The sequence below is a fragment of the Sphingopyxis sp. Geo48 genome (genome assembly GCF_949769155.1).
Taxonomy (GTDB): domain Bacteria; phylum Pseudomonadota; class Alphaproteobacteria; order Sphingomonadales; family Sphingomonadaceae; genus Sphingopyxis.
Window position 1 is genome coordinate 664,341 of record NZ_CATKPA010000001.1, and the last position, 55,302, is coordinate 719,642.

Annotated in this window: 54 protein-coding genes and 1 pseudogene (1 of these 55 cut by a window edge); 27 read left to right on the forward strand and 28 right to left on the reverse strand. The window is 66.3% G+C overall.

Going from position 1 to position 55,302, the window contains the following annotated elements; all coding sequences use genetic code 11:
• The 3 genes from QOL79_RS03435 to QOL79_RS03445 form a co-directional block, all read left to right on the forward strand.
• Positions 1–1,323, forward strand: partial view of a potassium transporter Kup gene (locus QOL79_RS03435; RefSeq protein ID WP_282947048.1) — the 3' portion only. 639 nt of this gene lie to the left of the window's left edge; the window shows 1,323 of its 1,962 coding nt (coding positions 640–1,962); the start codon falls outside the window, past its left edge; it ends in the stop codon at positions 1,321–1,323.
• Positions 1,324–1,413: 90 nt separating this feature from the next.
• Positions 1,414–2,250 carry a hypothetical protein gene (locus tag QOL79_RS03440; RefSeq protein WP_283418623.1) on the forward strand — a complete coding sequence of 279 codons (837 nt, stop codon included), beginning with the start codon at positions 1,414–1,416 and terminating at the stop codon, positions 2,248–2,250.
• The gene (locus QOL79_RS03445; RefSeq protein ID WP_282947052.1) at positions 2,247–2,726 is read left to right on the forward strand and encodes an AHH domain-containing protein; all 480 of its coding nucleotides are present in this window, start codon (positions 2,247–2,249) and stop codon (positions 2,724–2,726) included. The genes QOL79_RS03440 and QOL79_RS03445 overlap by 4 nt, the downstream gene beginning before the upstream one ends.
• Positions 2,727–3,050: 324 nt before the next feature.
• Here the strand turns inward: QOL79_RS03445 and QOL79_RS03450 are convergent, their stop codons facing one another.
• The 4 genes from QOL79_RS03450 to QOL79_RS03465 form a co-directional block, all read right to left on the reverse strand.
• Entirely contained in the window at positions 3,051–4,022 is a 972-nt protein-coding gene (locus QOL79_RS03450; RefSeq protein ID WP_283418624.1) for an NAD(P)H-dependent flavin oxidoreductase, read from the reverse strand.
• A gap of 83 nt (positions 4,023–4,105) precedes the next feature.
• Entirely contained in the window at positions 4,106–4,996 is an 891-nt protein-coding gene (locus QOL79_RS03455) for a carbon-nitrogen hydrolase family protein (protein ID WP_283418625.1), read from the reverse strand.
• 139 nt (positions 4,997–5,135) lie between these two features.
• The gene (locus QOL79_RS03460; RefSeq protein WP_283418626.1) at positions 5,136–5,630 is read right to left on the reverse strand and encodes a hypothetical protein; all 495 of its coding nucleotides are present in this window, start codon (positions 5,628–5,630) and stop codon (positions 5,136–5,138) included.
• 59 nt (positions 5,631–5,689) lie between these two features.
• Complete coding sequence (locus QOL79_RS03465) at positions 5,690–6,517, reverse strand: alpha/beta fold hydrolase (RefSeq protein ID WP_283418627.1); 828 nt, start codon at positions 6,515–6,517, stop codon at positions 5,690–5,692.
• A gap of 139 nt (positions 6,518–6,656) precedes the next feature.
• On the opposite strand from QOL79_RS03465, the gene QOL79_RS03470 reads away from it, so the two are divergent.
• Positions 6,657–7,667 carry a GlxA family transcriptional regulator gene (locus tag QOL79_RS03470; protein WP_283418628.1) on the forward strand — a complete coding sequence of 337 codons (1,011 nt, stop codon included), beginning with the start codon at positions 6,657–6,659 and terminating at the stop codon, positions 7,665–7,667.
• Positions 7,664–8,257, forward strand: a complete 594-nt coding sequence (locus tag QOL79_RS03475) for an SRPBCC family protein (RefSeq protein WP_283418629.1) — start codon at positions 7,664–7,666, stop codon at positions 8,255–8,257. Before QOL79_RS03470 ends, QOL79_RS03475 begins: the two co-directional genes overlap by 4 nt.
• Position 8,258: 1 nt before the next feature.
• Here the strand turns inward: QOL79_RS03475 and QOL79_RS03480 are convergent, their stop codons facing one another.
• The 3 genes from QOL79_RS03480 to QOL79_RS03490 all read right to left on the reverse strand — a co-directional run bounded on the left by QOL79_RS03480 (position 8,259) and on the right by QOL79_RS03490 (position 10,196).
• A complete protein-coding gene (locus tag QOL79_RS03480; RefSeq protein ID WP_283418630.1) occupies positions 8,259–9,053 on the reverse strand; it encodes an arylamine N-acetyltransferase family protein in 795 nt (264 codons plus the stop codon).
• A complete protein-coding gene (locus tag QOL79_RS03485; RefSeq protein WP_283418631.1) occupies positions 9,050–9,505 on the reverse strand; it encodes a nuclear transport factor 2 family protein in 456 nt (151 codons plus the stop codon). Before QOL79_RS03485 ends, QOL79_RS03480 begins: the two co-directional genes overlap by 4 nt.
• 67 nt (positions 9,506–9,572) lie before the next feature.
• Positions 9,573–10,196, reverse strand: coding sequence for a TetR/AcrR family transcriptional regulator (locus QOL79_RS03490; RefSeq protein WP_283418632.1), 624 nt, complete (start codon positions 10,194–10,196; stop codon positions 9,573–9,575).
• 80 nt (positions 10,197–10,276) lie between these two features.
• Here QOL79_RS03490 and QOL79_RS03495 point away from each other — a divergent pair, with 80 nt between their 5' ends.
• Positions 10,277–10,954, forward strand: a complete 678-nt coding sequence (locus QOL79_RS03495) for a DUF6445 family protein (protein ID WP_283418633.1) — start codon at positions 10,277–10,279, stop codon at positions 10,952–10,954.
• Positions 10,955–10,963: 9 nt separating this feature from the next.
• Here QOL79_RS03495 and QOL79_RS03500 read toward each other — a convergent pair whose 3' ends face one another.
• The 6 genes from QOL79_RS03500 to QOL79_RS03525 form a co-directional block, all read right to left on the reverse strand.
• The gene (locus tag QOL79_RS03500; protein WP_058457548.1) at positions 10,964–11,158 is read right to left on the reverse strand and encodes a hypothetical protein; all 195 of its coding nucleotides are present in this window, start codon (positions 11,156–11,158) and stop codon (positions 10,964–10,966) included.
• 27 nt (positions 11,159–11,185) lie between these two features.
• Positions 11,186–11,329: a hypothetical protein gene (locus QOL79_RS03505; protein WP_156416554.1), complete on the reverse strand. Its 144-nt coding sequence runs from the start codon at positions 11,327–11,329 to the stop codon at positions 11,186–11,188.
• Positions 11,330–11,468: 139 nt separating this feature from the next.
• Complete coding sequence (infA, locus tag QOL79_RS03510; protein WP_058457547.1) at positions 11,469–11,732, reverse strand: translation initiation factor IF-1; 264 nt, start codon at positions 11,730–11,732, stop codon at positions 11,469–11,471.
• Positions 11,733–11,734: 2 nt separating this feature from the next.
• Entirely contained in the window at positions 11,735–11,941 is a 207-nt protein-coding gene (locus QOL79_RS03515; RefSeq protein ID WP_058457546.1) for a cold-shock protein, read from the reverse strand.
• A gap of 304 nt (positions 11,942–12,245) precedes the next feature.
• Positions 12,246–13,178, reverse strand: coding sequence for a hypothetical protein (locus QOL79_RS03520; RefSeq protein WP_283418634.1), 933 nt, complete (start codon positions 13,176–13,178; stop codon positions 12,246–12,248).
• A 202-nt stretch (positions 13,179–13,380) separates the two neighbouring features.
• On the reverse strand, positions 13,381–13,869 hold the full coding sequence (locus QOL79_RS03525; RefSeq protein ID WP_204993088.1) for a hypothetical protein: 489 nt from the start codon (positions 13,867–13,869) through the stop codon (positions 13,381–13,383).
• 509 nt (positions 13,870–14,378) lie between these two features.
• On the opposite strand from QOL79_RS03525, the gene QOL79_RS03530 reads away from it, so the two are divergent.
• The gene (locus QOL79_RS03530) at positions 14,379–14,768 is read left to right on the forward strand and encodes an endonuclease domain-containing protein (protein ID WP_283418635.1); all 390 of its coding nucleotides are present in this window, start codon (positions 14,379–14,381) and stop codon (positions 14,766–14,768) included.
• 222 nt (positions 14,769–14,990) lie between these two features.
• Here QOL79_RS03530 and QOL79_RS03535 read toward each other — a convergent pair.
• The 7 genes and pseudogenes from QOL79_RS03535 to QOL79_RS03565 all read right to left on the reverse strand — a co-directional run.
• A pseudogene (locus tag QOL79_RS03535) lies at positions 14,991–15,236 on the reverse strand (alpha-isopropylmalate synthase regulatory domain-containing protein); the annotation flags it as partial.
• 14 nt (positions 15,237–15,250) lie between these two features.
• On the reverse strand, positions 15,251–15,460 hold the full coding sequence (locus QOL79_RS03540) for a hypothetical protein (RefSeq protein ID WP_349252316.1): 210 nt from the start codon (positions 15,458–15,460) through the stop codon (positions 15,251–15,253).
• Positions 15,461–15,468: 8 nt separating this feature from the next.
• Positions 15,469–15,777 carry an antitoxin Xre/MbcA/ParS toxin-binding domain-containing protein gene (locus tag QOL79_RS03545; RefSeq protein WP_283418636.1) on the reverse strand — a complete coding sequence of 103 codons (309 nt, stop codon included), beginning with the start codon at positions 15,775–15,777 and terminating at the stop codon, positions 15,469–15,471.
• 127 nt (positions 15,778–15,904) lie between these two features.
• Positions 15,905–17,569: a 2-isopropylmalate synthase gene (gene leuA / locus QOL79_RS03550; protein ID WP_283418637.1), complete on the reverse strand. Its 1,665-nt coding sequence runs from the start codon at positions 17,567–17,569 to the stop codon at positions 15,905–15,907.
• 278 nt (positions 17,570–17,847) lie between these two features.
• Entirely contained in the window at positions 17,848–18,222 is a 375-nt protein-coding gene (locus QOL79_RS03555) for a hypothetical protein (RefSeq protein ID WP_283418638.1), read from the reverse strand.
• 67 nt (positions 18,223–18,289) lie between these two features.
• Positions 18,290–18,778 (reverse strand): rhodanese-like domain-containing protein, encoded by a 489-nt coding sequence (locus QOL79_RS03560; protein ID WP_058454135.1) that lies wholly within the window; start codon positions 18,776–18,778, stop codon positions 18,290–18,292.
• Positions 18,779–18,893: 115 nt separating this feature from the next.
• A complete protein-coding gene (locus tag QOL79_RS03565) occupies positions 18,894–19,298 on the reverse strand; it encodes a hypothetical protein (protein ID WP_058454169.1) in 405 nt (134 codons plus the stop codon).
• A gap of 139 nt (positions 19,299–19,437) precedes the next feature.
• Between QOL79_RS03565 and QOL79_RS03570 the strand changes: the two genes are divergently transcribed.
• Complete coding sequence (locus QOL79_RS03570) at positions 19,438–19,923, forward strand: YHS domain-containing (seleno)protein (RefSeq protein WP_058454134.1); 486 nt, start codon at positions 19,438–19,440, stop codon at positions 19,921–19,923.
• Between the two features lie 27 nt (positions 19,924–19,950).
• On the opposite strand, the gene QOL79_RS03575 is transcribed toward QOL79_RS03570, so the two are convergent.
• Positions 19,951–20,343 (reverse strand): hypothetical protein, encoded by a 393-nt coding sequence (locus QOL79_RS03575; protein WP_283418639.1) that lies wholly within the window; start codon positions 20,341–20,343, stop codon positions 19,951–19,953.
• Between the two features lie 124 nt (positions 20,344–20,467).
• Positions 20,468–20,947, reverse strand: a complete 480-nt coding sequence (locus QOL79_RS03580; protein ID WP_283418640.1) for a hypothetical protein — start codon at positions 20,945–20,947, stop codon at positions 20,468–20,470.
• Between the two features lie 899 nt (positions 20,948–21,846).
• On the opposite strand from QOL79_RS03580, the gene QOL79_RS03585 reads away from it, so the two are divergent.
• From QOL79_RS03585 to QOL79_RS03650, 14 genes are all read left to right on the forward strand, one after another.
• Positions 21,847–22,461 (forward strand): hypothetical protein, encoded by a 615-nt coding sequence (locus QOL79_RS03585; RefSeq protein WP_283418641.1) that lies wholly within the window; start codon positions 21,847–21,849, stop codon positions 22,459–22,461.
• Positions 22,462–22,757: 296 nt separating this feature from the next.
• The gene (locus QOL79_RS03590) at positions 22,758–23,648 is read left to right on the forward strand and encodes an OmpA family protein (RefSeq protein WP_283418642.1); all 891 of its coding nucleotides are present in this window, start codon (positions 22,758–22,760) and stop codon (positions 23,646–23,648) included.
• A 389-nt stretch (positions 23,649–24,037) separates the two neighbouring features.
• A complete protein-coding gene (locus tag QOL79_RS03595; RefSeq protein ID WP_283418643.1) occupies positions 24,038–25,312 on the forward strand; it encodes a glycosyltransferase family 4 protein in 1,275 nt (424 codons plus the stop codon).
• 262 nt (positions 25,313–25,574) lie between these two features.
• Positions 25,575–25,943 carry a BlaI/MecI/CopY family transcriptional regulator gene (locus QOL79_RS03600; RefSeq protein WP_058454129.1) on the forward strand — a complete coding sequence of 123 codons (369 nt, stop codon included), beginning with the start codon at positions 25,575–25,577 and terminating at the stop codon, positions 25,941–25,943.
• Entirely contained in the window at positions 25,940–27,634 is a 1,695-nt protein-coding gene (locus tag QOL79_RS03605) for a M56 family metallopeptidase (protein WP_283418644.1), read from the forward strand. Before QOL79_RS03600 ends, QOL79_RS03605 begins: the two co-directional genes overlap by 4 nt.
• Before the next feature lie 155 nt (positions 27,635–27,789).
• The gene (locus QOL79_RS03610; protein ID WP_283418645.1) at positions 27,790–28,707 is read left to right on the forward strand and encodes an MBL fold metallo-hydrolase; all 918 of its coding nucleotides are present in this window, start codon (positions 27,790–27,792) and stop codon (positions 28,705–28,707) included.
• The gene (locus QOL79_RS03615) at positions 28,707–29,468 is read left to right on the forward strand and encodes a hypothetical protein (protein ID WP_283418646.1); all 762 of its coding nucleotides are present in this window, start codon (positions 28,707–28,709) and stop codon (positions 29,466–29,468) included. The genes QOL79_RS03610 and QOL79_RS03615 overlap by 1 nt, the downstream gene beginning before the upstream one ends.
• Positions 29,465–30,112: a DUF4230 domain-containing protein gene (locus tag QOL79_RS03620; RefSeq protein ID WP_283418647.1), complete on the forward strand. Its 648-nt coding sequence runs from the start codon at positions 29,465–29,467 to the stop codon at positions 30,110–30,112. The genes QOL79_RS03615 and QOL79_RS03620 overlap by 4 nt, the downstream gene beginning before the upstream one ends.
• A gap of 63 nt (positions 30,113–30,175) precedes the next feature.
• Positions 30,176–30,889, forward strand: a complete 714-nt coding sequence (locus QOL79_RS03625; RefSeq protein WP_283418648.1) for an adenylate cyclase — start codon at positions 30,176–30,178, stop codon at positions 30,887–30,889.
• Positions 30,890–30,960: 71 nt separating this feature from the next.
• Positions 30,961–31,950: a quinolinate synthase NadA gene (gene nadA, locus QOL79_RS03630; RefSeq protein WP_282947113.1), complete on the forward strand. Its 990-nt coding sequence runs from the start codon at positions 30,961–30,963 to the stop codon at positions 31,948–31,950.
• A gap of 1,078 nt (positions 31,951–33,028) precedes the next feature.
• Positions 33,029–33,301, forward strand: a complete 273-nt coding sequence (locus tag QOL79_RS03635) for a GlsB/YeaQ/YmgE family stress response membrane protein (protein WP_197410113.1) — start codon at positions 33,029–33,031, stop codon at positions 33,299–33,301.
• 272 nt (positions 33,302–33,573) lie between these two features.
• Positions 33,574–34,776 carry an efflux RND transporter periplasmic adaptor subunit gene (locus QOL79_RS03640; RefSeq protein WP_502957371.1) on the forward strand — a complete coding sequence of 401 codons (1,203 nt, stop codon included), beginning with the start codon at positions 33,574–33,576 and terminating at the stop codon, positions 34,774–34,776.
• Positions 34,777–34,822: 46 nt separating this feature from the next.
• Complete coding sequence (locus tag QOL79_RS03645) at positions 34,823–38,239, forward strand: efflux RND transporter permease subunit (RefSeq protein WP_283418649.1); 3,417 nt, start codon at positions 34,823–34,825, stop codon at positions 38,237–38,239.
• A 70-nt stretch (positions 38,240–38,309) separates the two neighbouring features.
• The gene (locus tag QOL79_RS03650; RefSeq protein ID WP_283418650.1) at positions 38,310–39,575 is read left to right on the forward strand and encodes a DUF445 domain-containing protein; all 1,266 of its coding nucleotides are present in this window, start codon (positions 38,310–38,312) and stop codon (positions 39,573–39,575) included.
• On the opposite strand, the gene QOL79_RS03655 is transcribed toward QOL79_RS03650, so the two are convergent.
• Positions 39,572–40,363, reverse strand: a complete 792-nt coding sequence (locus tag QOL79_RS03655) for a Rossmann-fold NAD(P)-binding domain-containing protein (RefSeq protein ID WP_283418651.1) — start codon at positions 40,361–40,363, stop codon at positions 39,572–39,574. The genes QOL79_RS03650 and QOL79_RS03655 overlap by 4 nt on opposite strands.
• Positions 40,364–40,410: 47 nt before the next feature.
• Between QOL79_RS03655 and pepN the strand changes: the two genes are divergently transcribed.
• Entirely contained in the window at positions 40,411–43,011 is a 2,601-nt protein-coding gene (gene pepN / locus QOL79_RS03660; RefSeq protein WP_283418652.1) for an aminopeptidase N, read from the forward strand.
• 151 nt (positions 43,012–43,162) lie between these two features.
• Here the strand turns inward: pepN and QOL79_RS03665 are convergent, their stop codons facing one another.
• Entirely contained in the window at positions 43,163–43,810 is a 648-nt protein-coding gene (locus QOL79_RS03665; protein WP_283418653.1) for a TetR/AcrR family transcriptional regulator, read from the reverse strand.
• A 111-nt stretch (positions 43,811–43,921) separates the two neighbouring features.
• On the opposite strand from QOL79_RS03665, the gene QOL79_RS03670 reads away from it, so the two are divergent.
• The 3 genes from QOL79_RS03670 to QOL79_RS03680 are packed head-to-tail and all read left to right on the forward strand — an operon-like array spanning position 43,922 to position 49,659.
• A complete protein-coding gene (locus QOL79_RS03670) occupies positions 43,922–45,088 on the forward strand; it encodes an efflux RND transporter periplasmic adaptor subunit (RefSeq protein ID WP_058454116.1) in 1,167 nt (388 codons plus the stop codon).
• Between the two features lie 10 nt (positions 45,089–45,098).
• Entirely contained in the window at positions 45,099–48,266 is a 3,168-nt protein-coding gene (locus QOL79_RS03675; protein ID WP_283418654.1) for a multidrug efflux RND transporter permease subunit, read from the forward strand.
• Complete coding sequence (locus tag QOL79_RS03680) at positions 48,259–49,659, forward strand: efflux transporter outer membrane subunit (protein WP_082657644.1); 1,401 nt, start codon at positions 48,259–48,261, stop codon at positions 49,657–49,659. The genes QOL79_RS03675 and QOL79_RS03680 overlap by 8 nt, the downstream gene beginning before the upstream one ends.
• Before the next feature lie 15 nt (positions 49,660–49,674).
• On the opposite strand, the gene QOL79_RS03685 is transcribed toward QOL79_RS03680, so the two are convergent.
• Entirely contained in the window at positions 49,675–50,646 is a 972-nt protein-coding gene (locus QOL79_RS03685) for an XdhC family protein (protein WP_283418655.1), read from the reverse strand.
• Positions 50,647–50,679: 33 nt separating this feature from the next.
• Between QOL79_RS03685 and QOL79_RS03690 the strand changes: the two genes are divergently transcribed.
• Positions 50,680–51,258: a nucleotidyltransferase family protein gene (locus QOL79_RS03690; RefSeq protein ID WP_283418656.1), complete on the forward strand. Its 579-nt coding sequence runs from the start codon at positions 50,680–50,682 to the stop codon at positions 51,256–51,258.
• A 16-nt stretch (positions 51,259–51,274) separates the two neighbouring features.
• Here QOL79_RS03690 and paoC read toward each other — a convergent pair whose 3' ends face one another.
• The 3 genes from paoC to paoA are packed head-to-tail and all read right to left on the reverse strand — an operon-like array spanning position 51,275 to position 55,078.
• Positions 51,275–53,482, reverse strand: coding sequence for an aldehyde oxidoreductase molybdenum-binding subunit PaoC (gene paoC / locus QOL79_RS03695; RefSeq protein WP_283418657.1), 2,208 nt, complete (start codon positions 53,480–53,482; stop codon positions 51,275–51,277).
• A 4-nt stretch (positions 53,483–53,486) separates the two neighbouring features.
• Positions 53,487–54,437: an FAD binding domain-containing protein gene (locus tag QOL79_RS03700; protein WP_283418658.1), complete on the reverse strand. Its 951-nt coding sequence runs from the start codon at positions 54,435–54,437 to the stop codon at positions 53,487–53,489.
• Positions 54,434–55,078, reverse strand: a complete 645-nt coding sequence (gene paoA, locus QOL79_RS03705) for an aldehyde dehydrogenase iron-sulfur subunit PaoA (protein ID WP_283418659.1) — start codon at positions 55,076–55,078, stop codon at positions 54,434–54,436. The genes QOL79_RS03700 and paoA overlap by 4 nt, the downstream gene beginning before the upstream one ends.
• Positions 55,079–55,302: the final 224 nt, after the last annotated feature.

A 55,302-nucleotide genomic window follows, 5' to 3' on the forward strand; every position in this document is an offset into this window, starting at 1 on the left:
ATCCTCGACCACCCGTCGATCATCATGCACACGCTCAATCCGATCAATGCGCTGCGCTTCTTCTATTACGACGGCTTCACGGCATTCATCGCGCTGGGCGCGGTGGTGCTCGCGGTGACGGGGGCGGAAGCGCTGTACGCCGACATGGGGCATTTCGGACGCGCGCCGATCGGGCTGAGCTGGCTGTGCTTCGTGCTGCCGGCGCTGATGCTCAACTATATGGGGCAGGGCGCGATGGTGCTCGCGGCCGAGGTCGCGCCGACCGCGCAGCTGATCCAGGACCCCTTCTTCCTGATGATGCCCGAGGCGTGGCGCGTGCCGGTGGTCGTCCTGGCGCTGCTCGCGACGATCATCGCGAGCCAGGCGGTGATTTCGGGCGCCTTCTCGCTGACCCAGCAGGCGATCCAGCTGGGCTTCATGCCGCGCCTCCGCGTCGACCACACCAGCGCGTCGGCGCAGGGGCAGATCTATATCCCGATCGTCAACTGGGGGCTGATGGTGATGGTCATCCTGCTCGTGCTGTTCTTTGGATCGTCGAGCAACCTCGCCGCCGCCTATGGCATCGCGGTGACCGGCGCGATGTTCATCGACACCTGCCTGATGAGCGTCGTGCTGTTCGTGCTGTGGCGCTGGCCGGCGTGGAAGGCGCTGCCGGTGCTGGCGGTCTTCTTCATCGTCGATATCGCCTATTTCGGCGCGAACCTGATCAAGGTGCCCGATGGCGGCTGGGTGCCGCTGGCGATCGGGCTGACGATCTTCACCTTGCTGACGACCTGGTCGCGCGGACGCAAGCTGATGCAGCAGGAAATGGCCGAGGGGGCGATGCCGATTCCGGTCTTCGTCAAATCCGCCGCGAACAGCGCGACGCGCGTCCCCGGGACGGCGGTGTTCATGACCTCCTCCTCGGACGGGGTGCCTCATGCGCTGCTCCACAACCTCAAGCACAACAAGGTGTTGCACGAGCGGATCATCCTGCTGACGATCAAGATCGCCGATGTGCCTTTCGTCCCCGAATCGAAGCTGTGCCAGCTCGAGGCGCTGGGGCAGGGGTTCCATAGGCTGGTGCTGAATTACGGCTTCATGCAGCCGGTCGACGTGCCCGAGGCGCTCAAGCGCACGACGGGCTGCGGCGGCGAGTTCAAGATGCTGGAGACGAGCTTTTTCCTGTCGCGCCAGACGCTGATCGCGGCGAGCAAGCCGGGAATGCCGATCTGGCGCGAAAAACTCTTCGCATGGATGCTGCGCAATTCGGAAAGCGCGATGGAATATTTCCGCCTGCCGACCAACCGGGTGGTCGAACTGGGAAGCCAGGTCGCGATCTGACCGGATCGGCGCGGTTAACTTGCTGCAATGTTCGAATAAGCATTTGAACATTTTGGCAAGCCTTGCGATGCAAGGGTGAACCCGTAGGGGGTGACCAGCATCATGCAGTCGGGGCTCAGCGATCAATCGACCCGTCCGGCCTGTCCGGAACCCTTTGCGCTGGTTGTCGGAAAGGCGCTTGCCGGCGCCGCCCCGGACGAAGTCGAAGCCGCTTTCCGGCGGATGGGGCTCCGGCCCGAGCGGGTCGAGCGGGCGGATAACGCCGGCGCGCTGATTGACGGGCCGCTGTTACGGCTGCGCTTTGGCGAGGTCGCGCTGCTCGCCGGGCAAGCGTCTGCAGCCGCTATCGAATGCGCCGATCCCGATCATCCCGCGACGAGCCGACTCGCTGCGTCCTTGCCGTCGGATTGGAATGATGCCGGGCAGGCGTGGGTGTTTTTCGAAGAGCCGCGCGCTGCCGACGATCGCACCCAGTCGACACGGCTGCGCGAAATCTTCAAGATGCAGGTGCTGTTGATCGACCTTCTCGACGCGAGCCATTATTTCTGGTCGCCGGCGCGCCTGTGGTCGGAGGCAGAGCAATTTCGTGCAGCGGTGACCGAAATGCTGGCGAGCGGTATGCCGCCGGTGCTGCACCTGATCGCCTTTCGCCTCGCCGATAGCGGCGTGGGGGCGGCCGTGCGGACGCGCGGGCTGGCCCTGTTCGGGGGCCAGGAACTGGAAGGCCGGATGCCGGCCGGGTGGACGGTCGCCGAAATGGTCAAGCGGCTTTCGCGGCTGGCGCTCGACATTATGCTTCATGGCCCGGTCGCCGATGCGCGGCGGATGCGTGGGCTCAATCCCGGCGAATGGGTGTCGTTGTCGCCGGGGCGCGGCCGCAAAGACGGCGGCGCGACGGTTATGGTGGAATTCGGCAGCAGCTTTTGACGGCATCGCGGCGCTGGCAGGGCGCTCCGCCGCCGCTTCCCGGCTTTCAGCGCCATCACCTGATCCCCCTCGCGCTGCAGGGCCGGGAGCAGATGGCGGCGATGTTCGACGCGCTCCATTCGCAGGGCTTCGCTCTCAACCGGTTCGAACGAAACGGGCTGATGCTGCCCGCTTGCGAGCGCACAGCCTTATGGTCGGGTCATGCGCTGCACCGCGGGCCGCATCATGGCTATAGCGACGTGCTGGCGGCGCGCGTCGAACAGATAAGGGTGCATTTCACGGGGCAGGCTGGGGCCGATCTCGCCCTGGCGCGGCGCACGGCGATCATGCGTCTCGGCCTGTTGCAGGACACGATACGGCGCGCGCTGACCGACCGGCACGGCGGCGGCTTCTGGCTCAACCGCCGCGATCCGATGCGGCTGTTCGCCGATCGGCCCTATCTGGATGAGGCGATCGACAAGCTGTTTGGCGCATAGGGTGGAATGGCGGGTTTCGACCGATTGCGGACATTGATCCTCCCTGTGCCGCAGGCATGGGGAGGTGGCAGCGCGAAGCGCTGACGGAGGGGCAAGTGGCGCGGCCGCGGCCGCCCCTCCACCATCGCCTGCGGCGACGGTCCCCCTCCCCATGGCTGCGCCACAGGGAGGATAATTCCTTCATCGTCACCCCGGACTTGATCCGGGGTCCATGACTTCGCCGCCGCCGTGGATCCCGGATCAAGTCCGGGATGACGAATGAGGATCAGCGAACGTCCGCTCACCACCCCTAGGCCGTCATCGCCGACAGATCGGCGGCGGGGCTCAAAGGCGCACCTTCGCTTCGAGTTCGCGGCGGGCGGCGAGGTATTGCGCCTCGAGTTCGGCGACGAATTCAGCGACCGGGCGGACCGCGGAGACCGAACCGATACCCTGTCCCGAACCCCAGATGTCCTTCCATGCCTTCGCCTTGGTGTTGCCACCCGAACCGAAGTTCATCGTCTTGAGGTCGCCCTCGGGCAGGTTGTCGGGGTCCATGCCTGCAGCGACGATCGACTGGCGAAGATAATTGCCGTGGACGCCGGTAAAGAGGTTCGAATAGACGATGTCGGCCGCGCGGCCCTCGACGATGCCGTTTTTGTAGCCCGGATCGGCGTTGGCTTCGGCGGTGGCGATGAAGGCGCTGCCGATATAGGCTAGGTCGGCACCGCACGCCTGCGCGGCGAGGATCGAGCGGCCGTGGCCGATCGCGCCCGAGAGCGCGACGGGGCCGTCGAACCATTCGCGGATTTCCTGCACCAGCGCGAAGGGCGACTGGCGGCCGGCGTGGCCGCCCGCGCCCGCGGCGACGGGGATCAGGCCGTCGGCGCCCTTTTCGACGGCCTTGCGCGCGAAGCGGTCGTCGATGACGTCATGCAGCGTGATGCCGCCCCAGCTGTGGACTGCCTGATTGAGTTCCTCGCGCGCGCCAAGCGAGGTGATCGTGATCGGCACCTTCCACTTGGCGCAGGTCGCGATATCCTGTTCGAGCCGGTCGTTCGATTTGTGGACGATCTGGTTGACCGCATAGGGCGCCGAGAGGCGATCGGGGTTGTCGCGGTCCCATGCGCCAAGTTCCTCGGTGATCTGGTGGAGCCATTCGTCGAGCAGCGACTGAGGGCGCGCGTTCAATGCAGGGAAACTTCCGACGACGCCGGCCTTGCACTGGGCGATGACGAGTTCGGGTCCCGACACGATGAACAGCGGCGAGCCGATGACAGGCAGGCGCAGGCGGTCGAAGATCGGGGGAAGGCTCATGAATCACACTCTCCGGTTGCGGTTTGAAACTTACCTTAACGTAAAGGGAAGGTCGCGCAAGAGCGGATGCGCTGGCGTTATCGCTAGCTCCAGTCGACGCGATAGAGATCGAGGCGGCGGTCGGCGAGGTTGCGGACGGCGCCGTTGGTGCGGGCTTGGCGCAGGTCGGCGAGCGAGAGGTCGGCGATCGCCATGCCTTCGCTGTTCGGCGTGACCTCGGCGGCGATGCCGTCGCGGGCGAAGGGCATGTCCGAAGGGGTCAGGATCGCGCTTTCGGCGTGGTGGATGTCCATGTTGAAGACGTTGGGCAGATTGCCGGTGACGCCTGCGGTCACGACATAGCATTGGTTTTCGACCGCACGCGCGGCGCAGCAGTAGCGGACGCGAAGGTGCCCGCGGCGGTCGTCGGTGCAATAGGGGACGAAGAGGATTTCGGCGCCCTGGTCGATCAGGCGGCGGGGTAGTTCGGGAAACTCGCTGTCGTAGCAGATCATGACGCCGACGGGGCCGCAGTCGGTTTCGATCACGTCGGCGTCGCGCGCGGTGCCGCCTTCGATGCCCCATGCCTCGCGCTCGGACGGCGTGGGGTGGAGCTTGTCCCGGTAGTGGATGCTGCCGTCGCGCAGGAAGATATGGCAGCGATTGCGCGTCGCGCCGGTGTCGATGCGAACGGGGTGCGAACCACCTATGATGTTGATGCGATATTGCTGCGCGAGCCCGGACATGAAGGCGGTGAAGCGCGGGGTGAGGGCGTCGATCGCGGCGATCGCTTCGGAGGCTGGAAGGCGCTCGCCCGACGAAAGCAATTGCATCGCGAAGAGTTCGGGGAAGGTGATGAAGTCGCAGCCATAGTCGGCGGCGGAGAGGACGAAATATTCGGCCTGGCGCTCGAAATCTTCGGGGCCGGAAATTCCGCGGAGGCCGTATTGGACGGCGGCGACGCGAACTTTGTCGGGGTGGGTGGTTGCGGTCATGGCGGGGCTTCTAGGGCAAGTCGCCCGCCAAATGAAATAGTCCGTGCTCCCGCGAAGGCGGGAGCCCACCTCCAGTCGGCGCCAGTCCGAACCGGCGGGAGATGGGTCCCCGCCTGCGCGGGGACACACGGCCCTCCATTCAGGCTGTCGCGCGTTTGCGGCTCGCCCTGAAGGCGAAATAACCGAGGCCAATCATCAGGATCAGCAGCGCGCCCTGTGCCGCCGCGAACGGCGGTTCATTGCCGTTGGGAGCGAGCGCGTTGAGCGCGGGCACCTTCAGGAACGACTGGACGACGAGCACGAAGAGGTTGAGCCACAGGCCGATCGTGGCGGTGATGGCGTAGATCGCCGCGGCGCGCCCGGCGAGCTTGCGGCCGTACCAGGCCCACAGAGCGACCGCGAGGATCAGCGTCGAGAAGATGCCAACCCCTAGCGCCGGGGTGAAGGCGACGATGGGAAAGAGGAAACCCGTCAGGCTGGTGAGCAGCGTGAACCAGAGAAAGATGACGTTCGTGCGCGGCAGGATGCGGCCGCGGGCGAAGGCGGGGAGGGCGATCAGCCCGGCGATGATGCCGACGAAACTGATCAGCACGTGCAGCGTGGTGAACTGCGGGATGGTCAAACCGAGGATCATGGCACGTCTCCTTTGGAAAGAGAGGAGGCGCGGTTGGGGGAACCCGCGCCTCCGGTGTATCAGCCGTTGATGAAGTCGAGAAGGTCGGCGTTGAACCGGTCCTGATGGGTGACAGTCAGGCCGTGGTCGGCGCCTTCGTATATCTTCAGCACTGCATGCTTGACGATCTTGATGGTCGAACGGGCCGAGGCGTCGACGGGAACGATCTGGTCGTCGTCACCGTGGAGGACGAGGGTCGGCTTGTCGAAACGCTTGAGATCCTCGTTGAAGTCGCTTTCCGAAAAGGCGCGGATGCTGTCGAGCAGGCCCTTGAGGCCGCCGTTCATGCCCTGGCGAACGAAGTCGTCGCGGACCGCTTCGCTGATCACGGCGCCTTCGCGGTTGTAGCCGTAGAAGGGGAGGGTCAGGTCCTTGAAAAACTGCGGACGATTGTCGAAAGTGCCCTTGCGGATGCCGTCGAAGACGTCGAGCGGCAGTCCGATCGGATTCGCTTCGGTCTTGAGCATCAGCGGGGGGACGGCGCCGATCAGCGCGATCTTGGCGACACGGGTCGTGCCATGGCGGCCGATATAGCGGGTGACTTCGCCGCCGCCGGTCGAGTGGCCGACGAGGATGACGTCTTTCAGATCGAGCTGTTCGATCAGTTCGGCGAGATCGTCGGCATACTGGTCCATATTGTTGTTGTCCCAGACCTGGTCCGAGCGGCCGTGGCTGCGGCGGTCGTGGGCGATCGTGCGGAAGCCCTGATTGGCGAAGAAGACCAACTGGGCGTCCCAGGCGTCGGCGCTGAGCGGCCAGCCGTGCGAGAAGATGATCGGCTGTCCATCCTTCGGACCCCAGTCCTTGTAGAAGATGTGCGTGCCGTCGGTGGTGGTGATCGTGGTCATGTCGTGGTTCCTTTCGCTTCGTGAGGGGCGGGTCGTCCGCCGGTGAAAGGAGAGATAGACGCCGCTTCGCTTGCGCAGGATTGGCGGACGCGACAATATGCGGGCCGATTCCGACAAACGATCGATTGGGGGAGCCGCCATGCCCAGATTGAAGGTACCCGACGCGCCGCCGGCGCTCGTCGAGGTCGGGATCGTCCTTTATCCCGAATGCCAGACCGGCATGGTCCTCGGGATCACCGACCTGTTCCATATCGCCGGGCGTTTCGCGGTCGATCATGGCCGCGCGCCTGTCCGGGTCAGCCACTGGCGGTTGCAGGACGGCGGCGGCTTTGCGCGCTGCTTCGACAGCCACCCCGACGAGCCGGGCGGCAATTCGCCCGCGGTGCTGATCACGCCGGGGAGCCTGCACAAGCTGCTCGAGGCCGAGGAGGTCGCGCCTTATGCGCGCTGGCTGCTCGATCGGCATGCGCAGGGCACGGTCCTCGCGTCGAATTGCGGCGGGGCCTTTGCGTTGGCGGCGACGGGGCTGCTCGCCGGTCGGCCGGCGACGACGCACTGGTTCTTTGCCGAGGCGTTTCGCGAGCGCTTCCCCGATGTGCGGATGGAGGCGGACCGGATGGTGGTCGACGACGGTGACATCATCACCGCGGGCGGGCTGATGGCGTGGACCGACCTCGGCCTGCGCATCGTCGAGCGGCTGCTGGGGCCGTCGGTGATGATGGAGACCGCCCACTTCCTGCTGATCGACCCGTCGGGGCGCGAGCAGAAGAATTATGCCAGCTTCGCGCCGAAGCTGACCCATGGCGACGAGGCGATTTTGAAAGTGCAGCACTGGCTTCAGGCGAAAGGCGCGGGGCCGGTCGCGGTCGCCGAGATGGCCGGCGAAGCGGGGATGGAGGAGCGGACTTTCCAGCGCCGCTTCAAGGCGGCCACCGGCATGACCCCGGTCGAATATGTCCAGCATATCCGTGTCGGCAAGGCGCGCGAGCTGCTGGAGTTCACGCGGCGCACGGTCGACCAGATCGCGTGGAGCGTCGGCTATGAGGATGCCGCCGCCTTTCGCAAGCTGTTTCACCGTATCACCGGCCTGTCGCCGCAGGATTATCGCCAGCGCTTCTCGGCGCCGACCCCGCTGGCGGACGTCGCATGATGCGCCCGCTGGCTCTGGCCGCGCTGCTGCTCGCCGCCGCTCCCGTTGCGGGGCAGGAGCCGCCGGTCACGGTGGCCGCCGCTCCCGAACCGGTCGAGACGGCTACGAAGGCCGAGGCCGATGGCACGGCGACGTTGACGCATTCGCTGGTCGTCGCCGCGCCGCCCGACGCGGCCTGGACCGCCGTTTCGACCCCCGAGGGTTGGAAGCGCTGGGCGGCGCCGCTCGCGCGCTGGGCGGAGGGCGAGAGCGACATATTGGAGACGAGCTATAACCCCGACGAGCTTCCCGGCGGGCCGGGGGCGATCTGGCAGCGGTTCGTCGCGGCGATCCCGGGACGTTTGCTGGTGTTCCGCACGATCAAGGCGCCCGACGAATTCCCGCACTGGGAGGATTACAAGCAGGTGACTTCCTTCCTGGAACTCGAGCCGGTTGGCGATGGAACGCGTGTACGGCTGACGTCGACCGGGTATCCGGACAATGAGGGTGGGCGGGCGCTGCTGTCTCTCTTTGCCAGGGGCAATGCGGCGACGCTCGACGCGCTGCGCCAGTCGTTGGCCCGGCCGGCGGCGGAAACGCCAGCGCCCTGATCTATCCGAGCCGCGCCCAGATCGCGGCGGCGTCGGCCGGATCGAGCCCGAAGCCGTCGCGGAGTGCAGCGGCATAGTCGGCCTGCTCGGCCAGCTCGCGCCGTTCGGTGCCGTCGGCATTTGTGCGCATCAACGCGGGGCCGACAAGCGAGTCGAGACCGTGGGGGCCGTAGCGCTGAATCACCACATTCTGGCGGAAGGGCGAGCCGGGGTCCGACTGGAGCCAATCGCACGCCCCCTCCAGCAGCGCCTCGTCGCGGACATCGGGGGAGAAGTCGAAGCTGGGCGGCAGCACATCGGGCTGGTTGTGAAAGCGCCACCAGCCGTACGCCAAAGGTCGCAGCCCGAAGGTCGCATGGCGCTGGACATAATCGCCCTCGGCAAAGGGGATCGGTTCGACCAGCCCCGAACCGAGCCCGACGTCGGCGAGATAATCGCGATCGAGATGGACGATGAGCAGGAGGTGGTTGCCGATGGCATTGTCGCCGAGCTGTTCGCGCATCACCCCCGCCGCGAGGCGCGTCACCGAAAAGCCGATCGCCTCGAGCATCCAGCCGAACAGCCCGTTCATCTCGTAACACCACCCGCCGCGGCCGCCGGTGACGATCTTGTCGAACGCGGCGCGCGGATCGCGGGTCGTCGGGCGGCCGAGGAAGCAGTCGATGCACTCCCACGCGATGCTCTCGACATGCGCGCGGTGGAGCGCGGTCAGCGTTTCGAGATCGGGGCGCACGTCGCCCACGAAGCCGATGCGCGCCAGATAGGCGGCGAGGTGGTCGGGCGTCGCGCCGGTCATGCCGCGACCTTGTCGCGCGTCCCGACGCCGAGCTGCGCCTGGATCGCGGCGAGGTCGCACCAGACCTGTTCGCTGCGGATCAGGTCGCCCTCGAATTCGAAGACGTGGAGCATGCGGAAGGTCACGCTGCCGGTGCGACCGTCGCAGAGGAAGATCGAACCGTCGATCACGCGCCCCTGCCACAGCACCTCGTCAACGACGAAATCGGGGCCGTAGAGGCGGCGCACCGGCGTGACCTGCTCACCAGCGAGTGCGTCGAACAGACGGCGGTAGAAGGCGCGCGCAGCGTCGCGGCCGCGGATCGGGCCGACGGGCGAGGGAACGACGTGGTGCGCGGCGTCGGGGGTCAGGCTGGCGACGACGGCGTCGACATCGTCGGTCGCCTCATAGCGGAAATGATCGTCGATGAGCTGGTCGATACGCTCTTGGGTGAGGGCGGAGGTGGGACTCATGGCACAATTCTCCTGGGGCGATGGCGCGTATATATTGAGACTATAGTCTCATGTAAAGATAAATATCTCACTCTCTCGCATTGAGCGCCGCGGCGAGCAGCGCTTCCGCCGCCCAAGCCAGCGTCGCGCGCGCCTCGTCATCGTCGGCACGGCAGACATCCTTCATCACGACGAGCGGCTCGATCCCCATCGTCAGCGCGAGCGCGGCGTGCAGCCGCTGCGCCTGCGCGGTCGGCAGCGCCGCGAGTTCGGGGGCAAGTGCGGTCGCGATCCAACGCATCCGCCGGCCCTCGCGGATGTCGCGCGCCGTCTCGCCCTTTTCGCGCGCGGTGAACCAGGCGTCGAGATAGGCACGCAGCGCGGCGCGCATCGCGGCTTCCTCGGCGATCGCCATGTCGAGGAAGCCGGTCTGTAGCTTCAGCAGGTGCGCGCGGGCGTCGTCGCCGGGCGCGCGATCGAGCAGCGCCTCGACCGCGTCGGCGGGGCCGTGCGCCGCCGCCTCGACGAGCAGCGCGTCCTGTGTCGGGAAATAGCGGTAGGCGGTCGCGCGCGACACTTTCGCCGCCGCCGCCGCCTCGGGGACGGTCGGGCGAACGCCGGTGCCGAGCAGCTTGATCGCCGCCTCGACAATCGCGCTGCGGGTGCGCTGCTTCTGGTTGGCGCGCGGGTCGTGTCCGGGTGAGATCGTCATTTCGCCATGATACACCTGTCTCTCGATTCGCCAAGCCGCACCGACTGGCTCTTGTCCCGTCCCGTCTCTATGGTCCGCCCATGACAGCGACGACGGTCCGGATCGGGAGTATCGGCGCGGAGGCGCAGCCGATCGCGATCCTCGACGTTTTCGCGCCCGATCCCGGCGCCTTGCGCGGCTTTGCCGCCGGGGCGGCGTTCGAGCCCGCACACAATCATTATCCCGGCGTCCGCGCCGCCTTGCCCGACACCTATCTCGCCGCCGCGCTTCCGGTCATCGTCGCCGCGGTCGCCGATGCGTTTGGGCGGCGCGGCGCGGTCGAGGTGATCGACGCGAGCTTTTCGATCGTCTCGACGCCGCCCGGGGCGCTGACGGTGCCGCAGCGGCTGCCGCACGTCGACGCCTTCGGGGCCGACCGCATCGCGCTGGTCCATTATCTCGACCCGGCGGGCGGCGACGGCACCGCCTTTTTCCGCCATCGTGCCACCGGGTTCGAGACGGTGACCGAGGCGCGGCGCGAGCTGTTCTTTCGTCACCTCGACACCGAGCTGCGCTATGGCGGACCACCGCCGCCGGGCTATGTCGCCGGCGACACGCCGCTGTTCGAATGCATCCGGACCGAGCCCGGTACCTATAATCGGGCGCTGCTCTATCCGAGCTGGAACCTGCACAGCGGGGCGATTTCGCCCGGTGCGGCGCTGTCGGCGGACCCGCGGCGCGGGCGGCTGACGGTCACCGCCTTCCTGTCGATCGGCTGAGGCGCCGGGTCAGATCTTCGCGGCCGCGACGGCCGCTTCCCTTTCGGCGCGCAGTTTCTCGGAATGGAGCAGCTTGTCGGCCATCGCCTGCCACGCCGCGGCGGCGCGCAGGTTGCGGTCGCGGACCTGGGTCAGCGGCGAGGCCTTGGCCTCTTCCGAACATTTGCCCGCCTGCGTCAGGTAGAAATCGATGGTGGCCGACATGGCTGCTTCCTCAAGGTTGAAGGTCGATCAATCGACCATATCGGCGATCAGACGCCTGAGCTCGCGGCGCGACAGCGTCGGGCGGCGGCGGCGCGACGGGCTGGCCGTCTGTGCCTTGCCGGCCAGCGACAGCGCGGGCAGAGCGGGAAAAATCGAATTTGCATTAAACATAGTCATCATCTTTATCTTTGATTTTACGTATTTTATTGTGGGAAGCCCGCGCCGTATGCGCCGACCCCCGGTCCGAGCCCGCGCCGCTTGCGCTGGCGCTCTGGGTCAGAGCCCGCGCCGCTTGCGCTGGCGCTCCGGTTCAGAGCCCGCGCCGCTTGCGCTGGCTGGGGGGAACCGGCCCGCCGCCGCGTTCGCGGTAGACGAGGCGGCCCTTGCTGAGGTCATAGGGCGTCATCTCGACGCGCACGGCGTCGCCGACGACCGACCGGATGCGGAAACGCCGCATCCGGCCCGCCGTATAGACGATCACCCGATGACCATTTTCGAGCACGACGCCGAAGCGTCCGTCGGGCAGGATCTCGTCGATCTGCCCCTCGAAAGTCATCAGTTCCTCTTTGGCCAAAATCAGGCCGACTGGAGGTTGATCGCCGAGACCTTGCCGTTGCGGCCGGTTTCGAGGTCGTAGGAGACGCGCTGCTCCTTCTGGAGCGTGTCCATGCCCGCGGCCTGGACCGCGGTGATGTGGACGAAGCTGTCGCCCGAGCCGTCTTCATTTTCGATGAAGCCGTAGCCCTTGTCGGAGTTGAAGAATTTTACGGTGCCGATGGCCATTGGGTGTTTCCTTTCACGAGAAACGGGAATCCACCGGCAAAAGCACCGGCGGAGCTGGTAGCGTGTGAAGGGAAGAGTCTGCCCCAAGGGGCCGTCAAATTCCGTCGCATGCGACGTTAGCCTTGCCGATATGGGCGGTTTTTCCTGAAAAGTCAAGGTTGGGGGATTTCGCGCCATTCCGAACCCCGGTCATCCCCGCGCAAGCGGGGGCCCGGTGGCGACATCCCGATACAGCGCTGCCGCGCCGTTCCACCCGCTTCGCCGGGTTCCCGCCTTCGCGGGGATGACGAAGTAGCGGGGACACTCAACCGCTCGCGCTTTTGCGGACCTTTCCGCCTTCGGGCGCCGGGTCGTTGGCGGGGGCGGGAAGCGCGAAGAAGGTGCGGCGCGCGGCTTCGCCGGCCTGGCGCAGCGGGGTGACCTCGGCCATGCGCCGCACCTCATAGAGTTCGAGTTCGTCGTCGTCGAGTTCGCGGGCGTAGGCGGGGTCGCCGAACTGCCCATCCTCATAGCCGTAGAAGCCCTCGGGCGGCGGGAAGTCGGTGCGCCACTCGCCGGCGCGGTCGTCGAACCAGACGGTCATCGCCGCGGCGGCCTCTTCGGGCGTTTCGGGGGTTTGCCCATCCTCGCCGAAATCGCCGTAATTCTGCGCAACTTCACTCGCGATTGCATCGTCGGGGCAGAGGGCGGCGAGCGGGTTGGCGCGGTTGTCGCGGCCGGCGAGCCAGAGCGCGAGCGCGGCGTTGTGGCCCTCGGCATCCTTGTTGTCGCTGTCGATATCGAAGAGCGACAGGAAGCCCGGCCAGTCGCCGGCGATGATCTGCGCCAGCATCTCCTCGCCCGCCTGCGCCCGGGTTTCGACCATCTTGTCGAGCCGCGCGAGCATCGCGAGGCCGAGGCGCGATTCGATGCGGCGGCGTTTGGTGAAGCTGCGGTCGTCCTCGCGCGTGACGGTCGTGATCTCGTCATGCCCCCAGATCGCGCGGTCGAGCAGCTCGTCGGCGAGCCGGGAGCGCGCGATCAGGATGGCCGCCGCCCAGCCGAGCCGGAACGCCGCGCCCTGCGGCTTGTGCCGAAGGTCGTAAGTCGCGCGCGGCGACATGCCGACCGACATGCTGGCGATCTTCACCGACCCGGTGGTCGCCAGGCTCTCCAGGAACGCGCGCTGGAGTGCGGGCGTCCAGTGATAGCTGCCGGGGGCGGGGATGTCGGCGGGATTGAGGATGGCGTCGTCCATCGATTCGTCCTTTCGGTTGGGTGAAACCGACAGAATGAACCATATGGGTGAAATGTAGGAAAGGGGCATTTTATTGAGGCTGGTAGAGTTTTCAGCTTGCAGTTAAGATTGGTCTCAAAGTTTGGGACGAGCGAAAGCCTGCGCTAATGCGCTTTGACCCTCTCTTCACTACGGGGCGGTGGAGCGGATTTTGGAGGCCTCGCTAGTCGGCGGTGGCTTTAATGTCGCGGAGCGTGCGGGTGACGGCTAGGCAGTAGCCCGCGAAAACCTCGCGCCGCTCCAATGGCCATTCACCAAGGTCACTCAGAAGCTCATTGTATGTTGCCGATAACGCAGGATGCGATAGGTCGAGCGGCATTGATCGATGGGCAAAGGCGTTTCGCACGCGCCGTATCAGATCTAGCTTGCGCTCAACCCCGCCATCATAAACGCCATTCCCCTTGAGCGCCCTGCCGAGTTTAATCTTAGCATCGAACGTTGCGAAGGGCGCCATTGGCCCGTCAAACCATGCAGAGATTTCTTCCGCCGTAAGATGCGTTAGGCTTCGCCGTAGGGCGTGCTCCAAGGACTGCTCGACCATCGCGCTTGCCATTATGACGGTTCCCCTGTCGAGTTCCGCGCTTGCATGAGTGCGAAACTCGTTGAGGTATTCGTCGGAGGGAATTTCGTTCGTGAGGTCTTGGAGTGACATTCTCTTTTTTCCCCTCGCGGCCTCGTGCGCTGCCCGATCTTTGCCGGGGCTGGGGCTTCCCGTTCCCTGCCGTTTTGGGCTAGGCTTATTCTTGTGACTATCAGCCAAGACTTTCCTCCTGACGAGCGTCCCAGTGAGGCGGCAACGCACGCGTCAGCTTGTGTGTGTTCCAACTGCAAGACAGCGGCTTTTCAAAAGCCAATCAAGGAAATTTAGACCAGACTGCGATAGAGATACTTCCTCGGTTGATGTCTCTGAGTAAGTCCGGCGGCAGCTGACTAGCCCCTCCACCACTCGCTGCGCGAGTGGTCCCCCTCCCCATGCCTGCGGCACTGGGAGGATTTTGTTTGGGGATTGGTCCGGGGTGGAGGGGGTTGGGGTTTTGATTTCCTCCCTGTCGCGTAGCGATGGGGAGGGGGACCACCCGTAGGGTGGTGGAGGGGCGGCGAGCGTAGCGAGCGCTGCGCGCTTGGCCCCTCCGTCAGCCGCTTTGCGGCTGCCACCTCCCCATGGCTTCGCCACAGGGAGGATTTGGGTGGGAGGGTTGGGTGCGGCAGACTGCTAAGACGACGGTTCGGCGGGCGCGGGGGTTGCGGCGGGAGATGTCGCCGCCGGAGGTGTTGCTGTGGCAGCGGCTGCGCTTGCGGCCGGGTGGGGTGAAGTTTCGGCGGCAGCATCCGGTCGGGGTTTATGTGGCGGATTTTTACGCGGCCGAGGCGAAGATGATCGTCGAGGTGGATGGGGTGGCGCATGATTTTCGGGTGGAGCGCGATGCGGTGCGGGATGAATGGCTCAGGGGGCGGGGGTTTGTTGTGGTTCGGGTGGCGGCGGTGGATGTGTTGAAGGATGTCGAGGCGGTGGTGGACGGGTTGGTTCGGGTGATTTTGGCTTCGCGGTAGGGGCCCCTCCACCGCGCCCGTCTGGCGCGGTCCCCCTCCCCATCGCTTCGCGACAGGGAGGATTCTGCGCTCGCTTCGCATCGCGTTCCTCCCTGCGCCCGCAGGGCATGGGGAGGGGGACCGCCCGAAGGGGGGTGGAGGGGCGGCGACGGTGCGTTTTGGCCCCTCCGTCAGCGCTTCGCGCTGCCACCTCCCCATGACCTTCGGCCACGGGGAGGAGTTTTACGCGCCGTTGGCGGCGCTCAGGATCGCCCGCACGCTCGCCGTTGCCACGTCGGTATCCAGCCCGCACCCGAACAGGCTCTTCCCGTCCGCGGTGCGGCATTCGACGTAGGCGGCGGCCTGCACATTGCTGCCCTGGCCGATCGCGTGCTCGCTGTAATCGACGATATCCATCACCGGGCCGCCGCTTTCGCTCAAGGCAGCGATGACGCTCGACATCAGGCCGTTGCCGCGGCCGCTGACGCTGTGCGGGGCGCGGCCTATTTGCCCGGCGGACGATAGAAGCGATAGCGGGTGACCGCCCCTTCGATCAGGTGGCCGGCGAGGCGCAGGCGGATTTCGTCGGCGCCCGCGCCGGTGGTGCAGACGAGGTGCGTGCCGCCCGACGGCAGCGGTTCGATCGCGCTGACGCTGATCCCCGCGGCGGTGCAGAGCGCGTTCACCTCGCTTTCGGGCAAAGCGAGGTTCATCGCGCGGCTCATCCGGCGGCCGGGTCCGGCGACCAGGCGTGAATGGCGGCAGCGACGCGCGCATAACCCTCGGCACTGGCGGTCGCGAGCGCGAGCGGGCGGCCGCCGAGTGTGGGATTTTCGACGTTGAGGAATGCCACTGCCGCGTCGCGGCCGCCCATCGTCAGATAGGCAAGGCTGCTGATGTCGCCCTGACGTCGCGCATCGTCGCGCGGCAGCGGGGTGCGTTTGGGGCGAAACAGGCGGCTGGAGTACGATTTTGCCGGGGCGAGAGCGGGGGCGGGGGTGGCGGAATCGGGGTCGGGTTTGCTGCTCATCGGCGCGGCTCCTCTTGCGTAAGCGGGAGCGCCAAGCGTCTCTCAGTCGCGGTGGCCTACGAAAAAACGTCTGCCGCGATAATGACATATGGGGTCGCGGGGGGCGGATTGTAAGGCCGCCCCCGAATTACGCCCCATTCGCGGCGCTGAGGATCGCCCGCACGCTCGCCGTCGCGACGTCGGTGTCGAGCCCGCAGCCGAACAGGCTCTTGCCGTCCGCCGTGCGGCATTCGACATAGGCGGCGGCCTGCACATTGCTGCCCTGGCCGATCGCGTGCTCGCTGTAGTCGACGATGTCCATCACGGGGCCGCCGCTTTCGCTGAGCGCGGCGATGACGCTCGACATCAGGCCGTTGCCGCGGCCGCTGACGCTGCGCGGGGTGCCGTCGATGGTGAGCTTGCCGGCGAAGATGCGGTCGGCGCCCGAGTGGGTTTCGGACCAGTCGACGAGCTGGAAGCGTTTGGCTTCGGTGGTCAGATATTGGCGCTCGAAGGCGTGCCAGATGTCCTCGGCGCCGAGTTCGCGGCTCGTCTCGTCTGCCAGCGCCTGGACGACATGGCTGAAGCTCGCCTGCATCTTCTTGGGCAGTTTCAGACCCTTGTCCTGTTCGAGCACCCAGGCGACGCCGCCCTTGCCCGACTGGCTGTTGACGCGGATCACCGCTTCGTAGCTGCGGCCGAGGTCGGCGGGGTCGATGGGCAGATAGGGGACTTCCCAGCGCTCGTCATTCTGGCGCTCGCGCGCGGCGAAGCCCTTCTTGATCGCGTCCTGATGGCTGCCCGAGAAGGCGGTGTAAACGAGCTCGCCGCCATAGGGGTGGCGCGGGTGGACGGGCAGGTTGTTGCAATATTCGACCGTCTGGATGACCTCGTCGATGTTCGAGAAGTCGAGCTGTGGGTCGACGCCCTGCGTGTACATGTTGAGCGCGATGGTGACGAGGCAGGTGTTGCCGGTGCGCTCGCCATTGCCGAACAGGCAGCCCTCGACGCGGTCGGCGCCCGCGAGCAGGCCGAGCTCGGCCGCGGCGACGCCGGTGCCGCGGTCGTTGTGGGTGTGCAAGGATATGATCGCGCGGTCGCGGTTCGGGAGGTTCTTGCAGAAATATTCGATCTGGTCGGCGTAGATGTTCGCCGTCGAGGCCTCGACCGTCGCGGGGAGGTTGAGGATGATCGGGTTTTCGGGCGTGGGCTGCAGGATCTGCATCACCGCCTCGCAGCATTCGATGCTGAAATCGAGCTCGGCGGTCGAGAAGGTTTCGGGGCTGTACTGGAAGCGCCAGTTCGTTTGCGGCAGGCGCGCGGCGTTGTCGCGGAGCTGCTTGGCGCCCTCGACCGCGATGCCCTTGATCTCGGGCATTTCCATGCCGAAGACGATGCGGCGCCACGCGGGGCTGACCGCGTTATAGACGTGGACGATCGCGGTCTTCGCGCCCTCGAGGCTGTCGAAGCTGGTGCGGATGAGGTCGGCGCGGCTTTGCGTCAGCACCTGCGGGGTGACGCCCTCCGGGATGCGGCCGCCGCGGACGAGGCCCTGGATATAGTCGAAGTCGGTCGCGCCGCTGGCGGGAAAGCCGACCTCGATCTCCTTGAACCCGCATTTGACGAGCAGGTCGAAGAAGCGGGTCTTTTTCTCGGCATCCATCGGGTCGATCAGCGACTGGTTGCCGTCGCGAAGGTCGGTCGAGAGCCAGATCGGGGCTTTGGTGGTGACGCGGCCGGGCCATTCGCGGTGGCTCAAGGGAACCTGCGGGAAGGCGCTGTACTTGACCGAGGGGTCGGTGAGCATGGTCATGGGGTGTAAACTTCTTCTGCCGGGTTGGTGTCGCTTGTCGATCGGACCCTTGAGCGGGTGGCCGCGACTAGCGCGCAGCCAGTGTCACGCCCAAGGGCGTGTAAGTCGCAGAAGAAGAAGGGCGTTGCCGCGCATGGCCGTCGCAATGATGCAAAATGTCGCGCTTGGCAAGAGGCAGGTGCCTAAAATTTCGCGGCAGACCGCAGCGGGTCAGAAAATGTCGCCGGGCCGCGAAGGGGCCTTCGCGGCCCGGCGAAGTGCAGGGGGAGGGTAATTCTTCAGGCGGCTTCGCTCTCGTCCTCGCCGTCTTCGTCCCACGGTTCGAAGACCTCATCCTCGAGCATATTGTCGACCGCGTGGACGCGGACGCCGATGCACCAGTCCTCGAGCGGGCCTTCCCAGGCGGCCTCGACCTCGGTCAGCGCGTCGGCCGCCGCGTCGCCAGAAGCATCATGGGGCGGGCGGTCGCCGACCAGGTCGAAATCCTGAACGCCGTCCTCAGGCGGGGTGATATAGACATGGGGTTCGAGGCGGACGCTGGTCCAGCCGGCGGTGGGGGCGAGGCCTTCGACCTCTACGACCAGCAGCGGGCTGTCCTCGTCGCCGTCGATGCCGGCGTTGAGTTCGACGATCTCGCGTACCAATTCGCTCATCGGGAGACTCCTTGCGAACAGGGAAAGGCAAGGCCCTGTTAGCGGAGTCGTGTGACAGATTGGGGGCTTAGCCCTTTACCCAGCCGACGGCCGGATCGCCCATGTCGATCACGTCCGCAAGCTCCCAGACGTTGGGATAGCCGTAGCCGACGAGGTTGATGAAGGTCTGGATATTGAGCGCGAGCGGCGCCGCCTTCATGCGGACGGGAGCGGCGTCGTTGCGGAAATTATTGTTGCAGTAGATGAGGATCGGGCGGTCGGGGTTGGCGCCGATCACCGCCGCGAGGCTCTCCGCGGTGAAATCGGTGAGCGGCAGGTTCACCGCGCCCGCGATGTGGCCCGCGGCAAAGGCGTCCTTCGAGCGCGCGTCGAGGAGGAGGGTGCCGGGCTTTGCGGCCTCGGCCTTGAAGGCGTCGAACTTGAGGAGGCGCGTCGCGCGCTGCGGCGCGACGCTGGCGGTGAGCGTCTGGAACGCGGGATAGTCGATCTGGGGATTGGCCTGCGCCAGCGCAGGGGTGGCGATGAACGCCGCGGCAACCAGCAAGGCTTTGCGCATGATATCCTCCCTTGAACGGGGACGTTATGCGCGCGCCTTGCTGGCTCTGCGATGAATGGGGATGCCCCTCTGGATGCCGACGAGCGCGCTGGAAACGCCGGGCCTCGGGCGCGCGTCAGGGCGTTCCGGCGCGCCGTGCCTCGAACCATTGGCGCAGCGCGGCGGCGGCGCAGCCGGTGAAGCCGTAACTGCCGACGGGCGAGCAGCTGTCGGGGCGCGTCTGGCGCGCGATGGCGTCATAGCCCTCGACCTTCGACGCCCACGAGCCGCCGCCGGCGGGCGCCTCTTCGTCCTGATGGCGGAGATCCTTGGGGACGCGGTAGCGGTCCGATTCGGGCTGCTGCGCGCAGACGACGATCTCGTCGCCCGTCGTCTCGGGACAGGGATCGTCGCCATAGGTGTAGAGGATCGAGGTTTTTTGCGGCGGCGAGCCGGTCTGCGCGAGATCGTCGTCCTGCGCATGCGCGGGGACGGCGAGCGCCGCGAAAGCGACAAGCAGATAGAGGGCAGGTGTCTTCATCGCGCGCATTCCCTGATCCCCTTGAAATAGGGATTACCACGCGAAGATGAACCCCCGCCGAACCGGCGCGCGCCAGACCCGTGTAACCGGGCGCGATTTCGGGGCGAACCGGGGACGAAACCAGATCGGAGTCCGTCCCATGAAAAAACATGTCCTGTTCGCGCTGCTCGCGGCGGCGGCGCTGCCGCTGTCGGCGGCGGTGTTCACCCCCTATGCGTGGGCCAAGCCCGTCTATGTCGGGGTCGAGGGCGGCCATATTGCGGTCAGCGGCTATGACGCCGTCAGCTATTTCGAAGGCGACGGCGTGCCGGTGAAGGGCGACGCCGCCTTTGCCGTCGAGCATGACGGCGCTGTCTATCATTTCGCGAGCGCGGCGCATGCCGCGACGTTCAAGGCCGATCCCGCCGCCTTCGCGCCGCAATATGGCGGCCATTGTTCGTGGGCGATGTCGCGCGGCTATCTCGCGCCGGGCGATCCGCTGGCCTATGCCGTGGTCGACGGGAAGCTGTACCTGAATTTCAATCAGGAGGTGAAGGCGAAGTGGGACGAGGACCGCGCCGGCTTCATCGCCGCGGCGGAAAAGAATTGGGCGGTGATCCCCGACGACGCGAAATTCGGGGGGTAGGGGCAGGTTCGGGGTGGGGAGCGGACATTATTCGGCGGCGGGCAGTTCCGACCCGCAAAGGCTGTCGATAGAGCTTTTTAGTGCACGCGCTGTATCGCCGCTGGAAACACGATCGGCGTGTTCGCGCAGCCGTTCAAGGTCCGATAAGCCGCAAGGTCGATCGAACGCATAGAGCACCGGCAAAGCTTGGGACAGTTCTGCGGAGCCGCCTCGTAGTGCACGTCCAACAACGTATTGCCACGCAGGATCCCCAAGCGCGGCAACATCTTCGGCCAGGATGGGGCGGCGCGGCGTTCGGGATTCAAGCACCCTTACGTAAAGGTCATACCTCTCCGGCAGTGCCAAGGATTTTGCGTTGGCGTGAAGCGCCTCATCGGAGACCGTCGCATATGGGTTCGTTTCGCACGCGGCGACCGTCAACAATATAACGAACAAGGGATTCCGACGCATGCCGAAACCCTACGCGAAGTTGGGCCCGACGGCTATCGGTCGATACCCGACGGTTCGGCAACCAGCGATGCAAATAGGGAGAAACGCTTAAGGCTCAACCCGGCGGGACGTTACTGCGCTCCTCGCAGCGGTGCACAGTGCCGTCCTTCTCGTTCACCGAAACGATCCGAAATATGACGGCCATGTGATCGGTGGGGATATCGTCGGGCGGGAAATCCAATATGCCGGCGTAACAGATTTGCCTCTTCGTTAAATCCGCAAGAGCAGATCGTACAGTCTCTGAGGTGGCGTTCTTCTCGAGAGCGAACACCAAATATGGCCTCCCAATATGGTTGCCCGTGTCTTGCGCCAGAAATTTGGAGAGATCGTTGATCCGACCTCCGGCGGCAAACCACTCTGCAGAATCCGATTGATACTTTGGAACATCATCAACTTTGTCGGCATAATGTGTCAGCAGCGTCATTTCCAAGGCATAGGTCGGACGCTCTTTGAAAACTCGCAACTGCGAGTAGGCTGCAAATGCCAATCCGATAGCGAATGCGATCGCGATTTTGCCTCTGTTAGCCTGCAACATGCATGCAGATTGACGACAAATTGGCATGTCCGCAATCGGTCGTTTTCTGCCATTCTGTCCAGATTGGCGATGAAGGGCGACTCTGGGGTGGGAAGCGGACTGAGGTGCGGCTAGTGTCGCCGGATGGTCGATGCGACATTTTGTTCAAGCGAGCCTTATAGGCGTCGGACATGGCTTCGACAGCACTTACCCTTTTGGGCGTTAGGGTTGGCGCCTAAGGGCGCAGATTGCGAACAGGCTGGCGGTATTCACGAATGGTATAACCATAATGACACGCAGTCAGCATGTTATCATTGCCGGACAAAGATTGACGGACGGCGTTGGTAGATCACGGCTGCAATCGGCCGTAAGCTGTCATTCGTCATCCAGGACTTGATTCGGGATCCACCGCAGCGCTGAAGTCATGGACCCCGGATCAAGTCCGGGGTGACGATGATGTAGCGATCCTCCCTGTCGCGAAGCGATGGGGAGGGGGACCGTCGCCGTAGGCGGTGGTGGAGGGGCGGCAACGTCGCGCCATTTGCCCCTCCGTCAGCGCTTCGCGCTGCCACCTCTCCATGGCTGCGCCACAAGGAGGAGCGAACGCCGGCTTCCGGTCGTTTTCAGGCCCTCGTCATGCCGGACTTGACCCGGCATTCATGATCCCGGCGGCTGCCGAATGCGCCGGGCTGTTCTGGCTGAATTCCGGCGAGTTGGTTGCTGCCCGAGATTGTCGAGTTGGCGTGCGGCGCCGATCTTGCCGGGTGCGCCCGCGATCGGGGGACCGGCTTTCGGCCCGTACCATTCCATCGGCTCGTCCCGCCACGGCAACGGTTCGGCGGATGCGGGGGTGTTTTCGGGCGCGCCCGCGCGTTGGTTGGACGATCCCAACTCAAAGCTTCCCAAGGAGAATGCTCGAAATGCGTAAATATGCAGGCCTGATTACCTCGCTCTCCCTTGCCCTCGCCGCGACGACCGGAACGGCCGCGCTGGCACAGGCGCAGGCGCAGGCTGGCGCTTCGGCCGTGAAACTCGATGTCGGCGCCAAAGTCTATGACTCGGCAGGCGTCGAGCTTGGCCCGATCGCGAGCAACGACGGCAGCGTCGTCGTGGTGGACTTCGGCGGCCGGAAGGCCGCGTTGCCGACCAACGCCTTTGCGCAGACCGACAAGGGCCTTGCCATCACCATCACCGCCGCGCAGTTGACCGCCGCGCTCGACAAGCAGGCGGCCGATGCCGCCGCCGCGCTCGAAACCGCGCTGGTTCCCGGCGCCGAAATCCGCGGCGTGACCGGCGTCTCGGTCGTCGGCAAGGTCAAGGCGACCGATGCCGAGGGCGTGATCGTCACGACCGACAAGGGCGAGGTGCGCCTGCCGCGCAAGGCTTTCTTCCTGACCGGCAAGGGTCTGGCGATGAGCTTTACAGCCGACCAGTTTGCCGCGGCCATCGCCGAAACGGCAACCACGCCGGCCGCGGCGGATACCGCCGCCGATGCCGCCCCCGCGAGCGAACCGGCGCCGACCCCGGCCGACTGATCGCGTCGCGGCGAACAGGAGAAAGTGCGGGAGCCATCCGGTTCCCGCGCTTTTTTTTTGGAGCGGACCCTTGCCGGCGCGCGTCGCGGTGCCGGGAAAGTTAGGGCATTGCTCTTATTGCAAAAAGCCGAATTCGAGGCGGAATTCCGCGCCTGGGACGGCGCCGGTGGTTGTCGGCTAGCCGTGCAAAGCGCCCGACGACCCGCGCAACCTTCGGCCATCCGGCGAGTATTCCTGTGCCAGAAGGGGTCATGCTGAACGCGCTTGCCCCTGCCACCCCGTTGAAGGAGTAGCTTATGGGTGCCGTTTCGAAGAGTTCAGGACTTGTTTTGACGCTGGCCATGCTGGCCGGCCCCGCCTCGGCGAGCCTCGCGGCGCAGGAGGCGCAGGATGCGCAGCCCGCGGGCAGCGGCGAAGCCGTTGCGACCGTCTATGCCCAGATCCCCCCGCTGTCGGAACTGACCGAAGGGCCGAAGCTCGAAGGCATGATCTCGGCGCGCAGCGGCAACCGGATGCAGGTGACGGCGGCCGACGGCACCAACACCGTCGTCTTCCTGAGCGAGAGCACCAAGGTCAAGGCGAATGGCGGCTTCCTGGGCCTCGGCAGCAGCAAGATGGCGGCGAACGCGCTGCTCAACGGGCTGCCCGTCACGGTGGAGACGCTGCAGTGGGACGGCGGGCTGGTCGCGAACCAGGTCGTGCTGAAGAGCAAGGATCTGCGCACCGCGAACATGATCCGTACCGGCACCGACCAGCGCTTTGCCGAACAGACTGCGGCGACCGAAGCGCTGCGCGGCCGCATGGGCGACATCGATAAATACAACATCAAGAGCACGATGAATGTGAACTTCGACACCGGCAAGGCCGTGCTGTCGGAGCAGGCGAAGGCCGATCTGTGCAACACCGCGAGCCAGGCCGAGGGCATGGACAATGCCCTGCTCCTCGTCGTCGGCTACACCGATTCGGTGGGCAGCGAGGAATATAACCAGGTCCTCAGCGAGAAGCGCGCCGGCCGCGTCGTGAACTATCTGCAGCAGGCGTGCGGCTGGAAGCCCTATCGCATGCTGACCCCGACCGGGATGGCCGAGGCCGACCCGACCGCGGACAACAGCACCCCCGAAGGCAAGGCGCAGAACCGCCGCGTCGCGGTGAACGTGCTGGTCAGCAAGGGCCTCGACGGCCTGTAAGGCGCGCGTCGCCGCGATACGAAAGGCGCGGGAGGCATCGCTTCCCGCGCCTTTTTCGTGCGCGGGCGCGGGGCGTGGTTGGCGATGGCATGAAAAGCATCCGGGGGGCGGGGCCTTTCGGCCGCTCCGCCCCCCGTTTGCGTCGGGGGCAAGTGGGGATTTCCGGAGTGGGGGCAGGGGACATCAGGGACCAGACCGATGTCCCCCACCGCTCCATTGAGCGGAACACTCGGGAACGTCTGATACCATACAAGGCGCGTGCCAATTTCCCGCTGCCTCGGATTTCGGCGGGGGACGCTGGTTAGCGATTCCTTACCGGGGGGCGGGGGTGTCAAAAATCCCGACAGCTGGGCGCCATCCCATATTGGCTCAATTGCCCGAGGCGGGTGTTGGCACGGCTGCGCGACGAAGATAGACACTCCGCAATGAAAATTTTCTGCGCTCTCGGACCGGGCAACATCGTTGCAGACGCCATGCGCGATGGCGGCGTTCCGGCCGGCGTCACCGGCTATTCCTTTTCGCAGCAACTCCGCCGCCTGCTTGTCGCCCATGGTATCACTGGCGTCCTGGTCACCAGCAACCCCGACGCGGGGCGCGTCGAACAGGGCGGCCTGACCTTCCAAAACCTGCCGCGCCGGGGCGAGGGGGCGATCGGCCTCGGCTTCCATCTTTCGCGTATATGGTATGGCGTCCGGCTTGCTGTCTATGCACGGCGCATCGGGGCCGATTTGGCGATCATCGATTCCGGATCGACGCATTATTTCATGCTTACCCTGTTCAAGTTGCTCGGCATCCCGGTCGCGGTGAATTTTCACAACGTGCGCTGGCCGAACGGCTTCGAACCGCGGGGAACGCTTAAGACGCTTATCCGGAAGCTGGATTCGTGGTTCTTTCGCCATATTGCGGCCGGGGCGATGGGCTGCTCGCCCGAATGCGGCGTACAAGCCCGCTCCGACGGCGCCGCGCACCTGCGGTATTTCGGATGGACGTCGCAGTTCGCCGGGAGCGATCCCCATCCCGTCGATCCGTTCGCGGATCCCGCCTCGCCATTCAGGCTCCTGTTTTCGGGTCGTGTGGAACGGAGCAAAGGGGTATTTGATCTTCTCGCGATGGCGCAGGCGCTTCGCAATGCGCCGGGGCGCGCCGTATCGATCGAAGTTTGCGGGGACGGCGGGGCGCTGTCCGAGCTTCGCGCCGAGGTCGATCGGCTCGGTCTGGGAGACTGCGTTACGCTGCGCGGACGTCTCGAACGTGGCGAACTCGATGCTGCCTACCATAATTGCCACGCCCTCATCGTGCCGACCCGCGGCGACTTTTGCGAGGGTATGCCGCTGGTCTGCGCCGAAGCTGTGCTTACCGCCAAGCCCATCATCACCAGCAGGTTGTCCAATGCGCTCCCCGTGATCGGCGAATGTATCCTGGAAGCTGTGCCCGAGAATATTGACAGTTATCTTGCTGCGATCCGAACGCTGGCCGACGATTCCGTCACCTATGCTCGCCTCCAATCAGCGTGCGCCTCCGCTTCGGTCCAATTTACCGAACGATCGCTTGGATATGCCGCGGCGGTCGACCGATTGATCGCGAGCATCTTTTCGGCGCACGTTCCGCTGCACACCTATGACGCGCTCTACGACGTGAAGTCCGTCTCGAACGTCGCCGCCTAGAGTCAGCACCCTAGCGAGGGCATCTAATATCGTGCGAAGCGCCGGGTTTTCGCCGGGTGGTTCCGCGCGATCGCGCCGACGCGGGCCATCTTCGCCACTCGAGACGCCTCCTCCGCGGCCAGCATGGCGCTCCGCGCCGCTCCATCTCGATGGCGTTGTGGCAGCCATATCGCCTGCCGTTCATTTTGTTCATGCAGCATTCAGCCGATTGACTACATTTGTAGTCGCATTGCAGATCAACGCCAAGAGGAGGGGTTCCACCATGGCGGAAAGAGCAAGCGATTCCGAAATGCAGGTGCTGTCGGCGCTGTGGGACGAGGCTCCGCAGACCGCGGCCGACCTGACCCAGCGCATCGGCAAGATCAACGGCTGGACGCAGGCGACGGTGAAGACGCTGCTTTCGCGGCTGGTCCAGAAGGGCGCGGTCACGGCGGAAGCCGACGGGCGGCGCTATCTCTACAGCCCCGCGGTCGAGCGCGCCGACGCGGTCGGCGAGGAATCGCAGCGCTTCGTCGACCGGCTGTTCGGCGGGCGGGTGAGCCCGCTGATCGCGCATCTCGCCGAACGCGAGGCGCTGTCGGACACCGACATCGCCGAGATCGAAGCCCTGCTGCGGAAGCTCAAGTCATGAGCGCCGCGATGATCATGCAGGTGTGGGGTGACACGATGATCACCACCGCCGCGCTCGTCCTTGCGGTGCTCGTCATCCGCAAGCCCTTTGCCCGCCATTTCGGCCCGCAGCTCGCCTATACGCTGTGGCTCGTCCCGGCGCTGCGGCTGGTGCTGCCGCCGCTGCCCTTCGCCGATGCGGCGCCGGTCGCAGCGAGCGGCGTGCCCGCCGACGTGGTGCTGATGGAGGTCGTCGGCGCCGCCGAGGCGATCGGGACGCCGGTCGCGATTCCGGAGGCGAGCTGGAGCTTTGCCGATGCGCTGCCCTTGCTGTTCGCGCTGTGGGCGCTCGGTTTCGTTGCGGTCCTCATGAGCGCGGCGCTGTCGCACCAGCGCTTTCGCGCCGGGGTGCTGGAGGGCGCGGTCGAGCTGGAGCCGCTGGGAGGTATCCGCCTGATCATGACCGACGCGGTCGACGGGCCGGTCGCGTTCGGCCTGTGGCGGCGCTTCGTCGCGGTGCCGCACGATTTCTTCGCCCGCTATGCGACCGAGGAACGCGCGCTGGCGATCGATCACGAGCTGTCGCACCATCGCCACGGCGACCTGTGGGCGAATGCCGCGGCGCTGCTGCTGCTTGCGACGCAATGGTTCAACCCCCTGGCCTGGCGCGCGATCCGCGCCTTCCGGTTCGACCAGGAAGCGGCGTGCGACGCGCGCGTGCTGACGATGACCGACACCGCCCCGCGCAATGTGCGGACCGCGCGTTATGCCACCGCCATCGCGAAGGCGGCGGTCGGATCGCGGCTGTCGCTCGCGGCGCCGATGGCGGTCCACGACAATCTGCAGGAGAGACTGACGATGCTGATGCAGGAGGATATTTCGAAGAAGCGCGGGCTGGTCGGCCGGCTGCTCGTGGGGGTCGCCGCGGTGGCGGTGCTGGCGACGACCGCGACCCTGGTGCCCGCCGCGACCGCGAGCACGCAGGCCGAGCTCGCCGAGCCGCCGGCGCCCCCGGCACCGCCTGCCGCTCCCGACGCGCCGCTGCCGCCCGAGGTTCCGGCCGCGCCCGATGCGCCCCGTGTGATGATCTTCACCGAGCAGCATGACGGCGACGCCGCCGAAAAGGATGGCAAGAAGCGCGAGGTTCACCGCATCGTGATCCGCCAGGACGGCGACGATGAGGGCAAGTCCGCGGTGATGCTCGCGCCCGCCGACGGCAAGTATAAGCGCGTCGAGATCCGCACCCCCGGCAGCCTGTCGCGCGACGATGTGCTTGCGACGCTGAAGGAGCAGGGGATCAGCGGCGCGCAGGCCGAGGCGATCGCCGACAAGCTGGAGGCGAAGCGCAAGGAGCGTATCCGCACCGTGATGGCGCCGATGCCTCCGATGCCGCCCCTGCCGCCGATGGTCGCGCATGGCGCGTGGCAGAGCTTCGATGGCAAGGCGATCGCGATCGGCAAGTGCGGCGACGGGTCGAAGACCGCGCCGATCGTCAACCGCGAGGAAGTCGACGGCAACAAGCGCCAGCACATCTATATGATCCGCTGCGGCGACACCGCCGAGAGCAAGGCGGCGCGCCTGTCGGCGCTGAAGAAGGCGCGCGACGGCTTCAAGAAGGGCGAGGCGGCGCGCGGCCTGTCCGAGGAAATGCGCGCGAAGGTCGCCGCCGACCTCGACAGGGCGATCGCCGATCTCGAGAAATCGGACGACTGACGGCAACAACTTCCTGACCGGCGCCCATTCCCCGGTGGCGCCGGCGATAGGGGCGGGGAAAGGGGGCGGCCATGTTCGCTCCCTTTCTCTATTGGTGCCGGCTTTTTCTCCCTCGGGCCTTTTCCTTCGCGCGGCGCGGTGCCACATGGGCGGGCATGAGCGACGAAAAGCCCTGGCCCGACACGATCCGCGCCGGCGACTGCGAGCAGCATGAGCCGCTGGTGCGCCGCGTGCTCGCGCCCAATCCCTCGCCCTATACCTTCACCGGCACCCAGACGTGGATCGTCGGGGCGGGGAGCGACGTCGCGGTGATCGATCCCGGCCCGACCGGATCGGGGCTGAGCATCGGCGACCCCGCCGACATCAACGGCGTCGGGCATGTCGAGGCGATCCTGCGCGCGACCGAGGGCCAGCGCATCACGGCGATCCTGTGCACGCACACGCACCGCGACCATAGTCCCGCGTCGCGTCCGTTGCAGGAGGCGACGGGCGCGCCGATCATCGGCTGCGCGCCGCTGGCGCTGGCCGACGACGGGCCGCGCGCGGATTCGGCCTTCGACAGCGACTATTCGCCCGACCGCGTGCTCACCGACGGCGAGCGGATTGCGGGCGACGGCTGGACGATCGAGGCGGTCGCGACGCCGGGGCATACGTCGAACCACCTCTGCTTCGCGCTCGTCGAAAGCGGGGCGCTGTTCACCGGCGACCATGTGATGGCGTGGTCGACGAGCGTGGTGAGCCCGCCCGACGGCGACATGGCCGCCTATATGGCGAGCCTGTCGAAGCTGTATGAGCGCGGCGACCGCATCTATTATCCGGCGCACGGCCCCGCGGTGACGAAGCCGAGGCAGCTCGTGCGCGGGATGCTGGGCCATCGCAAGCAGCGCGAGCGGCAGATATTGCGCGAACTCGACAAGGGGACGCGCGCGATCCCCGAGATGGTGAAGCATATGTACAAGGGTCTCGACCCGCGGCTGACCGGCGCCGCCGGGCGGTCGGTGCTCGCGCACCTGCTCGACCTCCAGACGCGCGGCGTCGTGCGGTCGCACGATGACGAATGGGTGCTTGCCTGATGCTGATAGCGCTGGTGCTGGCGGCCGCCGTGCCCGCCCCCACCGATGGCGACGGCGCGGTGGTCGCGCTCGTCAAGGATGGCGATCGGCACTGCGTGCCCGACAGGAGCCTGTGCCTCGAAATCCCGGTCACCGAAGACGGTGCGGGCGCGGCGGAGCTGCGGGTGACGTCGCCGGCGTCGGACGCGCCGACGTCAATCGCCTTGCCCGGCTTTGACGATGCCGGAGCGCAGGAACTGTGGCCGAACCTGATCGCCGCGAAGGGCGGGGACGGCGCGCCGCGCTATCTTGTCGGCATCCTCGGCCGCCAGAATGCGATGTATTCGGGCGGCGGCGGGTCGGCGGCACGGCTGCATCTTTTCGAGCTCGGCAGCGCCCCGGGATCGACCGGGCTCGGCGAGGAAGTGCTGAATATTGTGTGGGACGGCTCGCTGATGATCCGCGCCTGCTTTTCGGAGCAGGGCATGAAGGACCGGCTGGAGGCGTGCCACGACGAATATGATTTTGCCGCGACGCTGACGGCTGCCCCCGCCGATGGCGGCTGGTGGCCCGCGCTCACCTATCGCGCTGCCGCGACGACCTTCCCGCGCACCTCGCGCCGGTCGGAGGACAATAGCGCGGTGAGGCTGAAGCGCGCCGACCTGGTGCGTGCGCCCGATCCCCGCTGCAGCTATGACCGCGTGCTGCATTACAACCCCGCGACGTCGCGCTATGAAATGGACCGGCCGGCGCCCGATTGTTCGGATTACACCACGCCATGACCACACCCGCGTCCTCGCCCGCACCGCGCCTGTTGCCGCGCCTGATCCTGCTCGCGGCGGCGGCTTTGCTGGCGCTCGCCGCCTGGTGGGCGGTCAGCGCCTGGCGCGACTGGCAGAAGGGCTTCGACCCCGAGACCGTCGTCGCGGCGAGCCTGCAGGGGTTGCAGGAGCAGAATGTGCTCGTGCCCTTCACCGCGCGCTATGTCGCGGTCGTGACCTCGACGCAGTCGCGGCTGGGGCTGGAGGCGAAGAAGACGCTGATCATGCCGGGGACGGTCCGCTACGAGCTTGACCTTGGCAAGCTCAGGCAGTCCGACCTCGACTGGGATGCGGGCACCAATGCGCTGACCGTCACCTTGCCGCCGCTGCGGCTGGCGGGCCCCGAGATCGACATCGATGCGATCAGCGAGTTTCGCGACGGGGTGATCCTGCTGACGCTGACCGATGCCGAAAAGACGCTCGACGCCGCGAACCGCAAGGCGGCGCAGGAAGAGTTGATCAAGCAGGCGAAGGGGACGGTGCCGATGCGGCTGGCGCAGGGCGCCGCACGCACCGCGGTCGAGCAGAGCTTCGCGATGCCGCTGAAGGCCGCGGGGATCGAAGCAAAGGTGACCGCGCGCTTTGCGGACGACCCTGCGAACTGACCCTTTCGCAAGGTTCGGGGATGCGATATTCTCCGCGCGGGCAGACTGCGAGGGGAATGGGACATGGCGACGGCGGTCGAGGGCGCGGTGCGCGCCGAACGGTTCTGGCAACGGATGGCGATCGGGCTCGCCGTCTTCATCATCTTCGGTTTCGTGCAATTTGCGCTGCGCGGGTTCGTCGATCCGGTGAAGGCGCCCTTCTGGGTGCATTTGCACGGGGTCGCGATGCTGGCGTGGCTCGGGTTGCTGATCGTTCAGCCGACGCTGGAGGCGCGGGGCAATCTGGCGCTGCACCGGCGGCTCGGCTGGATGGGAGCGGGGCTGGCGGCGTTGATCGTCTGCCTCGGCATTTTCGTCGGGCTGGCATCGCTGGCGCTGAACCGCTTCCCGCCCTTTTTCACCGCGCCCTATTTCCTTGCGCTCACGACGATCGAGGCGCTCGCATTCGGGCTGGCGGTGATGATGGCGATCCGCCGGCGCAGCGATACCGAATGGCACCGGCGGCTGATGATCGGCGCGACGATCATGATCCTCGAACCCGCGCTCGGCCGGTTGCTGCCGATGCCGCTGATGATCGGCTGGTCGGACATTCCGGTCGCGCTGATCCAGCTGGCGGTCGTCGGGATCATCGCGGCGCACGACCGGCGCACGCTGGGGCACGTCCATCCGGCGACGAAAGCGGTCGCGCTGCTTGTCATCGCGGTGCGCGTGATCGTCTATCTTCTGTCGCTGACGCCGCCGGTGGCCGCGCTGGCGGCGAAGCTAACCGGAAGCTGATACGGCGAATTGCCCTTATGGCGGACGCGGTGTAGAGCGCCGCGCAAGGCAAAGCCATAAAAGGAAAAGCCATGACTGCTCCCGTTCGCGAAAATCTGTCGGGTCTCGACCTGCGCGCCGAAATCGAGCGCCTCCGCAAGGAGCGCAACGCCGTCATCCTCGCGCATTATTATCAGAAGCCCGAGATTCAGGATCTGGCCGATTTCGTCGGCGATTCGCTCGAGCTCTCGCGCAAGGCGGCGGACACCGACGCCGACGTGATCGCCTTTTGCGGGGTCAAGTTCATGGCCGAGACCGCGAAGATCCTGAGCCCGCAGAAGACGGTGATCCTGCCCGACATGGATGCGGGGTGCAGCCTCGAGGACAGCTGTCCGCCCGAACAGTTCAAGCGTTTCCGCGAAAAGCATCCCGACCATATCGCGCTGACCTACATCAACTGCTCGGCGGCGGTGAAGGCATTGAGCGACATCATCGTCACCTCGTCGAGCGCCGAGACGATCATCAGCCAGATCCCCGAAAGCCAGAAGATCATCTTCGGCCCCGACCGGCACCTTGGCGGCTATCTCAACCGCAAGTTCGGACGCGACATGCTGTTGTGGCCGGGCGTGTGCATCGTCCACGAGGCGTTCAGCGAGACCGAACTGCTCAAGCTGAAGGCGCAGCATCCGGGCGCGCCGGTTGCGGCGCACCCCGAATGTCCGCCGCACATCGTCGACCATGCCGATTATGTCGGATCGACGAGCGGCATTTTGCAGTTCGCGAAGAGCTTCCCCGGCGACACGCTGATCGTCGCGACCGAGCCGCACATCATCCACCAGATGGAACTCGCGCTGCCCGAAAAGACCTTCATCGGCGCGCCGGGCGCGGATGGAAACTGCAACTGCAACATCTGCCCGTACATGGCGCTCAACACGATGGAGAAGCTGTACATCGCGCTCCGCGACCTCAAGCCGCAGATCGAGATGGAGGAAGGGCTCCGCCTCGCTGCGCGCAAGAGTCTCGACCGGATGCTCGAAATGGCATCGGGGACCGTCGGCAAGGGCGACCTCGGACGCGCGTGAGTCGCGGCGGCGAGTCGCTTTTTGCGGTTTCGCGAATCGAGTCGCGGCGGCGAGTCGCGCATTTCGGTCCGGCCGATGAATTCAAAAATGCTGCATTGCTATTACAAAAATGCTGCAGCGAATCCGCTTGTTGCTAATGCCGGACTTATCCACAAGCGAACGGGCATGATTGCTGCTTTATGTGCATTTTCTGTTGGCGGCATCCCGCGTTCGTGACAGCTTCAAATCATCGGACGCCGGAGACGACGGACCGCCGGGACGAGAAGGGCAGTTGCAAGACTGGCCGGACGAGAACGGAGAGGGACGACGAGGAAGGCAACCGATAGCCGGATCACGGAACGCAGCGATTCCCACGAGTTGAAGCGGACCCGATCAGGTACGGAAATGCAGTCCATCGCTTTGAAAGCGCAGCTGTTCAGGCAGAGGCACGGACGAGATGATGAAGGGCTTTCCAGGTGAGGCCGGCCCCCGAAAGGGGGCCGACCGAACCATCGCCGGATCGTTCCGGCGCACGCGGCGGCGAGGCGTTTTGCGGGTCACTGACCGAAAGGACAGGGAACCGGGATGCAGCGGCGAAGCGCGGCGAGGGGCGTAACCGGATAGTGGGGGTTGGCAGCGATGTCGGCCCCCATTTCGTATGCGCGAACGAGGGACATTCGCTCCCTGCCGGACGCCGCGGCGACGCCGCAGCCTTTTCCCAAAAAAATTCCACCGAGTGATCGGCGTCACATCGCGGTCAAACAAGGCTGCTTATGCCGGTGTTGCGACCCGGAGCAGTTCCCCGATCGGAACTGATCCTCCTCTTCCCGGCCGTGGCCTTTGGGTCGCGGCCGGGAACCTTTTCCACCCCTCTCGCATTGTTCGCGTATCGGCGGCTGCCCGATCGCCTGTTGACGGGCTCGCCGACCGGAAAGGGGAGATCATAGGGATGATCGATTTCGTACCTTGCGCCTGTCCTCGGTGAACGGCGCCCCGGCAACCGCGCGCGCTCCGCCATTTCGCTAGGCGATTGCAGTGATTTAGGGTAGCACAGGCTGTCCACAACGTCGGGCAGACCATTGATCGTAGGGGGTCAATCATGATTAGTTTCATTATCGCTATTGTGATGGGCGGCATTATCGGCTGGCTCGCCAGCATCGTGATGCGCACCGATGCCCAGCAGGGCATTTTCCTGAATATCATCGTCGGTTGCGTCGGGTCTATCCTCGGCCGGCTGCTCTTGGGCGGCGTCTTTGGCGGCGGACACCTGCGCGGCGATGCGTTCGACTGGCGGACGCTGGTCACAGCGTTCATCGGCGCGATCATCCTGCTGGCGATCGTCAACCTGATCCGGCGCGGCAGGGTACGCTGACGGCGCGAACGGCCGGGTCCTATCCGGACCTGACAGCGAAGAAACGGGGGCGGTCGGCGCATGTCGGCCGCCCCTTTTTGATGACCAACTACTGGAATTTTCTGCCCGACCTGCCTAAGACGCGGTGCCCGGAGGGTGGGGCGAGGGAGCCTGTTTCACCCCTTGCGCGTGGTGATTTAATAGGGTAATACACCGACCGGAAATTGGGCTGCGCCCGTGCGGTGCGGCTTGCACCGCCGTCGGCAGCACGCCGGCGGCCGAGGGGATGTGGCGTGAATTACGAGCGGAAAGTGGATTCGATGGACAGCCTGGCGGGGACCGAAAGCTTTTACGAAGCCGATGACAACCGCCGCAAGCGGATGCTGACGATCGCGGCGGTCGCGCTGATCGCGGTCATCCTGCTCGGCGTCTGGTATGCGTTCGCGCACAGCAAGGGCGCCGATACGGCGGCGAGCGGCGCCGGCGGCGCGGGCGCGCAGAATGTGCCGAACGTCACCGTCGTCATTCCCGGCCGCGTCTCGGTGCAGGCGGCGATCGCCGCGAACGGCACAATCGCGGCGCGCCGCGAAATGCCGGTCGGCATCGCGGGCGAGGGCGGACAGGTCGTCCGCGTGCTCGTCGAGCCCGGCCAGTGGGTCGGCGCGGGCCAGACGCTCGCGGTGATCGACCGCGCCGTCCAGTCGCAGCAGGCGGCGAGCCTCGCGGCCTCGATCAAGGTTGCGCAGGCCGATGCCGATCTGGCGCAGGCGGAGCTGGAGCGGGCGCAGGCGCTGGTCGGCCGCGGCTTCATCTCGAAGGCCGACATGGACCGCAAGCGCGCGACCCGCGATGCCGCGAACGCGCGCGTCCGCGTGTCGCAGGCGCAATATCAGGAAGCGCTGGCGCGCAACGGCCGCCTCAACATCGTCGCCCCGGCGGCGGGGCTGGTCCTGACGCGTCAGGTCGAACCCGGCCAGGTCGTCGGCGCGGGCAGCGGCGTGCTGTTCCGCATGGCGCGCGGCGGCGAGATGGAAATGCTGGCGCAGCTCGCCGAAGCCGATTTGCAGCGCGTCAAGGTCGGCACCCGCGCGACGATCACGCCGGTCGGCACCGACCTGCAGATCGCGGGGCAGGTGTGGCAGGTTTCGCCGATCGTCAACATGGACACGCGGCAGGGCACGGTGCGCATCGCGGTCCCGTACAGCGCCGCGCTGCGCCCCGGCGGCTTCGCCGACGCGCGGCTCGTCTCGGGCACCGAAGAAGCGCCGCTGCTCCCCGAGAGTGCGGTGCAGAGCGGACCCGACGGCAATTTCGTGCTGGTCGTCGGCGCGGACGACAAGATCGAGCGCAAGCTGGTGAAGGTCGGCACCGTCACCGACGGCGGCGTGTCGATCGCGTCGGGCCTGACCGGCAACGAGAAGGTCGTCGTGCTGGCGGGCGCATTCCTGAACCCCGGCGACAAGGTGAAGCCGGTGGTCCAGAAATCGTCGCAGTAGAATTGGTCGCACACGCAGCCTGCGGGCGCACAAGGGCGTTTGAATCATGAGCTTTCGCAACATCTCCGCCTGGTGCATCCGCAACCCGGTGCCGCCGATCGTGCTGTTCATCCTGTTGCTGCTGGCGGGGGTCGTCAGTTTCAACCGGATGGACGTCAACGACAATCCGGACATCGAATTCCCGGCGGTGCAGGTCATCGTCGCCCAGCCGGGCGCCGCGCCGTCCGAACTCGAGACGCAGGTGACGCAGCGCGTCGAAGCCGCGGTGCGCAGCGTCAGCGGCGTCGATGAAATGTCCTCCTATGTCAGCGAGGGCAACAGCCGCACGATGGTCCAGTTCGCGATCGGCACCCCGATCGACCGCGCCTATAACGACGTCAACCAGGCGATCTCGCAGATCCGCAGCGACCTGCCCGACGGCATTCTCGAACCGCAGGTCGTGCGCGTCGATATCGCGGGCGGCCCGATCACCTATTTCGCAGTCGAGACGCGCGACATGACGCTGGAGCAATTGTCGTGGTTCGTCGACAATACGGTCGCGAAGGAACTGCTTTCGATCCCGGGCATGAGCCAGGTGCGCCGCTCGGGCGGCGTCGACCGCGAGATCCGCGTGATCCTCGATCCGGCGCGGATGCAGAGCTATGGCCTGACCGCGAGCCAGGTGAACCAGCAGCTGCGTCAGGTGAACGTCAACGCCGCGGGCGGGCGCACCGAGATTGCGGGTAGCGAACAGGCGGTGCGCGTGCTCGGCAACGCTGCGAACGCGTTCCAACTCGGCGACACGCGCATCTCGATCGGCAACGGCCGCACGATCCGCCTGTCGGACGTCGCGAAGGTCACCGACGGCTATGCCGAACAGCGCAACCTCGCGAAGATCGGCGGCAAGCAGGTGTTGAGCTTCTCGATCGAAAAGGCGAAGGGTTCGTCGGACGTCACCGTCCACGACGAGACGATGAAGAAGCTCGCCGAGATCAAGAAGAACAACCCCAAGGTCGACTTCAAGATCCTGTTCACGCGCACCGAATATACGAAGGAACAATATCGCAGCTCGATGGCCGCGATGATCGAGGGCGCGGTGCTGGCCGTCGTCGTCGTCTTCCTGTTCCTGCGCGACTGGCGCGCGACGCTGATCAGTGCGCTCGCGATCCCGCTGTCGGCGATCCCGACCTTCTGGTTCATGGACATGATGGGCTTTTCGCTGAACGGCCTGTCGCTGCTGGCGCTCAGCCTCGTCGCCGGCGTGCTGGTCGACGACGCGATCGTCGAGATCGAGAATATCGTCAGACATATGCGGATGGGCAAGACCGCCTATCAGGCGTCGATCGACGCCGCCGACGAGATCGGGCTTGCGGTCGTCGCGACGACCATGTCGATCGTCGCGGTGTTCCTGCCCGTCGCGCTGATGCCCGGCGTGTCGGGGCAGTTCTTCATCCAGTTCGGCATGACCGTCGTGTTCGCGGTGCTCGTCAGCCTGGCGGTCGCGCGCATGATCACCCCGATGATCGCCGCCTATTTCCTGTCGGCGCAGGGCGAGCAGGATCACGCTTCGGGCCCGTGGGTCGACCGCTACGAACGCATCCTTGCGTGGACGCTCGACAACAGCAAGCATCAGGCGAAGCGCGCGACCTACGCGCTGACCTCGACGCGGCTGATCTACCTGATCGTGCCGCTGGTGGTCGCGGGCTTTGTCGGCCTGTTGCAGGTCGCGACCTTTTTCCGGCCGGTTCCTGCCGGGCAGGATGCGCCCAACGCCGCGATCCATTTCCTGCTGCTGACGCCGCTGAGCATCGTCGGCGCCTATCTTGCCGCCGGTATGCTCCAGATCATTATCGGTGCGGCCGCCTATGCACTCGGCGTGCGCCAGTGGGCTTTTACCCATTGGGCGAAATCGATCGCGCAGCGCACCTACGCGCGGCTGTTCGACCATCGCGTCTGGATCGTCGGGATCGGCGTCGCGGCTTTCGCGACGAGCATCTTCCTGTTCGCGACGCTGCCGCAGCAGTTCCAGCCGACGATCAACAGCGATTACAGCCAGGTGCGCTGGGAGCTGCCGCCGGGGTCGACGCTGGCGCAGAGCGAGCATATCTCGAACGAGATCAACGATATTCTCGAAGCCGACAAGACGGTCGAAAATGCCTTCTATGACGTCAATGTCGGCGGCGGCACGGTGTACATCACGCTCAAGAAGAAGCGCGAACAGACCAGCGTCGACTGGGAACGCGGGTTGCAGCCGAAAATGGCGGCGATTCCCGACGCACGCGTGTCGTTCCAGAGCCAGTCGGGTGGTTTTTCGGGCCGCGATCTGACCTTCATCATCGGCGGCGACGATCCGGCGCTGCTCGAGCGTCACGCGATGAAGATCGTCGGCGAGATGAGCAAGCTCAAGGAGCTGCGCTCGCCGCGGATCGAGGGCGACATTCCGCGCCCCGAAATCATCGTCAAGCCGCGCCTCGACCTTGCCGCCGAACTCGGCGTCACGACCTCGGCGCTCAGCCAGACGATCCGCATCGCGACGATCGGCGACATCGACCAGAATGCGGCGAAATTCTCGCTGTCCGATCGCCAGATTCCGATCCGCGTGCTGCTGTCCGAAGATTCGCGTCGCGCGCTCGCGACGATCGAGAACCTGCCCGTTCCGACCTCGCGGGGAACGACGGTGCCGCTGAAGTCGGTCGCCGAGATCGGTTTTGGCGCCGGTCCGACCGAGCTGCGCCGCTACAACCAGACGCGGCGCATCGTGATCGGTGCCGACCTGGCGCCCGGCCTTGTCACCGGCGACGCGCAGAAGAAGATCGACGCGCTGCCGGCGATCAAGAACATGCCGCAGGGCGTGCGCAAGATCATCCAGGGTGACGCCAAATGGCAGGCCGAACTGATCAACAACTTCCTGATCGCGGTCGTCTCGGGCCTGCTGCTCGTCTTCTCGACGCTGGTGCTGCTCTATCGCCGTTTCCTGTCGCCGCTGGTCAACATGTCGTCGCTGTTGCTCGCGCCTTTGGGCGGGCTGCTCGGACTGCTGATTACGGGTATGGAAATCTCGATGCCCGTCTATATCGGCCTGCTGATGCTGCTCGGCATCGTCGCGAAGAATTCGATCCTGCTCGTCGATTTCGCGATCGAGGAAATGGATCATGGCGTCGGCAAGATGGAGGCGCTGCTCGATGCGGGCCGCAAGCGCGCGCAGCCGATCGTCATGACGACGGTCGCGATGGTTGCCGGCATGGTGCCGACGGCGCTGTCGCTGTCGGGCGACGGCGCGTGGCGTGCGCCGATGGGCGTCGTGGTGATCGGCGGGCTGACGCTGTCGACGCTGCTGACGCTGCTGATCGTGCCCGCAGGGTTCAGCCTGGCCGACAGCATCGAGAAGCGCCTCGGCCGCTTCTTCTCGCGCAACCTTCTGACCTATCGCAAGGGCGACGATGTGAAGCCGCACGGCGCCGCGGCGCCCGAACCGGCGGAATAATGCAGGCGAACCGGCGCGGTAAGTCGCTGCGCCGGTTGCAACCTTTGCGGCGTTTCGCCATTTGGTTCGCATGACCGACAGCCTTCTTTCCCGGCCGATAGGCGTCGCCATTCCGGCGCGGGGCTCCAATATCCGTGTGGTGGCGACCGGATTGCTGATCGTCATGGCGGCGGTGTTCCTCGCCGCGCGCTATTTCGATCACGTCCATCCCGCGGTCGGTTTCGTGCGCGCCTTTGCGGAGGCGGCGATGGTCGGCGGGCTGGCCGACTGGTTCGCGGTGACCGCGCTGTTCCGCCATCCGCTGGGCCTGCCGATCCCGCACACCGCGATCGTGCCGCGCAACAAGAACCGCATCGGCGACACGCTGGCGCGCTTCCTGCTCACCAATTTCCTGCTGCCGCGGCTGATCGCGCGCAAGATGCAGACGGTCGACGTCGCGGGCGCGGTCGGGAAATTCCTGTCGCAGCCGGCCGAGGGCGGCGGTCGGCTCAAGCTCGGCGCGTCGCGGATCATCGCCGACGGGCTCGGCGCGCTCGACCAGCAGCGGCTGGGTGGCATGGTCAAGTCGGCGATCGCCGATCGCCTGCGCGACCTCGACGTCGCGCCGCTACTCGGGCAGGCGCTGCAGGCGGCGCTCGCCGAGGGGCGGCACCAGCCCTTGCTCGACGCGATGGTCAAATGGGGATCAAAGACGCTCGAACTCAACGAACATCTGATCCACCAGATGGTCCACGACAATTCGAACGCGATCGTGCGCTTCACCGGGCTCGACGAGAGCATCTCGAACCGCATCGTCGCGGGGCTGTCGAAGCTGCTCAGCGAAATGGCGGTCGACGAGACGCACCCGCTGCGCATCCGCGTCGAGGAAGGGCTCGCCAAGATGGCGCTCGACCTGCAGCACGATCCCGAGGTGAAGGCGAAGGTCGGACAAGTCCGCGACGAGCTGCTCGAGAACAAGGCGGTCAAGCGCTGGCTCGACGGATTGTGGGAACAGGGGCGCGCGGCGCTGCTCAAGGCCGCGCGCGACCCCGACACGATGCTCGCGGGGCGAATCGGCGAGCTCGTCACGCAGTTCGGCACGATGCTGGGTGAGGACGAGGGGCTGAAGCGCACGCTCAATCGCTATGCGCGGCGCGCGGTCGTCGGGACGGTCGACAGCTATGGCGAGACGGCGCTGAAGCTTGTGTCCGACACGATCCGCGGCTGGGACGCCAAGACGATCACCGACCGGCTGGAAAATGCGGTCGGCGACGACCTGCAATATATCCGCATCAACGGCACGCTCGTCGGCGGATTGGTCGGGGTCTTGATCCACGCGGTGGACGTGCTGCTCTAGACGAGGCTGGCGAGCCCTTCGCGAAACGTCGGATAGCGCGGGGTCCACCCAAGGAGACGCTTCGCCTTGCCGTTCGCGACACGGCGGTTCTCGCCATAGAAGGCGCGCGCGGCGGGCGAGAGACCGGCTTCGTCGAGCGGCAGGAGCGGGGGCAGGGGCGCATCGAGCATCGCGCAGCCCCATTCGACCAACCGGTTCTGGTGGCAGGGCTCGTCGTCGGCGAGGTTGTAGATGCCCGCCGGTCCGCGGAACGACGCCATGACGCCGCCCGCGATGTCATCGACATGGACGCGGCTGAAAACCTGACCGGGCAGGTCGATCCGGTGCGCGCGGCCTTCGTTGATCCGGTCGAGGATCGAGCGGCCGGGGCCGTAGATGCCGGGCAGGCGAAAGAGCCGCACGTCGCCGCGCAGCGCCGACCATGCGGCGTCGGCGGCGTTGCGGTCGGGGCGGCGGCCCTTGATCGGCGCGCTTTCGTCGACCCACGCGCCGCCCGTGTCGCCATAGACGCCGGTCGAGGACAGGTAGCCCACCCAGCCGGCAGGGGCGACGGCGATCGCCTGTCCGAAACGGTCGAGGACCGGATCGCGGCCGCCTGCAGGTGGGACCGATGAGAGGATATGCGTCGCCGAGCGCAGCGCGCCGATTACCGCAGCCTCGTCGGCGAACGCGATGCTCTCACCGCGCCCGTCTTGCGTGGTGCCCTCCACGTCCCAGCCGCGCGCGCGCAGGCGCTCCGCGAGATGACCCGCGGCATAGCCCATTCCGAAAATCAGCATCTTCGCCATTGCAGCGCTTATTGCGCGGCTGCGGCGCCGCGCCTAGACCCTCGTTCATGACCGATGCCTCTTCCACGCCCGCCATTCCCGTCACCATCCACCGCGCCGATTACCGGCCGCCCGAATGGCAGCTTCCCGACATCGCGCTCGATTTCGCGCTGGGGATCGACGAGACGCGCGTCACCGCCGCGCTGTCGGTGGTGCGCAGCGCCGACGCGCCAGTGCCGTTGACGCTGCGCGGCGACGGGCTCACCGCACTCGCGGTGCGCGTCGACGGCGAGGGCTGGAACGACTGGCGCATGGAAGGCCCCGACCTGGTCGTCGATCTCGGCGACCGGACCGAGGCGGTGGTCGAGGTCGACACCGCGATCAACCCGGCCGCGAACACGCAGCTGATGGGCCTCTACGCGTCGAACGGGATGCTCTGCACCCAGTGCGAGGCCGAGGGCTTTCGCCGCATCACGTTCCACCCCGACCGGCCCGACGTCCTCAGCCGCTACAAGGTGCGGATGGAAGGCGACAAGGCGCTGTTCCCGATCCTGCTGTCGAACGGCAATTGCATCGAAAAGGGCGAAAGCGAAGGCGGGCGGCACTGGGCGCTGTGGGAAGATCCGTGGCCGAAGCCCTCCTATCTCTTCGCGCTCGTCGCGGGCGACCTGGTGGTCAATCGCGACGAGTTCGTCACCCTGTCGGGGCGAAAGGTCGAACTCGGCATCTGGGTGCGCGAGGGCGACGTCGAACGCACGAGCCACGCGATGCAGGCGCTCAAGAACAGCATGAAATGGGACGAGCAGGTCTATGGCCGCGAATATGACCTCGACCTGTTCAACATCGTCGCGGTCAGCGACTTCAACATGGGGGCGATGGAGAACAAGGGGCTGAACATCTTCAACACGCGTTACATCCTCGCCGACCCCGACACCGCGACCGACCTCGACTATGACGGGGTCGAGGGCGTCGTTGCGCACGAATATTTCCACAACTGGTCGGGCAACCGCGTCACCTGTCGCGACTGGTTCCAGCTGAGCCTGAAAGAGGGCTTCACCGTCTTTCGCGACCAGAGCTTTTCGGCCGACATGGGCTCGCCTCCGGTCAAGCGGATCGAGGATGTCCGCCTGCTCCGCGCTGCGCAATTCCCCGAGGATGCGGGGCCGCTCGCGCATCCGATCCGGCCCGACTCCTATCAGGAAATCAGCAACTTCTACACCGCGACCGTCTATAACAAGGGCGCCGAGGTCATCCGGATGATGCACACGATGGTCGGGGCGGAGCGTTTCCGCAAAGGCACCGATCTCTATTTCGAGCGCCACGACGGCGAGGCGGCGACGTGCGAGGATTTCGTCCGCGCGATCGAGGATGGCGCGGGCGTCGACCTCACGCTGTTCCGCCGCTGGTACGAGCAGGCGGGGACGCCGCGCGTCACCGCGCGCATCGAGAGCGACGAGGCCACCGGCGAGCGCGTGCTGCACCTCGCGCAGACGGTGCCCGCGACCCCCGGCCAGCCCGACAAGGCGCCGACCTTGATCCCGCTGCGGATCAAGGCGTTCGACCTCGACGGCGGGCATGGTGTCGAGGAGGAACGGCTTGTCCTGCTCGACCGCGCCGAGATGGCGGTGTCGCTCGGCCATTATCGCAGCCGCCCGATGCTGTCGGTCAACCGCGGTTTCTCGGCGCCGGTGATCGTCGATTGCGCGCGCGAGGACGGCGAACTGGCGTGGCTTGCGGCACACGACGACGATCCGTTCGCGCGCTACGAGGCGTTGCAGCAGCTGATGCTCGACACGCTGGTCGCCGCCGTGTCGGGCGAGACGGTCGATCACAGCGTCGTGATCGACGCCGTCGCGCAGACGCTTGGCGGACGCGCCGCCGATCCGGCGTTCGTTGCCGAGGCGGTGCTGCTGCCGAGCGAAGCGTTCGTCGGCGACCAGATGGTCGTCGTCGACCCCGACGCGATCCGCCGCGAGCGGCTGGCGCTGCAGGCGGCGATCGGCGGTGCGCTCGAAGCCGAGTGGCGCGCGATCCTGGCCGAAACGCCGCCGCCCGCCGCGATCCTGTCGCGCAAGGCGAAGGGGGGCCGGCGCCTGCGCGGCGTCGCGCTCGCGTACCTCGCGGCGACGGGATTGCCCGATACGCCGGCGGTCGCGTTCCAGATCTTCTCCGACGCCGATGGGATGACCGAACGGCAGGCGGCGCTTGCGACGCTGGCACATGGCGACAGCGACGAACGGGTGGCGGCGCTCGATATCTTCTACCAGCGCTATCGCGACAATCCGCTGGTACTCGACAAATGGTTCCAGGTGCAGGCCTGGTCGCTGCGTCCCGACACCGTCGATGCGGTGAAGGAACTGGCCGGGCATCCCGACTTCACGCTGGCGAACCCCAATCGCGTGCGCTCGCTCTATGGTGCGCTGACGGGCAATCAGGCGGCGTTTCATCAGGCCGATGGCGCGGGCTACCGGCTGATCGCCGATCTTGTCATCGCGCTCGACCCGAAAAACCCGCAGACCGCGGCGCGGATGATCCCGCCGCTCGGCCGCTGGAAACGCTTCGACGAGGCGCGGCAGGCGATGATGAAGGCCGAACTGCAACGCATCCTCGCGCAACCGGGCCTGTCGCGCGACGTGACCGAACAGGCGTCGAAGAGCTTGCTGGGGTAGCGTCGGCTTCGGGCGGGCCGGAACCTGTCGTCCGGTCTTCGGCGCGACAATGCGGTAACCTTGACGCTGGCCCCGGTTTGCAGCGCGACCGGTCAAATCGCGAGGTCGGCCCAAGCGAGCATGTTGGAAGCGGCGGCCGGCGTCGCGGTGGTCAGCCGATCCTGAAATGGCTGAAAAATGGCTGTAGCCGCCAGCGGATCTGCGCTTCGTCGAGCATAGCGTCTTCGACGCCGAACAGGCGGTTGAGCATCATGTCGCCCGAAATCGTCGATAGAAAAAGATGCGCGGCCGCTTCCGGATCGTCGATTGCCGCCTTGCCGGTGGCAGCCCATTCGGAGAATAATGCGGATACCTCCGCAATGAAAGGAAGGTGAAGGTCGCGATAGGTTTGCAACGCGAAATCGCGGTCGCGCAGGCCTTCGGAAACCAGCATCCGCAACAGCGCCACCGTACGCGGCGATTGCCAAAGCCCGATCTCGCGGCGGACGAAGCCCATCAGGATTTCGACGGCCGACGTATCGGACGCCTCCACCTGGTTGACGCGGCCATGCATCGTCTCGTCGCGCCAGCGCACGGCGATCGCATGAAGCAGGCCCTGCTTGTTGCCGAACAGCTCGTAGAGGGTCGCGAGCGAGCCGCCCGAACGCCGGACGATCTCGGCGAGACTTGTCCTGTCATATCCCTGGTCCATGAACAGCGTTTCGGCGGCGTCGAGAATCGCCTCGTACCGCCGTTCGCGCGGACTGGTGGGCCCCTTGGGTCTATCGGTTTGACATAGAGTCACTTCATTCTCGACCAACAGCCCGTCCTCTCCCTTGCTCTTTTCTGTAATTTAAATTACACCGCGCCAAAGTGCAACGGTTTCCATCCGTCGACGTTCACCAAAACAGCGAATTTTTCAGGGGTCCCTATGAGTCGCGTCCGTCCCTTTGCAAGCGCCGCCGGCGCTGCGCTGGCCCTGTTGCTGGCTGGCTGTTCGTCGGAAGCGCCGCCTGCGCCTCCGCCGCCCGAGGTCAACATCGTGACGGTCGGGACGCAGCCTGTTCCCAACATCATCGAGCTGCCCGGCCGTGTGCAGGCCTATCGCACTGCCGAAGTGCGCGCGCGCGTCGACGGGATCGTCGAGCGCCGCCTGTTCGAGGAAGGCAGCTATGTTGCCGCGGGCAAGGCGCTGTTTCGGATCGATCCGCGCCAGTTGACCGCGAACGTCAATGCGGCGCGCGCCCAGCTTGCCCGCGCGCAGGCGACCGCCGCCAATGCACGGCAGGTGGTCGGCCGCTATCAGCCGCTGCTCTCCGAACAGGCGATCGGCAAGCAGGAGTATGATGCTGCGGTTGCCGCGCAGCGCACCGCCGAGGCCGACGTCCAGTCGGCGCAGGCCAATCTCGATTCGGCGCGGCTCAGCCTGGGCTATGCGAGCGTGACGGCGCCGATTGCCGGCCGGGCGCGGCGCGCCGAGGTGACCGAGGGCGCGCTGGTCAGCGCGGCGCAGGGCACGTTGCTCACGACGATCGAACAGATCGACCGCGTCTATGTCAATTTCGGCCAGTCGAGTTCGGATCTGATGGCGATCCGCCGCGACATCGAAAGCGGGAAGCTGCAGATTCCGCCGGTGGGCCGGGTCGAGGTGCAACTGGTACTCGAGGACGGCACCCCCTATCCGGTGGTCGGGCATCTCGACTTCCTGGACCTGTCGATCGACGAGGCGACCGGCACCGCGGCGTTGCGCGCCGAATTCCCCAATCCCGCCGATACGCTCCTGCCGGGGCAATTTGTGCGCGCGCGTATCAAGGCCGGTTTCAGGCCGAACGGCATCCTGATCCCGCAGCGCGCGGTTAAGCTGTCGGCCGATGCGGCGACGGTTATGATCCTCGATGCAAAGAACATCGTCACGATCCGTCCGGTGAAGCTCGGCATGATGCAACAGGGGCAGTGGGCGATTCTCGACGGGCTGCGCGCCGGCGACCGCGTGATCGTCGACGGGCTGCAGAAGGTCCAGCCGGGGCAGACCGCCAAGGTCGGCGGAACCGCGGCGACGCGGCCGACGCCCGCCAAAACCGCGACGAAGAAACGCTGAGCCGCGCCGCATGAGCCCGCGCTTTTTCATCGACCGGCCCATTTTTTCATGGGTCATCGCCATCGGCATCCTGCTGGCCGGAATCATCGCCTTGCGCGGTTTGCCGGTCGAGCAATATCCCTCGGTCGCGCCGCCATCGCTGACGATCAGCGTCACCTATCCGGGCGCCGATGCGAGCACGCTCGAGCAAAATGTCACGCAGGTGATCGAGCAGGAGCTGAACGGGGTCGAGGGTTTCCTCTACATGGCCTCGACCAGCGAATCGAACGGGACGGCCTCGATCACGCTGACGTTCGAAGCCGGCACCAATATCGATGACGCCCAGCTGGAGGTGCAGAACCGTCTCCGCCGGGTCGAACAACGCCTGCCCGACGATGTGCGCCGCCAGGGCATCTCGGTCACCGAGGCCAATTCAGGCTTCCTGCTGATCGTCGCGATCACGTCGAAGAGCGGCAACACCGACCCGATGGAGGTCAACAATTTCGCGAACACGCGCGTGCTCGACGAGCTGCGCCGCGTGAACGGCGTCGGTAACGTCCAGGCCTTTGCCCCCGAATATGCGATGCGCATCTGGCTCGACCCGCAGAAGCTCGCTTCGCACAATCTGTCACCCGCCGAAGCGCTGGGCGCGGTGCAGGAGCAGAACAGCCAGACGCCGGGCGGCCAGCTCGGCGACCAGCCGCTTGCAAAGAATGCCCAGCTCAACGCCGTGATCACGACGCAGGGGCGTTTCACCAAGCCCGAGCAATTCGAAGGCATCATCCTGCGCGCCAACCCCGACGGTTCGGCGGTGACGCTGGGCGACGTCGGGCGCGTCGAGCTGGGCGCGGCGAATTATGTCTTTTCCTCGGAGCTCAACGGCAAGCCGATGGCGGGCCTTGCCATCCAGCTGACGCCAGGCGCCAACGCGCTGTCGACCGCCGAGGGTATCCGCAGCCGGATGGAAGAGCTTTCGAAGGGCTTTCCGCCCGACGTCACCTGGTCGATCCCTTACGACACGACCCCCTTTATCAGCCTGTCGATCGAGGAGGTGGTGAAGACGCTGGGCGAAGCGATGATCCTGGTCTTCCTGGTCATGTTCCTCTTCCTTCAGAACTGGCGCGCGACGGTAATCCCGACGATCGTCGTCCCGATCGCGCTCGCGGGCGCGTGCCTCGGCCTCTGGATCGCGGGCTTTTCGATCAACGTGCTGACCCTGTTCGGCATGGTGCTGGCGATCGGCATTCTTGTCGACGATGCGATCGTCGTGATCGAGAATGTCGAGCGCATCATGAGCGAGGAGCATCTGTCGCCCTATGAAGCGACGGTGAAGGCGATGAGCCAGATCACCTCGGCGATTATCGGCATCACGCTGGTGCTGATCGCGGTGTTCATCCCGATGGCCTTCTTCCCCGGCTCGACGGGCGGCATCTATCGGCAATTCTCGCTGACGCTCGCCATTTCCATCGCCTTTTCGGCCATGCTCGCGCTGACCTTGACCCCGGCGCTCTGCGCGACGCTGCTCAAGCCGCACGATGAGGAGAAGCGGAGCGGGCCCATCGGCGAAAGGTTCGACCGCTTCTTCGCCCGCTTCAACGGCTGGTTCGGCCGCACGACCGATCGCTATCAGGGCCGCGTCGGGCACATATTGTCGGCGCCGCTGCGCTGGCTCGGCGTCTTCGTGGCGATGGTCGCGGTGACCGCGCTGCTCTTCACGCGCCTGCCGGGCTCGTTCCTGCCGCAGGAGGATCAGGGCTATCTGATCACCGTCGTCCAGGCGCCGCCGGGCGCGACGACGCAGCGCACCGATCTGGCGTCGGCCCAGGTGAAAAAATTCTTCGCCGCGCAGCCGCAGGTTGCGAACACCGTGCTCGTCCGCGGTTTCAGCTTCTTCGGTCAGGGGCAGGCGAACGCGATCATGTTCACCCCGCTCAAGCCGTGGGACGAGCGCACGGGCGACGGGGACAGCGCCGATGCGATCGCCGGCAAGGCCATGGGCGCGTTCATGGGGATCAAGGAAGCCTTCGTCTTCTCGCTGAGCCCGCCGTCGATTCCCGAACTCGGCACCGCGAGCGGCTTTACGTTCAAGCTGCAGGATCGTGGCGGCAACGGCCGCGCGGCGCTGATGCAGGCGCGCAACCAGATGCTGGGCGGCGCGATGCAGAGCAAGCTGCTCGCGAACGTCCGTCCCGAAGGGCAGGAGGATGCACCAGTGCTGAAGGTCGATATCGACCGCATCAAGGCGCGCGCCCTCGGCCTGTCGATCGGCGACGTCAACGCGACGCTCGCGATCGCCTTTGGCAGCGCCTATGCCAACGACTTCACGCGCGAGGGCCGCGTGCTGCGCGTGCTGATCCAGGCCGACGCCGCGAGCCGGATGACCCCGCAGGACGTCACCGACCTCAAGGTGCGGAGCGCGGCGGGCGAGATGGTTCCCTTCGGTTCGTTCAGCACCGCCGAATGGTCGGCCGAGGCGCCGCAGCTCCAGCGCTACAACGGCTATCCCGCGATGACGATCTCGGGCGAACCCGCGCCCGGCCAGTCGACCGGCGAGGCGATGGCGGAGATGGAGCGGCTTGCGGCCTCGTTGCCCGCAGGTTTCTCCTATGAATGGACGGGCATTTCCTATGAGGAGAAACAGTCCGCGGGGCAGATCGGGATGCTGCTCGGCCTGTCGCTCGTCGTCGTCTTTCTGCTGCTCGCGGCGCTCTATGAAAGCTGGTCGGTGCCCGTCGCGGTGCTGCTCGTCGTGCCGCTCGGCGTGCTCGGCGCGGTGCTCTTCTCGATGATGCGCGGGCTCAGCGCCGACATCTATTTCAACGTCGGGCTGATCACGATCATCGGCCTGTCGGCGAAGAATGCGATCCTGATCGTCGAATTCGCGATCGAGCAGGAGGCCGAGGGCAAGTCCACGCTCGACGCGGTGATGGAAGCGGTGAAGCTGCGTCTGCGCCCGATCATCATGACCAGCCTGGCGTTCATCCTTGGCATGGTGCCGCTCGTCATCGCGAGCGGCGCGGGCGCGGCGAGCCGCATCGCGGTCGGCTCGGGCGTGATGGGCGGAATGATTGCCGCCACTCTGCTCGGTATCTTCTTCATCCCGCTTTTCTATCTGTCGGTGCGCAAATGGCTGAGCCGCAAGCGACCGCCCGCGCCCGGCGAGAGAGGTCATCATGACCCGGAGCCCGGCCATGCGTAAGTTCGCCGTCCCTTTCGCCGCGATCGCGTTGACCGGCTGCGTCAACCTCGCGCCCGAGCATGTGCGGCCGCCGCTGGCGACCGACGCGCATTATCCGCAGGGGTTCGAGAATGACGTGACGCCGGGGCAGCGCGCGAGCGACGTCGCGTGGCGCGACTTTTTCGCCGACCCGCAGCTTGAAGCACTGATCGCGCGCGCGATCGAGCGCAATCGTGATCTGGCGGTGGCCGTCGCGCGCATCGAGGAGGCGCGCGGCCTCTATCGCATTCAGGACGCCGATCGCCTGCCGACCGTTGGCGCGAGCGCAGAGGCGGCGCGTAGCCGGGGCCCGTCGCTGACCGGCGCCGGAACCGACACATCGAACCGCTATTCGGTCGGAGTCGGCGTCACCTCGTTCGAACTCGATTTCTGGGGCCGGGTGAAGAATCTGTCGGAGGCAGCGCGCAGCCAGTATTTCGCGACGCAGCAGGCCGAGCGCGCGTTCCGGCTGACGCTGGTTCGCGACGTCGCATCGACCTATTTCGCCTCGCACGGCGCCGAAGAGCAGATCGAGCTTGCCGAGGCGACGGTGACCAGCCGGCGCGAAGGCCTGCGGATCGCGAAGCTGCGCCTCGATGCGGGCGTGACTTCGGCGCTCGACTATCGCCAATCGGAAACGCTGCTTACGCAGGCCGAAACGCAGCTTGCGAGCCTGAAGCTCGCGAAGGCGCAGGCGGACAATTTCCTTGCTGTGCTCGTCGGCGGTCCGCTTCCGGCCGATCTGCCCGCGCCGCTGTCGCTGGCCGCCCAGTCATCGCCGCCGGCGCTGTCGGCTGGCCTGCCGTCGGACCTGCTCGTCGCTCGGCCCGACATCGTGGCGGCGGAGGAACAGCTTCGCGCGGCGCGCGCCAACGTTGGCGCGGCGCGCGCCGCCTTCTTCCCGTCGATTTCGCTGACCGGCAATGTCGGTTTCGCGTCAAGCGCGCTCGACGGCCTGTTTACCAACAATGGGCTGACGTGGAGCTTCGGGCCGTCGATCACCCTCCCGATCTTCGATTTCGGGCGCAACCGGGGCAATCTGACGGTCGCCGAGGCGCGCGAGAATATCGCGGTCGCGACCTATGAAAAGACGGTCCAGTCGGCCTTTCGCGAAGTCGCCGATGCGCTCGCCGGGCGGCGCTATCTTGCCGAACAGGTCGAGGCGCAGGAGCGCGGTACGCTGGCGACGCGCCGCATCGCCGACCTGGCGCGCAAACGCTACCGCGAGGGCGTTTCGACCTATCTCGAAGTGCTCGACGCCGAACGCAGCCTGTTCGCCGCCGAACAGGCATTGATCGAACTGCGCCGCGCGCAGGCCGACAATCTGGTGACACTGTATGTCGCGCTGGGCGGAGGGTTGGTCGGGCCTGCCTGACCGTGGGCTCGCCGGTCAGTCGTAAAGGCTTACGGCTTCGGTCGCTCGCTTTTGCGCAGCCGGCCCCTCGACCTGATAGGCGGCGACGATTTGCGCGATGACCGACAGGGCAAGCGTTGCCGGATCGCGCGTTGCCGGGATCAGCCCGGCGGGGGTCCGGAAATGCTCGAGGCTCGATTCGCCAAATCCCTTGTCGCGTAGCATCCTCAGCCGGTCACGGCGGCTTTGCGCGCCGCCGATGGCGCCCACATGGAGATGCGGTTGCCGCAGCGCCCAGGGGAGCAGGACCTCTTCCCACTCATGGTCGTGGAACAGCAGGATAAAGGCGGTCCAGCGGTCGCCCCGAAGCGGGGGAGGGGCGCGGTGGTCGATCGGTATTGCCGCGATCCCGGCGGCGGCAAGCTCGGCCACGTCCGCCGACGCCGGAGAGACAGCGCGAACATCGGCGCCGAAGAAATGGGCGAGGCGCGCGGTCGCGACCAACGCATCGCCGTGCCCCATCGCGACGATGCGCAGGGACGGCACGAAGGGCCGGAGAAAGCTGTCGCCTGACCAGCCGCATGTTGCGGTGGACCGGGCAGCGGTTATTCCAGCGTCCGAAATAGAGATCGCGGCTGGTTCACGCGCATCGAGGCGGACAAGCGTTGCGGAGATCACCCGCGGGTCGGGGCGGGGTGTAAACAGCAGGTCGATCCCGCCGCCGCAGGGAAGGCGGATGTCGATATAAGGCGATCCCGCGCCGAAGCGGACGATGCGGCTTTCCCCGGTTGCGAGGATCGACCGCGCCTCGCCGACGATCGCCGCCTCGATACAGCCGCCGGAGAAGGAGCCGCGATAGTCGCCGTCGGATCGGACGACCATCTGCGCCCCCAGCGCGCGTGGCGACGACCCCGCGATGCCGACCAGCGTGACGAGCACGGCGTCTCCGGCAGGCGCGTCGAGCGCAAAGCGCAGGATGTCGGCGGGGGTGATTGCCAGCGGGTTCATTTTGCCGGACAGTCGCGCAACGGAGGAAGCGACATGATCGATCCGGGCGCGGTTGCCGCCATCTTTCTGGCCGCGGGCCGGTCGAGCCGGTTCGGCGCCGCGGACAAGCTGCTCGCGCCGATCGACGGCATGCCCGTCGCGCTTCGTGCGGCGGCGGCGATCGTCGAGCTTGCGCCAGCGCGGCGTATAGCCGTCTGCCCCGATCGCAACGGCGACCTCGCGACGCTGCTCGCGGCACAAGGGTTCGAGATCGTCGCCAACCCGGATGCCGATCTTGGCCTGTCGGCCTCGCTGCGGCTTGGTATCGGGGCCGCGGCGTCTGGCCCCGAGAGGGCGGCGCTGCTCTGCCTCGCCGATATGCCCTTCGTGCGCGCGGCGCACCTGCGCGAGCTACTGGCGCGGTTCGATCCCGAAACGGCGCCGGTCGTCGCATCGAGCCGCGATGGCGTGCCGATGCCTCCGGTGCTGTTCGCGCGCGCGGTGTTCGACGAACTGGGTATGGCAACGGGCGATCGGGGAGGGCGCGCGCTTCTTGCCTCGGCGGCGCTGGTTCCGGCAGCCGCCGGCGACCTCGCCGACATCGACCGCCCCTCGGACCTCTCCGTGCGGTAGCAGTCGCGCCGCCGCGTCATGCGATCGCCGGCAGGCGGTCGATCAGCTTGTCGAGTGTGACCGGATAGTTGCGCACGCGAATGCCGGTTGCGTGATAGACCGCGTTGGCGACCGCCGCCGCGACGCCGCAAATCCCCAGTTCGCCGACGCCCTTTGCCTTCATCGGCGACGTCGTCGGATCGACCTCGTCGAGGAAGATCACGTCCTGCGACGGGATATCGGCGTGGACGGGCACTTCGTAGCCGGCGAGGTCGTGATTGACGAAAAAGCCGAACCTCTTGTCGACCGCCAACTCCTCCATCAGCGCCGCGCCCGCGCCCATCGTCATCGCGCCGATGACCTGGCTGCGCGCCGCCTTCGGGTTGAGGATGCGCCCTGCCGCACACACGGCAAGCATCCGGCGCAGACGGATCTCGCCGGTCGCGGCGTCGACCGCCGCCTCGACGAAATGTGCGCCGAAGGTCGACTGCTGAAAGGTCTGCGCGAGGTCGCCATATTCCATCATGTCTTCGGCCACGACCTCGCTGTCGGCCGCGGCCCTGGCGAGCGCGATGCTCTTTCGGCCGGCGTTGACCTTGCCGTTCGCAAAGGTGGCTTTTGCCGGATCGAGACCCAGTTTTTGAGCGATAGCGGTACGCAGCTTGGCGCAAGCGGCATAGACGCCGGCGGTCGAGCTGTTCGCGCCCCACTGGCCGCCCGAGCCCGCCGACACGGGGAAGAGCGAGTCGCCGAGGCGGACCTCGACCTGATCGAGCGGTACGCCGAGCATTTCGGCGGCGGTCTGCGCGATGATCGTATAGCTGCCGGTTCCGATGTCGGTCATGTCGGTCTCGACGATCACCCGCCCCGCGCGATCGAGCCGCACGCGCGCCGCCGATTTTTCGTTGAGATTGTTGCGGAAGGCGGCGGCGACTCCCGTGCCGACGAGCCAGCGGCCGTCGCGGGTCAGGCCGGGCTTCGGATTGCGCGATGCCCACCCGAATTTCTCGGCGCCGATCCGGAGGCATTCGTTGAGCTGGCGCTGCGAGAATTTCCGCTCGGGCTTCTCGGGATCGACCTGCGTATCGTTGACGATACGGAAGGCGACGGGGTCCATGCCCAGCTTTTCGGCCATTTCGTCGATTGCGATCTCCAGCGCCATCAGGCCGGGCGCCTCGCCGGGCGCGCGCATCGCGTTGCCCTCGGGAAGGTCGAGGACGGCGAGACGCATCGCGGTCATGCGGTGCGGCGCGGCATAGAGCAGGCGCGTCTGCCCGACTGCGGTTTCGGGGCCGCCTCCCTTGAGGTCGCCCGACCAGCTTTCATGGCCGATCGACGTCAGCTTGCCGTCGGATGTCGCGCCGAGGCGGATGCGCTGGATCGTCGCGGGGCGATGGGTCGTGTTGTTCGCGATGAGCGGACGCGGCAGTGCGACCTTGACCGGCCGACCGGCTGCCCTGGCACCGAGTGCCGCGAGGATCGCGTCGGCGCGGACGAACAATTTGGCGCCGAACCCGCCGCCGATATAGGGCGAGACCAGCCGGACATTCTCCCTTGGAATACCGAGCGTTTTCGCGACGTCGCCGACCGACCAGGCGATCATCTGGTTCGATGTCCACAAGGTGAGCTTGTCGCCGTCCCAGCTTGCGATCGATGCGTGCGGCTCCATCATCGCATGGCTGTGGTCGGGGGTCGTATAATGTTCGTCGAGCTTGACCGGTGCCGAGGCGAAGGCGGCGTCGAAATCGCCGAAGCTGCTGTCGGGTTCGGTGCCGAAAAAGGCCGGCGGCTTGATCGCCCCGTCGAGTGAACTCGCGAGGTCGAAATTGCCCTTGTCGCGGGTGTACTGGACGCGGACGAGCCCGGCCGCCGCGCGCGCCTGTTCGAAGCTCTCGGCGACGACGATCGCGATTGCCTGATGATAGTGCTGGATTTCGGGTCCGCCGGGCAGGCGGGCGGTGTTGAAGTCGCCTTTGCCGAGCGTCCCGGCGCTGGCCGCGGTGACAATGGCGAGAACGCCGGGCGCCGCCTTCGCCTCGGCAAGATCCATCGACGCGATGCGCCCCTTGGCGATCGCCGACCCGACGATGAAGCCATAGGCCTGGTTCGGCACGGCGTCGTGGCGTTCATAGGCGTAGGGCGCGGTGCCGCTGGTCTTGAGCGGCCCCTCGATCCGGCTGGTCGGCTTGCCGACGACCTTGAGCTGATCGATCGGATTTTCGGTGGCAGGCGTGTCGAACTTCATCGGTTCAGCCTTTCGCTTGCGCCAGCACCCCGGCGAGCGTGCGCTCGACGAGGGGCAGCTTGTAGGCATTTTCGTGGCTGGTCTTCGCGCCCGCGAGCAGCGCCGAGGTCGCCGCCTTCGCGCCGCGCGGCAGCTCCGCATCGGCGGCCTTGACCCGCCACGGCTTGTAACCGACCCCGCCGAGCGCGACGCGGCCGCTGCCGTCGGGCTGGACGATGACGCCGACCGAGATGAGCGCGAAGGCATAGGAGGCGCGGTCGCGGACCTTGTGATAGATATGCGTGCCGCCGACGGGTTTCGGCAGGGTCACCGCAGTGATCAACTCGCCCGGCGCCAGCGCGGTTTCGAGGTGCGGCGTGCTGCCCGGCGCGCGGTAAAAGTCGGCAAGGGCGATGCGGCGTGCCTTGCCCGCCTTGTCGACCGTCTCGACCATCGCGTCCAGTGCCTGCATCGCGACCGCCATGTCGCTGGGGTGGGTGGCGATACAGGCCTCGCTCGCACCGACCACAGCGTGCAGGCGGCTGAACCCGCCGATGGCGGCGCAGCCGCTGCCCGGCCGGCGTTTGTTGCACGGCTGGTTGGTGTCGTAGAAATAGGGGCAGCGCGTGCGCTGGAGCAGGTTGCCCGCGGTCGTCGCCTTGTTGCGAAGCTGACCCGAGGCACCCGCGACGAGCGCGCGCGAAACGAGGCCATAGTCGCGCCGGATGCGCGCGTCGGCGGCAAGGTCGGTGTTGCGCACCATCGCCCCGATCCGCAGCCCGCCATCGCTCGTCGGCTCGATCGTGTCGAGCTTCAACCGGCTGACGTCGATCAGATGAGCGGGAGTTTCGATCTCGAGCTTCATGAGGTCGAGGAGGTTGGTGCCGCCCGCGATGAAGCGCGCGCCCGGCGTGCGGGCAAAGGCGGCGGTGGCGGCGGCGGGGGTGTCGACCCGCTCGTAGGTGAAGCTTTTCATGCCTTCACTCCCGCGACGTCGATAATCGCCTCGACGATGTTGGAATAGGCGCCGCAGCGGCAGATATTGCCGCTCATCCGTTCGCGCAGTTCGTGCGGCGTGACGGCGGGCGCGGCGGTGAGGTCGGCGGTCACATGGCTAGGGATGCCGGCCTTGATCTCATCCAGCACCGCGACCGCCGAGCAGACCTGGCCGGGGGTGCAATAGCCGCATTGATATCCGTCGTGGACGACGAAGGCCTCCTGCATCGGATGCAGATTGCCCGGCTGACCCAGCCCCTCGATCGTCGTGATCCGGTCGCCGTCGTGCTGGACCGCGAGCGACAGGCAGCTGTTGATCCGCCGCCCGTCGACGATGACGGTGCAGGCGCCGCACTGGCCGTGGTCGCAACCCTTCTTGGTGCCGGTCAGGCGCAGATGCTCGCGCAGCGCGTCGAGCAATGTCGTGCGCGTATCGAGTTCGAGCGAGTGCGCGGTGCCGTTGACTTCGAAATCGACCTTCGCAGTCGGCGGGTTTGCCGGAGCCTTGGCGGATTCTGTCTCGGCCATCGCGGGTCTGGCGACCGCCGCGGTGGCGACCGACGCAGCGCCGCCGGCCAGCAGTCCGCGCCGCGAAATGGGAAACTCGTCTGATGGCGCCATATCATGTCCCCGATTGTCTGATGCGCCCGCGGATTGCAGTCCCCGCAGAGCTTTGAGCCATTATGTGCCGGATGGGACGATGCATCGCCGCCCCGCAATCTTTTCGGTGGTGTGCGAACGGTATCATAGGGATGTGCGGTACGGCAATCGGGAGTCTCGCGGCGTCGCCGCTTTTCAGTCCAATGGCAGCTCGGGCACGATATTGACACCGGTTACCTTGTTCT

Excerpts from the sequence above, each read along its gene's own strand:
- QOL79_RS03450 (WP_283418624.1), bottom strand. The coding sequence starts at position 4,022 with ATGAGCCTTCCCCCGATCTTCGACCGCCTGCGCCTGCCTGTCATCGGC.
- QOL79_RS03455 (WP_283418625.1), bottom strand. The coding sequence starts at position 4,996 with ATGACCGCAACCACCCACCCCGACAAAGTTCGCGTCGCCGCCGTCCAA.
- QOL79_RS03460 (WP_283418626.1), bottom strand. The coding sequence starts at position 5,630 with ATGATCCTCGGTTTGACCATCCCGCAGTTCACCACGCTGCACGTGCTG.
- QOL79_RS03465 (WP_283418627.1), bottom strand. The coding sequence starts at position 6,517 with ATGACCACGATCACCACCACCGACGGCACGCACATCTTCTACAAGGAC.
- QOL79_RS03470 (WP_283418628.1), top strand. The coding sequence starts at position 6,657 with ATGCCCAGATTGAAGGTACCCGACGCGCCGCCGGCGCTCGTCGAGGTC.
- QOL79_RS03475 (WP_283418629.1), top strand. The coding sequence starts at position 7,664 with ATGATGCGCCCGCTGGCTCTGGCCGCGCTGCTGCTCGCCGCCGCTCCC.
- QOL79_RS03480 (WP_283418630.1), bottom strand. The coding sequence starts at position 9,053 with ATGACCGGCGCGACGCCCGACCACCTCGCCGCCTATCTGGCGCGCATC.
- QOL79_RS03485 (WP_283418631.1), bottom strand. The coding sequence starts at position 9,505 with ATGAGTCCCACCTCCGCCCTCACCCAAGAGCGTATCGACCAGCTCATC.
- QOL79_RS03490 (WP_283418632.1), bottom strand. The coding sequence starts at position 10,196 with ATGACGATCTCACCCGGACACGACCCGCGCGCCAACCAGAAGCAGCGC.
- QOL79_RS03495 (WP_283418633.1), top strand. The coding sequence starts at position 10,277 with ATGACAGCGACGACGGTCCGGATCGGGAGTATCGGCGCGGAGGCGCAG.
- QOL79_RS03500 (WP_058457548.1), bottom strand. The coding sequence starts at position 11,158 with ATGTCGGCCACCATCGATTTCTACCTGACGCAGGCGGGCAAATGTTCG.
- QOL79_RS03505 (WP_156416554.1), bottom strand. The coding sequence starts at position 11,329 with ATGTTTAATGCAAATTCGATTTTTCCCGCTCTGCCCGCGCTGTCGCTG.
- QOL79_RS03515 (WP_058457546.1), bottom strand. The coding sequence starts at position 11,941 with ATGGCCATCGGCACCGTAAAATTCTTCAACTCCGACAAGGGCTACGGC.
- QOL79_RS03520 (WP_283418634.1), bottom strand. The coding sequence starts at position 13,178 with ATGGACGACGCCATCCTCAATCCCGCCGACATCCCCGCCCCCGGCAGC.
- QOL79_RS03525 (WP_204993088.1), bottom strand. The coding sequence starts at position 13,869 with ATGTCACTCCAAGACCTCACGAACGAAATTCCCTCCGACGAATACCTC.
- QOL79_RS03530 (WP_283418635.1), top strand. The coding sequence starts at position 14,379 with ATGGCTTCGCCACAGGGAGGATTTGGGTGGGAGGGTTGGGTGCGGCAG.
- QOL79_RS03540 (WP_349252316.1), bottom strand. The coding sequence starts at position 15,460 with ATGAACCTCGCTTTGCCCGAAAGCGAGGTGAACGCGCTCTGCACCGCC.
- QOL79_RS03545 (WP_283418636.1), bottom strand. The coding sequence starts at position 15,777 with ATGAGCAGCAAACCCGACCCCGATTCCGCCACCCCCGCCCCCGCTCTC.
- leuA (WP_283418637.1), bottom strand. The coding sequence starts at position 17,569 with ATGACCATGCTCACCGACCCCTCGGTCAAGTACAGCGCCTTCCCGCAG.
- QOL79_RS03555 (WP_283418638.1), bottom strand. The coding sequence starts at position 18,222 with ATGAGCGAATTGGTACGCGAGATCGTCGAACTCAACGCCGGCATCGAC.
- QOL79_RS03560 (WP_058454135.1), bottom strand. The coding sequence starts at position 18,778 with ATGCGCAAAGCCTTGCTGGTTGCCGCGGCGTTCATCGCCACCCCTGCG.
- QOL79_RS03565 (WP_058454169.1), bottom strand. The coding sequence starts at position 19,298 with ATGAAGACACCTGCCCTCTATCTGCTTGTCGCTTTCGCGGCGCTCGCC.
- QOL79_RS03570 (WP_058454134.1), top strand. The coding sequence starts at position 19,438 with ATGAAAAAACATGTCCTGTTCGCGCTGCTCGCGGCGGCGGCGCTGCCG.
- QOL79_RS03580 (WP_283418640.1), bottom strand. The coding sequence starts at position 20,947 with ATGTTGCAGGCTAACAGAGGCAAAATCGCGATCGCATTCGCTATCGGA.
- QOL79_RS03585 (WP_283418641.1), top strand. The coding sequence starts at position 21,847 with ATGCGTAAATATGCAGGCCTGATTACCTCGCTCTCCCTTGCCCTCGCC.
- QOL79_RS03590 (WP_283418642.1), top strand. The coding sequence starts at position 22,758 with ATGGGTGCCGTTTCGAAGAGTTCAGGACTTGTTTTGACGCTGGCCATG.
- QOL79_RS03600 (WP_058454129.1), top strand. The coding sequence starts at position 25,575 with ATGGCGGAAAGAGCAAGCGATTCCGAAATGCAGGTGCTGTCGGCGCTG.
- QOL79_RS03605 (WP_283418644.1), top strand. The coding sequence starts at position 25,940 with ATGAGCGCCGCGATGATCATGCAGGTGTGGGGTGACACGATGATCACC.
- QOL79_RS03610 (WP_283418645.1), top strand. The coding sequence starts at position 27,790 with ATGAGCGACGAAAAGCCCTGGCCCGACACGATCCGCGCCGGCGACTGC.
- QOL79_RS03615 (WP_283418646.1), top strand. The coding sequence starts at position 28,707 with ATGCTGATAGCGCTGGTGCTGGCGGCCGCCGTGCCCGCCCCCACCGAT.
- QOL79_RS03620 (WP_283418647.1), top strand. The coding sequence starts at position 29,465 with ATGACCACACCCGCGTCCTCGCCCGCACCGCGCCTGTTGCCGCGCCTG.
- QOL79_RS03625 (WP_283418648.1), top strand. The coding sequence starts at position 30,176 with ATGGCGACGGCGGTCGAGGGCGCGGTGCGCGCCGAACGGTTCTGGCAA.
- nadA (WP_282947113.1), top strand. The coding sequence starts at position 30,961 with ATGACTGCTCCCGTTCGCGAAAATCTGTCGGGTCTCGACCTGCGCGCC.
- QOL79_RS03635 (WP_197410113.1), top strand. The coding sequence starts at position 33,029 with ATGATTAGTTTCATTATCGCTATTGTGATGGGCGGCATTATCGGCTGG.
- QOL79_RS03645 (WP_283418649.1), top strand. The coding sequence starts at position 34,823 with ATGAGCTTTCGCAACATCTCCGCCTGGTGCATCCGCAACCCGGTGCCG.
- QOL79_RS03650 (WP_283418650.1), top strand. The coding sequence starts at position 38,310 with ATGACCGACAGCCTTCTTTCCCGGCCGATAGGCGTCGCCATTCCGGCG.
- QOL79_RS03655 (WP_283418651.1), bottom strand. The coding sequence starts at position 40,363 with ATGGCGAAGATGCTGATTTTCGGAATGGGCTATGCCGCGGGTCATCTC.
- pepN (WP_283418652.1), top strand. The coding sequence starts at position 40,411 with ATGACCGATGCCTCTTCCACGCCCGCCATTCCCGTCACCATCCACCGC.
- QOL79_RS03670 (WP_058454116.1), top strand. The coding sequence starts at position 43,922 with ATGAGTCGCGTCCGTCCCTTTGCAAGCGCCGCCGGCGCTGCGCTGGCC.
- QOL79_RS03675 (WP_283418654.1), top strand. The coding sequence starts at position 45,099 with ATGAGCCCGCGCTTTTTCATCGACCGGCCCATTTTTTCATGGGTCATC.
- QOL79_RS03680 (WP_082657644.1), top strand. The coding sequence starts at position 48,259 with ATGCGTAAGTTCGCCGTCCCTTTCGCCGCGATCGCGTTGACCGGCTGC.
- QOL79_RS03685 (WP_283418655.1), bottom strand. The coding sequence starts at position 50,646 with ATGAACCCGCTGGCAATCACCCCCGCCGACATCCTGCGCTTTGCGCTC.
- QOL79_RS03690 (WP_283418656.1), top strand. The coding sequence starts at position 50,680 with ATGATCGATCCGGGCGCGGTTGCCGCCATCTTTCTGGCCGCGGGCCGG.
- paoC (WP_283418657.1), bottom strand. The coding sequence starts at position 53,482 with ATGAAGTTCGACACGCCTGCCACCGAAAATCCGATCGATCAGCTCAAG.
- QOL79_RS03700 (WP_283418658.1), bottom strand. The coding sequence starts at position 54,437 with ATGAAAAGCTTCACCTACGAGCGGGTCGACACCCCCGCCGCCGCCACC.
- paoA (WP_283418659.1), bottom strand. The coding sequence starts at position 55,078 with ATGGCGCCATCAGACGAGTTTCCCATTTCGCGGCGCGGACTGCTGGCC.